This window comes from Variovorax sp. ZS18.2.2, assembly GCF_024701975.1.
In the GTDB taxonomy this organism is placed as follows: Bacteria; Pseudomonadota; Gammaproteobacteria; order Burkholderiales; family Burkholderiaceae_C; genus Variovorax.
On sequence record NZ_JANLNM010000009.1, the window covers coordinates 55,232 to 111,359 of the forward strand.

The following is a 56,128-nucleotide window of genomic DNA, read 5'->3' on the forward strand; positions in this document are numbered from 1 at the left end:
CGCGCGAAGGCGGGTCGGTGGCGGCGCGCGCGGCGAGTGCGAGCAAGCCAGCCTGCAACGGCGTCGCGGCCTTCGCGTGCACCGGCCCGGAACCCGTGGCCACGAAGCGCGGTGGCGCGCTCTCCCACAACAGGCCCGCGACATCTTCGAGCGTGGCGTGTCCGGCCAGCTCGCAGGCGTCTTGCCCGCGATACCAGAGCCGCCCTTCGGCCACCGTCGATACCGCAGAGGGAAGCACCGGCTCGCCCCACTGGATGGCCTCGCTCGCTACCGTCTCGCTGCTGCGCCGCCCGCGCGTGCGGGCCGCGACGCGCTGCACGTCGTCGCGGTGGTAGAGGCTGCGGCGCGGGTCCGTCGCATCGGGCTTGGCGCGGATGCGGCCGCGGCTCACGCTCGCGTAGAGCGTCTGCGGGCGCACCTGCATCAGTTCGAGCGCTTCGGCGGCGGGGAGCCAGAGGGGAGCCTTGGTCATGTTGATGGAATGGATCAAGATTGACGTCAATATTAGCCTCGCCAGAATCAACGTCATCGTGAAAAACCAGGAGTACGAAGCGATGAACGACGATGACGGCCTTGAAGGTGTGGTGGCCGCGCACACGGTGCTGTCCGAGGTGGACGGCGCGGCCGGCCGGCTGGTGATCCGCGGCCATCAGCTCGACGAGATTGCGCAGCGCTGGCGCTATGAAGACGTGGTGGCGCTGCTGTTCCAGGGCTTCTTCGACACCGTGCCCAATGCAGCGGCCCTGCGCAGCGCGCTCGGCCGCGCACGCCGCGAGGCCTTCGAGCGCCTGCAGCCCAACGACGACGCAATGCTGCGCAAGATGCCGCCCATCGAAGCGGTGCGCGCGCTGCTCGCGCGGCTGCCCGATGGCGATGACCTCGCTACGGCGCTGCGGCTGATCGCTGCCCCCGCTGTCTACACGGCGGCTGTAATGCGCTGGCGCCTCGGCGTGCAGGCCCTCGCGCCCGACGAGTCGCTGCCCTATGCCGCCGACATGCTGCGCATGCTGCACGGCCGCACGCCCACGGCCGCGCAGGCCGCCGCGCTCGACACCTACCTCGTCACCGTGTGCGACCACGGCCTCAACGCCTCGACCTTTGCGGCGCGCGTGGTCGCTTCCACGGGTGCGGGTCTGGCATCGGCCGTGCTCGCGGGCATCAGCGCACTCAAGGGCCCGCTGCACGGCGGCGCGCCCGGCCCGGTGCTCGACGCGCTTGATGCCATCGGCACTGCTGCGAATGCGCGCCACTGGCTCGAAGGCGCGGTGGCCAGCGGCCAGCGCCTGATGGGCTTTGGCCATCGCATCTACCGCGTGCGCGATCCGCGCGCCGATGCGCTCAAGGGTGCGCTGCGCCGGTTGAGCGTGGAGGGCAGCGTCAACGCCGCGCGCTTCGAACTGGCCGAGGCCGCGGAGCAGGCCGCGCTCGCGATCCTGCGCGAGAAGAAGCCCGACCGCGCGCTGGAAACCAACGTCGAGTTCTACACCGCGCTGCTGCTCGAAGCGCTGGGCTTCGGTCGCGAGAGCTTCACCTGCGTGTTCGCGGCCGGCCGCGTGAGCGGATGGGTGGCGCATGCGCGCGAGCAGGTGAAGAAGGGGCGACTCATTCGTCCGCAGTCGGTGTACGTGGGCCCCGCGCCCGAGGAGGCCGAAGCCGCGCTCGCGCACTGAGACGGAAGGCGCGCGCCGTCATCCAGTACCCTCGCCTTCTACGCATGCCGGCCGCGGCGTGCATGACGCAAGGCGAAAGTACTCCTATGACAGCGAACCTTTCTGACGAAGCGCGTGCATTGCGCCTGCCCCGCGACTTCGCGCTCATCGCGGCGGGCCTGGACCTGGCCATGTTCGTGATCGGCACGGCCGTGATGCTGATGCCAGGGACGGAGCATTCCGAGCAGTTGCGCAGCGCCTTCGCGCGGCCGGACGTCTGGATCATGACGCTGGCCGGCCTCGCGGCGCCCTTGACGATGGCTGCCGTGCTGGCATGGAGCCATGGACGCAACGCGCTCGAAAGACGGGGCGTGGCCAACGTGGCGCTGGCGCAGGGTGCGCGGCTGCGCTTCGGCATCGTGTGCGCGCTCGTGGTGGTCTTGAACTACTACGTGCTGGGCCAGTTGTTCCCCCGGTTCAGGTTTCTCTTCGGCAGCCCTGGCTGGCTCGAGTTCTCGCCTTTCCTTGCGATCGGCCTGGCCCTGCTGGTCCAGTGGATCGGCCGGCTGGTCGTGCTCGTGCTGGGCCTGTGGCTCGCGGCGCGCATCGCGTTGGGCCGCGGCCACGTCGCGACGGTGGGTGCGCAAGGCGATGCGGCGGTCGAGGTCGCAGGCGCCGCGCCCCGCCGAGCCGGCGTGACGGTGTTCGCCGCGGTGTTCGCGTCGCTCCATCTCTGGAGCGGCCTCCTCATCACGAACTCGGTGGCGCCTTCGAACGACGGCGTCCCGAAGCTGCTGCTCACCCTGGTGCTGCCGTGGTTGGTGGCCTTTGCGATCGCGTTCTGGGGCGCCTGGCTCGGCACGCGGCCCGGCTTGCCGCTCGCGCGGCCTTTCAGGGCCGTGACCGCCTCGGTCTCGACCTTTGTCCTGGTGCAGGTGAGCAGCTTTGTCATCGCCGCGGTAGGGACGTTCGTCGCGACGAGCAATTCCATGGGCAGGTTGCACGGCCTCGGGAGCCTCGTTGCCTTCGTGGCAGTGGTGCTGGTCTACATCGTGCTGGTGGTGGTGATCGGGGCTGTCGTCATGCGCCGGTTCTATCGTCGTGACCTGTAGCCCTGCGCCTCCTCGATCACCTGGCCGTCGTTCGGCAGCACAGCAAAAGAAATTCCATGGCCGCACCGTCTTCTTCACACGAGCGCGCACAGCGCCTGCCCCGAGACTTCGCCTGGCTCACCGTGCTCATCCACGCAGCCCTGTTCGTTTCGAGCACGCTGGTGCAATTGGTACCGATGTTGATCGCCAGCGAAACGGTGCGCAGCCTCTACGCGAGGCCGGGCATGTGGATCCCGATGCTCTCTCACGCCGCGATGGCCTGGCTGCTGGCCGCCGCCCTGGCCTGGAGCCACGCGCGCAACGCGCTCGAGGAGCGGGGCGCCGGCAGCCTGGCGCGCATTCTCAATCCGGGCAGCCGCTTCGCGCTGGCGTACCTGGTGGTGCAGGTCGTGAACATCTTTGCGTTGAGCCCGTTGCTCTACCGGCTGCAGCAACTGCTCTTCATGCCGGGCGGTTCGCTGCAGGAGCCTTCCGACATCCACGCCATGCGCTCGTGGACCGTGCTGATCTGGCCGACCATCCAGCTGGCCGTCCTGGTGCTGGGCGTGTGGTGCGCCGCCTGGTTCGCCCTGCGAAAGGGGGGCCGTGTCGTGCCAGCGATGGCGCCGCCCGACGCTGCCGCGAACGACGCCGAGATCGCAATCACGACATCGCCGCGCCGCGCGGTGGCGCTGCTGGTCGCCGCCGTGTTCGCATCGCTGCAGACATGGAGCGTCGTGATCGCGAGCCAGTGGACCGATGCGGTGCGGCTGATGAACGACACGGCGCTCGTGCTGGGCTGGGTCGTGTTGCCACCCGTGGCCTTTGCATTGGCGTTCTTCGGCGGATGGTTGGGGTGGGGGCCGGTCTCTCGCGGGCCCGCCCTTTCCGCGCCGTGGCGGCGTCTGTCTCGGCCTTCGTGCAGTTGCAGGTGATCTGCATCCTCGCCGGACTCGCATGGCTGGTGCTGGCGATCCGGTTCCCGTCCGTCCTGGGCGACGTCGCCGGCCTGATCGCCTTCGTCGCCGTGTTCGCGCTGCTCTACATGGCGCTGGCGGTGCTGCTGGTGCGCGCTGCCCTGCGCCGCAAGTACCGCCGCTACTTGTAGCTGCGCGCGTCCTCGATCACCTTGCCATCATTCGGCAGCGTCCCCGGCACCACCAGCTCGATGGTGCCGCGCAGCTTGGTCACTTCGCGCACCGCATCGGCAATGCGCGCATCGAGCCCGGCCGGCGTGCCGGTGCATTCGAGCCTGAAGGTCATCTGGTCGTCGCCCATCTCGCCCGACACCACCAGGCGCGCGCGCACGATCTCGGGAAAGCGCCGCGCGATCTCCGCCACCTGCGACGGATGCACGAACATGCCGCGCACCTTGGTGGTCTGGTCGGCGCGGCCGAGCCAGCCCTTGATGCGTTTGTTGGTGCGGCCGGTGGGGCAGGTGCCCGCGAGCACGGCTGAGAGGTCGCCGGTGCCGAAGCGCACCAGCGGGTAGTCGGGGTTGAAGCTGGTGACGACGATCTCGCCCACTTCGCCATCGGGCACCGGGTCGCCGGTGCCGGGTCGCACGATCTCGACCAGCACGCCCTCGTCGATGACGAGGCCTTCGCGGGCGCTGGTCTCGTACGCGATGAGGCCGAGGTCGGCGGTGGCATAGCACTGCGTGCCCTTCACGCCGTGCGCGGCGATCCAGTCGTGCAGGCTCGGCGGAAAGGCTTCGCCGGAGACGAGGGCCTTGGTGAGCGAGGGCAGCTTCTGCCCCTTTTCTTCGGCCTTCTCCAGCAGGATCTTCAAAAAGCTCGGCGTGCCCGCATAGCCCTCGGGCTTGAGGTCGACGATGGCTTCGAGCTGCTGCTCGGTTTGCCCGGTGCCGCCCGCGAACACGGTGCAGCCCATGGCGCGCGCGCCGCTCTCCATGATGGAGCCGGCGGGGGTCATGTGGTAGCTGAAGCTGTTGTGGATCAGCTCGCCGCTGCGAAAGCCCGCCGCATGCAATGCCCGTGCGGTGCGCCAGTAGTCGCGCGCTTCGCCTTCGGGTTCGTAGATGGTGCCGGGGCTCGCGAACATGCGCGGCATGCGCGCACCGCGCACGATCGATGCGAAGCCGCCGAAGGGGTCGTCGGCGCGGCGTTGCTTCTGCAGGTCGAGCAATTCCGATTTGCGCGTGACCGGTAGTCTGGCGAGCGCGTCTCGCGTCGTGACGTCCGCGGGCTTCACGCCGTCGAGGATCTTCTTGAACGCCGACGTGGCTGTCTGTGCCTGCGCGATCTGCTTCGGCAATGCGGCGAGCAGGTCGCGCTCGCGTTCGGCGGGGTCACGGATTTCGAGCTTGTCGTAGTGGTCGGTCATGTCCGTACCCTTCATCTTTCAGTTCGGTTCTTCCGCCAGGCGGATGTCGGGTTCGTGGGGGCGCATCGACCCGTCAAGCCAGCCACCTCTTGCGCCGCTTGTAGCTCTTCACATCACGGAAGCTCTTGCGATCAGCACCGCCGACGCCAAGGTAGAACTCCTTCACGTCCTCGTTCTCGCGCAGGCTCTTCGCCTCACCGTCCATCACGATCCGGCCGTTCTCCAGGATGTAGCCGTAGTCGGCGTAGCGCAGCGCCATGTTGGTGTTCTGCTCGGCCAGCAGGAAGGTCACGTGTTCCTTGGTGTTGAGGTCTTTCACGATCTCGAACACCTCCTCGACGATCTGCGGCGCGAGGCCCATCGAGGGTTCGTCCAGCAGCACCATCGTCGGGTTGGCCATCAGCGCGCGGCCGATGGCGCACATCTGCTGTTCGCCCCCCGAGGTGTAGGCCGCCTGCGAGGTGCGCCGTGTCTTCAGGCGCGGGAAATACGCATACACCTTCTCCAGCGTCTGCTGCACCGCGGCCTTGCCGTCGGTGCGCGTGTAGGCGCCGGTCATCAGGTTCTCTTCGATCGTGAGGTGGGCGAAGCAGTGGCGGCCTTCCATCACCTGGATGAGGCCGCGCTTGACCAGCTCGGCCGGCGACAGCGCCTCGATGCGGTCGCCGCGCAACTCGATCGTGCCCTTGGTCACCGCGCCGCGCTCGCCCGCAAGCAGGTTGCTCACCGCGCGCAGCGTGGTCGTCTTGCCCGCGCCGTTGCCGCCGAGCAGCGCCACGATGCCGCCTTCGGGCACGGTGAGCGACACGCCCTTGAGCACGAGGATCACGTGGTTGTAGATAACCTCGATGCCGTTGACGTTGAGAAGGATGTTGGGTTCGCTCATGGTGTGGTCCGAAGCATTCGCAAGGACAGCAGTGCTGCCGTCCTTGCGAATGGCGGCTCTTGCGAGCCGCCACGGCACATTCAGCGCATCAAGACTGGCAATCCGCCGCTTCGCGGCGCGTCAGCTTCTTCTCGCCGGCGTACTTGTCGGCGGCGGCCTTCACCATCGGCTTGATGATCTGTTCGTCGGCCTCGTACCACTCGGACATGCCACCCCACTTGGCGCCGTCCCAGGTGTGCACGCGCGCCCAGGTCGAGCCCATGTGGTCCTGGCACGAAGTGCTCACCGGACGCATCACGCCCGAGAAGCCGAGCGCGTCGAGCTTCTTCTGGTCGAGCGCGAGGTTCTCCATGCCCCAGCGCACCTGCTCGCCGGTCATGACCTTGCCCTTGCCGAAGCGTTCCTGCGCGCGCTTGACGGCCTCGATGGTCAGCATCTGGATGATCACGCCGCGCGTGTAGAGCACCGAGCCCACTTCTTCCTTCGGACCCGTGCCCTGACCCTTGTCGTGCACTTGCTTGAGGATGTCCTGGATCACCTTGGGCTGCGTGCCCGAGGTGTTGAGCGCGAGCGCGTTGTAGCCCTTGGCGTTGGCGCCCACGTCCTTCACGTCGGGTTCGGCGCCGGCCCACCACACGCCGTACATCTTCTCGCGCGGGTAGCCCGTGGCCACGGCCTCCTTGAGCGCGGTGGAGTTCATCACGCCCCAGCCCCACAGCAGCACGAAGTCGGGGCGCGACTGGCGCACCTGCAGCCAGGCCGATTTCTGTTCCACGCCGGGCGCGGTCACGGGGATCAGCGAGAGCTCGAAGCCGTTCTGCTTGGCGCGCTCCTGCAAGAGCGGAATCGGCTCCTTGCCGAACGGCGAGTCGTGGTACACGAGGGCGATCTTCTTGCCCTTGAGCTTGTCCATGCCGCCTTCTTTTTTGCCGATGTGCTGGATCAGGATGTCGGCCGCGGTCCAGTAGCTGCCCATCAGCGGGAAGTTCCACTTGAACACGCCGCCGTCCTGCGAAGCCGAGAGGCCGTAGCCCAGCGTGATCAGCGGGATCTTGTCGGTGGGCACCTTGTCGGTCAGCGCGAAGGTGATGCCCGTGGCTTGCGGATCGAACAGCGCCACGCCCGGACGGCCCTTCAGGCGCTCGTAGCATTCCACGCCCTTGTCGGTGGCGTAGCCGGTCTCGCACTCTTCGTAGGTGATCTTCACGCCGTTGATGCCGCCGGTGGCATTGACGTACTTGATGTAGTCCTGCTTGCCGTTGGCCCAGGGCGTGCCGTTGGGCGCGTAGGGGCCGGTGCGGTACACCAGCAGCGGGAAGAACTGCTCCTTGGCCTGTGCCTGCGCGAGCGATGGCGCGAGCAGGGCGCCGAGGGTGCTGGCCACCAGGGCGGCGGTCAGAGCGAGCGATTTCAGTTTCATGCCTGTCTCCTTTTGTGGGCACCTCGGTGCCGGGTTTTTGCGAACGAACGAACGGGAACTTTGGTAATGCGTTGTCAGTGCGGGAAGGGCCAGAGCCGCAGCTTTTCCTTGGCCGTGGACCACAGCCGCGCGAGGCCGTGCGGCTCGACGATCAGGAAGAACACGATCAGCGCGCCGAAGATCATGGTCTCCAGGTGCGAGGCCAGCGCGGTCGAAATCGAGAAGCCCAGCCACGCGGGCAACTGGTTCAGGAAGAGCGGCAGCAGCACGATGAAGGCGGCGCCGAAGAAGCTGCCCATGATCGAGCCGAGCCCGCCGATGATCACCATGAAAAGCAGCTGGAACGAGCGGTCGATGCTGAACGCCGCCGGCTCCCACGCACCCAGGTGGATGAAGCCCCACAGCCCGCCCGCCACGCCGACGATGAAGCTGCTCACCGCAAAGGCCGTGAGCTTGGCGTACACCGGGCGGATGCCGATCACCGCGGCGGCCACGTCCATGTCGCGCATCGCCATCCACTCGCGGCCGATGGCGCTGCGCACCAGGTTCTTGGCGAGCAGCGCGAACACCACCACGAAGAGGAGGCAGAACAAATACTTCTGCACCGGCGACTCGATCGGCACGCCGAACACATTGAGGCCCGCCACGCTCACCGAACCCGACGACGAGTTGTTGGTGAACCACTGGATGCGCAGGAACGCCCAGTCGGTGAAGAACTGCGCGGCCAGCGTGGCGACCGCCAGGTACAGGCCCTTGATGCGCAGGCTCGGAATGCCGAAGAGCACGCCGATCACCGTCGCGCAGAGGCCGCCCAGCAGCAGTGAGGCGATGAGTGGCATGCCGTCGATGCGCACCTGGAAGTTGTAGGCCGCGTATGCGCCCACCGCCATGAAGGCACCGGTGCCCAGCGAGATCTGGCCGCAGTAGCCGACCAGGATGTTGAGGCCGAGCGCTGCGAGCGACAGGATCAAAAAGGGCGTGAGGATGGCGCGCATCCAGTAGTCGGACACGCCCAGCGGCACCACGATGAAAGCCACGAGCAGCAGCACCAGCATCGCGATGCGGTCCTGCGCGATCGGGAGGATCTGTTGGTCGGCCCTGTAGCTCGACTTGAACTGGCCGTTTTCTCTATAGAACATGGCTCAGACCCGATCAATGATTTTTTCGCCGAACAAGCCCTGGGGCCGAACCAGCAGGAAGACGAGCGCCAACACGTAGGCAAACCAGATCTCGATACCGCCACCGAGCATGGGGCCGAGATAGATTTCAGACAGCTTCTCGCCCACGCCGATCAGCAGGCCGCCGATGATCGCGCCCGGGATCGAGGTGAGTCCGCCGAGGATCACCACCGGCAGAGCCTTCAGCGCCACCAGCGAGAGCGAGAACTGCACGCCCAGCTTCGAGCCCCAGATGATCCCGGCCACCAGCGCCGAGAAGCCGGCCACCGACCACACGATCACCCAGATGCGCTTGAGCGGAATGCCGATGGACTGCGCGGCCTGGTGGTCGTCGGCCACCGCGCGCAGCGCGCGGCCGGTCGCGGTCTTCTGGAAGAAGATGGCCAGCACCACCACGAGGGCGGCCGACACCGCCGCGGCGACCAGGTCTTCCTGGCTCAGCAGCAGGCCGCCGGGGAAGGTGCCTTCGAGCACCATCAGCGGTTCCTTGGGCATGCCCACGTCGATCTTGTAGATGTCGTTGCCGAAGATCGTCTGGCCCACGCCGTCCAGGAAGTAGGCGATGCCCAGCGTGGCCATCAGGAGCGTGATGCCTTCCTGGTTCACCAGCTTGCTGAGCGCGAGCCGTTCGATGAGCCAAGCCACCACGACCATCACCGCCATCGCGGCGATGAAGGCCAGGATGTTCGCGAGGATGAGGCTCTGGAAGCCGAACCACAGCGGAAACCACTCGGAGAACCGTGCCATCGCCAGCGCCGCGAACAGCACCATCGCACCCTGCGCGAAGTTGAAGACGCCCGAGGCCTTGTAGATCAGCACGAAGCCGATGGCGATCAGCGAATAGAGCATGCCGACCATGAGGCCGCCGAAGAGGGTTTCAAGAAAAAAGCCCATGGTCAGTTTCTTTGTCTTTCTCCCTCCCCTTCCGGGGGAGGGTTGGGGTGGGGGCACGCGGCGCTCGATGAGGCGCGGCTCTGTAGCGAGGGCCGTCGTGCCCCCATCCCAGCCTTCCCCCGGGAGGGGAAGGAGCAATGCATCAGGATCAGGTTTGGCATGGCGTCAGTGCTCCACACCCAGATAAGCCCGAATCACGTCTTCGTTGTTCCGCACTTCGTCCGGCGTGCCGTCGCCGATCTTCTTGCCGTAGTCCAGCACCACCACGCGGTCGGAGATGTCCATCACCACGCCCATGTCGTGCTCGATGAGCACGATGGTCGCGCCGAACTCGTCGTTCACGTCGAGGATGAAGCGGCTCATGTCCTGCTTCTCTTCGACGTTCATGCCGGCCATCGGCTCGTCGAGCAGAAGCACCTGCGGCTCCATCGCGAGCGCGCGGCCGAGGTCGACGCGCTTTTGCAGGCCGTAGGGCAGGCGGCCCACGGGTGTCTTGCGGTGCGCCTGGATCTCCAGGAAATCGATGATGTGCTCGACGAACTCGCGGTGCCGCAACTCTTCGCGCTCGGCCGGGCCCCAGCGGAAAGCCTGTGCGAGCAGGCCGCTTTTCATCTTGAGGTTGCGCCCCGTCATGATGTTGTCGAGCACGCTCATGCCCTTGAAGAGCGCCAGATTCTGGAAGGTGCGCGCCACGCCCATCTCGGCCACCTGGCGCGAGTTCATGTGCTTGAAGGTCTGGCCGCGGAAGGTGATGGAACCCTGCTGCGGCCAGTACACGCCGTTGATGCAGTTGAGCATCGAGCTCTTGCCCGCGCCGTTCGGGCCGATGATGGCGCGCACTTCGTGCTCGCGCACGTTGAAGCTGATGTCCGTCAGCGCCTTCACGCCGCCGAAGCTCAAGCTGATGTTCTGCACGTCGAGGATGACCTCGCCTGTTTTACGGGAGCTCATGCCGCTGCCTTCACGATGGGGAAGGTCTTGGCTTCGACGATCTTCAGCGTGGCATTCACCACGCCCGTGCGTCCGTCCTCGAACTTGACCTGGGTCTCGATGTACTGCTCGGTCTTGCCGCCGTAGAGCGCCTCGACCAGCACCGCGTATTTCTCCGCGATGAAGCCGCGCCGCACCTTGCGCGTGCGGGTCAGCTCATCGTCGTCGGGGTCCAGCTCCTTGTGCAGCACGAGGAAGCGCGCGATCTGCGTCTCGCCCATGCCGTCTTCGCTCGCGAGGTCGGCGTTGACCTTGCCGATGCATTCGGCAATCAGCGTCAGCACCTCGGGCTTGCCGGCCAGGTCGACGTAGCCGCCATAGGCCAGGCCCCGGCGCTCAGCCCAGTTGCCCACGGCTTCGAAGTCGATGTTGATGGCGGCGCAGACTTCGTCGCGGCCGTTGCCGAAGCACACGGCTTCCTTGATCTGCGGGAAGAACTTGAGCTTGTTCTCGATGTAGTTGGGCGCGAAGATCGCACCGCTCACGAGCCGGCCCACGTCCTTCGCGCGGTCGATGATGCGCAGGTGCCCTTCGCTGTCGAGCACGCCCGCATCGCCGGTGTGGAAGTAGCCGTTGGCATCGAGCACCTCGGCGGTGGCGTCGGGGCGCTTGTAGTACTCCTTGAGCACCGACACGCCGCGCACCAGCACTTCGCCGTCTTCGGCGATCTTCAGTTCGATGCCCGGCGCGGCGGTGCCCACGGTCTGCAGCTTGACCTTGCCGTCCTGCTGCAGGCAGACGTACGCGCAGGTCTCGGTCTGGCCGTAGAACTGCTTGAGGTTCACGCCGATGGAGCGGTAGAAGCGGAACAGGTCGGGGCCGATGGCCGCCCCGGCCGTGTAGGCCACGCGGATGCGGCTCATGCCCAGCACGTTGCGCAGCGGTCCGTAGATCAACAGGTTGCCGAGGCCATACATCAGCCGGTCGCCCGTGCTCACCGGCGCGCCGTTGAGGATGTCGGCGCCCACGCGCTGCGCGAGCGCCATGAACTTCGCATAGAGCCAGCGCTTCGGAGCCGCCGCGTCTTCCATGCGGATCGACACCGCAGTGAGCAGCCCTTCGAAGGTGCGCGGCGGGCCGAAGTAGTAGCTCGGGCCGATCTCGCGCATGTCGTTCATCACCGTCTCGGCCGACTCGGGGCAGTTGAGCGTGAAGCCGCCCACCAGCCATTGCGCCACCGAGAACAGGTGGTCGCCCACCCACGCCATCGGCAGGTAGCTCATGATGTTGTCGCCGGGGCCGAGCCGGTCGGTCTGCACGCCGCCGCGGCCCGCCGCGATGAAGCTCGCATGCGTCTGGCACACGCCCTTGGGGCGGCCGGTGGTGCCCGAGGTGTAGAGGATCACGCCGACGTCGGTGGCCTCGCCGCTCGCCACGGCGCGGTCGTAGTAGCCGACGTTGGCCTTGTCGAACTCGCGGCCCAGCGCGCGCAGCTGCTCGTAGCTCATGAGCCCGGGCTGGTCGTAGTGGCGCAGGCCCTTGGGGTCGTCGTAGATGATGTGGCAGATGCCATGCGCCTGGTCTTTTTGCAGCTCGCGGCACTCGAGCAGCTTGTCGACCTGCTCCTGGTCTTCGACGATCACGAAGTCGATGGCCGCGTCCTGCAGCATGAAGACCATCTCGCTGGCCACCGCGTCCTGGTAGAGCGGCACCGGCACGCCGCGCAGGCTCTGCGCCGCGACCACCGCCATGTACAGGTGCGGCCGGTTGGCGCCCACGATGGCGAGGTTGTCGAATGGCTTGAAGCCGAGGCTCGCGAGGCCGCAAGCCATCTCGCGCACCTCCTCGGCCACGGCGTTCCAGTTCCAGGTTTGCCAGATGCCGAGGTCTTTCTCGCGCACCGCGGGCGACTCGGGCTGGGCCTGGGCGTGCGCGAGCAGCAGACGGGGGAAGGTGGGGGCGGTTGTTTGCACAGTGGGCGGATCGTAGGTCCCACTTTGACGCCCGGTTGTCGTTCCAACGACAATCCTAGGGACACTACTCCCCGGAGTTTCCCGATGCCTCATGGCAACCTCAACCAGAGTCCTCTCGGCACGCTTGGCAATTCGATCAAGGACCGCGTGCGTCCCGCCAATGCCGCGGAGCTCGGCGGCATTCCCTGGCTGCCCACGCTCACGCCCGCCGAGCGCCGACGCGCCGAGGCCGCGCTGGTGGTGGGCGAGGCCGAGCCCGGCGACCTTGTTTGCCGCGTCGGCCGCTCGCCTACTTATTGGTTCGGCGTGGTCGAGGGGCTCCTCAAGATGAGCAACGACAACGCCGATGGCGGCTCCGTCACCTACACCGGCGTGCCGCCCGGCGGCTGGTTCGGCGAAGGCACGGTGATGAAGCGCGAGCCCTACCGCTACAACATCCAGGCGCTGCGCCGCAGCGTGGTGGCGGGGCTGCCGATCGAGAGCTTTCATTGGCTGCTCGATCACTCCATCGGCTTCAACCGCTTCGTGATGAACCAGCTCAACGAACGGCTCGGCCAGTTCATCGCGGCGCTGGAGATCGACCGGCTCAACAACCCCGACGCGCGCGTGGCGCGCAACCTGGTGTCGCTGTTCAACCCGGTGTTGTACCCCGGTGTGGGTGAGGTGTTGCGCATCACGCAGCAGGAGCTGGCGTATCTCGTGGGCCTGTCTCGCCAGCGGGTGAACGAGGCGCTCAACGGGCTCTCGGCGCAGGGGCTGATTCGCGTGGAGTACGGCGGGCTGCGCGTGCTCGACCTGCCGGGCCTGCGCGTAAGCGCGATGTCGAACAAGAAGAACGCCTCGGCGGAAACGGAAACCTCATGACCCTCAAAGACCAGCTCCAGGTCGTGCCCGCGAATGCGGAAGCGGCTTTCATTCCACCGGCCGATGTGCCGAAGGCGAAGGCCGACGACACCGGGCCGACGCTGCAGGAGGCCATCGAATGCAACGAGGCGCTGACCGAGAAGATCGATGCGCTCGACGCGATCCTTGCCAAGCCGCTCAACGAGATCCTCGCGGACCGCGAGAAGGCCGAAGAAGCCGCACTCGCGTGGGACCGCTTCGGCGCGATGTGGATGCTCTCGCAGCGCGCCATGCGGCGCGTGGCGCTCGACCTCGCGGCGCAGCTCGGCGTGAGCGAAGAAGAAGTCGTCGCACGTGCGATGACGAACGCCAATGCGGTGCTCAACGGCGCGGACGAAGTCGACCTCGGCGGCACCATCGCGCCCGCGCAGCTGCAGCACATCGCGCGGCACCGCGCGTTCCTGCGCAAGCAATTCCGTACCGGTTGAGCCCCAAGGCTTTTCGATACCCCTTAACCTCCCCGCCTTCGTTCAAGAAAGACTTTCCCGATGACCGCTGCCGCTTCCCACCTCACCCTGATCACCGGTGCCTCGCGCGGCCTGGGCCGTGCCATGGCCGAACAGTTGCTGCAAGCAGGCCACGTGGTGCTCGGCATTTCGCGCAAGCAAGATGCGCAACTGATCGAGGTCGCCAAGGCGGCCGACGCCGAACTCACGCAGTGGGAGCAGGACCTGTCCGACCCCGTTGCCGCATCGGCCCGCGTGTCGGCCTGGCTCAAGACCCTCGATGCGCAACGCTTCGACAGCGTGACCCTCATCAACAACGCCGGCACCGTCGGCAACCCCGCGCCGCTCGCGAGCGCTGTGCCGGCCGAGCTGGCACAGGCGCTGCGCATCGGCCTCGAAGCGCCGATGCTGCTGACCGCCGCCTTCCTCGGTGCCACGCGCGAATGGCGCGGCGCGCGCAAGGTGCTGAACATCTCGTCGGGCCTGGGCCGCAACGCGATGGGCAGCCAGGCGCCTTATTGCGCGGCCAAGGCCGGCATGGACCGTTTCTCGCAGGCCGTGGCGCTCGAGGAAGCGGCCGCACCGAACGGCGCGCGCATCGTCTCGCTCGCGCCCGGCATCATCGATACCGACATGCAGGTGCAACTGCGCGGCGCATCGGCCGAGAACTTTCCGGACCGCACGCGCTTCGTGAGCATGAAGGAAGACGGTCGCCTCGACAGCCCCGCGACCGCTGCTGCCAAGGTGCTCAAGTACCTGGCACGCGAAGACTTCGGCACGAACCCCGTGGCCGACGTGCGCGACCCGGCCTGAACGCCCTCAACACCGAAAGCGCGCACGACCATGGCCACCGCAAAGTCGATCGACACCAACGACTACAAGCTCTTTCCGTCGCCGAGGAACGTGCATCGCGTCATCTTCGAACACCAGGTCTTCGTGCCGTACCCGTACGCACTGATCGTGATGGACGAGTTCTACTTCAAGGGGCGTTTCAGCCTGTTCTCGGCGTGCAGGATGAGCGACGGGAAGATGGGGCAGGTGGCGACGTTCGAGGATGCCTCGGACGTGGATATCTTCAACGCCAAGTTCGTGCCTGACTGAGTCCCAGGTATTTCTCCCTCCCCCGCTTGGGGGAGGGTAGGAGTGGGGGCAAGCGGCGTATCAAGCATCGGCGGCGTATCAAACGCCGTCTGCCCCCATCCCAACCTTCCCCCAGAGGGGGAAGGAGCAAGACAGCATCACTGCAAGACGAACCTGTCCCGCTGCGCCTGCGCGCATTCACCCATCACATTCAACGCACGCGACACCGCGGGCGTGCCGATCACGAACGGATTGGCCGCGCCCGCGGGCTGCTGCTGCCGCAGTGTCGCCAGCCGCGCCTGCGAGCTGTCGATGGCCGAATGGTTCGACAGCAGCACGTCAATTTTCTGCGCCTGCACCACCGTGCCCATGCGTCGCGTCGCATCGATGTAGCTCCCCAGCCGCGGCACGTTCTTGCCGAAGTTGAAGGCGGTGCCGCCCCAGAGCATGGCGCGGTGCTTCTGGCCATTCGAGGTCACGTCGAACACCGGCGAGATCGTGCCCATGGTGTGGCCCGGCGTGATGTACAGCGTGACGGTGGTGTCGCCCAGCGTGAGGCGATCGCCGTCCTTCGCCGACACATCGCCCGCGCCGCGCTTGGGCGGTGCGCCCCAGACGGGCGTCGCGAATTCGAGCTTCGTCTCGGTCATCGTCCAGTCGGCTTCGCTCATCACCACGCGGGCGCGGTATTTCTGCGCGAGGTAGGGCGCACCGCCGTAGTGATCGCCGTGGCCGTGCGTGACGACCACGTACTTGATCTGCGCGGGGTCGAGGCCGAGCCCGCGCATGCCGCCCTCGATGAGCGCGGCCGCCTCCATCTGGTTGTTGAGTGCATCGATGAGGATGATGCCGTCCGAGGTCTTGATGGCCCAGGCGCTCACCCAGTCGGCGCCCACGAAGTAGAGGTTGTCGAAGGCCTGGCCCGGCGGCGGCGCGGGCTTGTCGATGAGCGCCTTGAGGCCCTTGTCCAGCTCGGCCTGTGGCGGCTGCGCGGCGGGCGCGGGCTTGCAGAGGTCCAGGAGCGGTACGAGGTCGGTGCCCGCATCGCGCGTGGCCGCCGCAACGTGCGCGGCGATGGTGGCTTCGGAAGGAGGCTGCTGGGCCGGTGTCTGCGCGCAGCCCTGAATGAAAGCGGCAACCGCTGCCAGGGCGGTTGTCTTCAGCAGCAGGGTGCGTGAGTTCTCGCGAAGAAATGCCATCGGTGTCTCCATGCCGTCGTCGCGGCCCGTTGTGGAGACACCATTCTGCGACTGCGAGGCTTATTCGATGGTCGCGCCCGAGGCTTGCACGATGCCCTTCCACTTCTCGTAGTCGGTCTTCAGCAGCGCGCCGAACTGGTCGGGCGTCATGCTCTCGGGTTCCGCACCCTGGCCGATGATGGCGGCCTTCATTTTGGGCGTGGCCAGCAGCTTGTTGACCTCGGTGTTCAGCGTGGCAACGATGTCCTTGGGCGTGCCGGCCGGCACGAAGATGCCGTACCAGGTGCTCACGTCGAAGCCCTTGTAGCCGAGCTCGGCGACGGTGGGCGTCTCGGGCAGCGAGGTGCTGCGCTTGGCGGAGGTGACGGCCAGCGGGCGCAGCTTGCCGGCCTTGATCTGCGCCATGGCCGAGGGCACCGACGACACCATCAGGTCGACGTTGCCCGCGAGCACGTCCATCATGGCCGCGTTGGAACCCTTGTAGGGCACGTGGCGCATCTTGATCTTGGCGGCGCTGTTGAAGATCTCGCCGGCCAGGTGGATGGTGGTGCCGTTGCCGGGCGAGCCGTAGGTGATGGTGTCGGGCGCGGCGCGCGCGGCCTTCACCACGTCGTCGAGCGTCTTGAACTTCGAGTTGGCCTGGGTGACGATCACCACCGGCGTGTAGGCCACATGAGCCACGGCCGTGAGGTCCTTCACCGGGTTGTAGCTCAGGTTCTTGTAGAGCCAGGGCGCGACGACCATGTTGTCCTTCTGGCCCATCACGATGTCGTAGCCCGTGGGCGCGGCGCGCGCGGCTTCGGCGATGCCGATGGTGCCGCCGGCACCGCCGCGGTTGTCGGGCACCACGGTCCAGTGGTTAGCCTCGGTGAGCTTCTGCGCGACCAGGCGCGCCAGGATGTCGGTGCCGCCGCCGGGCGGGAAGGGCACGATCATGCGGATGGGCTTGGTGGGGTAGCTCTGCGCGTGCACGGCAACGGCGGCAAAAGCCAGGGGGAGCGCCAGCGCAAGGGCCAGCGTGCGGGTGAGTTTGCGGATCATGGGTTTGTCTCTTGGTCTGAACGAATCGGGGTTGCAGCAGAGGCGATGGAGGCCTTTTGGCCTCACTGCACCGAGGGTGCAGTGTGCCGGAAGTGGCGCGGCGCTGTTTTCGTGGTTCGCGATGGGTCCCGTATCAGACGGCGGCGACTTGACAGGGCGGTTTCGGCGCCGAACATGAAATATCGATCCACACAAAGGAGACACCATGCTCGGAAACATCGATGCGGTGGCCAACCTCGCGGTGAAAGACCTCGCGGTGGCCCGCCGTTTCTACGAAGACACGCTGGGCCTCGCGCAGGTCGATTCGGAGGGCGACGAAGTCGTTGTCTACGGCAGCGGCAAAACGCGCATTAACGTGTACCGCTCGGCGTTCGCCGGCACGAACCAGGCGACGGCCGTGACCTGGCAGGTCGGTGCCGACATCGAGCGCCTCGCCGCGGCGCTCAAGGCCAAGGGCGTGCGCTTCGAGCACTACGACATGCCCGATACGAAGCTCGAAGGCGACCTCCATGTCATGGGCGACATGAAGGTCGCGTGGTTCAAGGACCCCGATGGGAACATCCTGAACCTGATCAACGGCTGATCGATCAGCCGAAGTTCTTGGCGACGAAGTCCCAGTTCACCAGCTTGGCCAGGAAGGTCTCGACGAACTTCGGGCGCAGGTTGCGGTAGTCGATGTAGTAGGCGTGTTCCCAGACGTCGACGGTCAACAGTGCGGTGTCCGCGGTCGTCAGCGGCGTGCCGGCGGCGCCGGTGTTCACGATGTCCACCGAACCGTCGGCCTTCTTCACGAGCCAGGTCCAGCCCGAACCGAAGTTGCCGACAGCCGACTTCACGAAGGCTTCCTTGAAGGCGTCGTAGCTGCCCCACTTGGCGTCGATGGCCTTGGCCAGCGCGCCGGTCGGTGCACTGCCGCCTTGGGGCTTCATGCAGTTCCAGAAGAAGGTGTGGTTCCAGATCTGGGCCGCGTTGTTGTAGATGCCGCCGCTGGCCTTCTTGATGATTTCTTCCAGCGTGAGGGCTTCGAATTCGGTGCCCTTCTGCAGGTTGTTGAGGTTCACCACGTAGGCGTTGTGATGCTTGCCGTAGTGGTACTCGAGGGTCTCCTGCGAGTAGTCGGGTGCCAGTGCATCGAGGGCGTAGGGCAGGGGTGGGAGCTTGTGTTCCATCGTGGTTCCTTTTCGGTCGGTTGTGGGTAAATCGTTGTTCGGTGTTGAGTCAGTCGCGGGGCTTCGGGCTGACCTGGTAGGCGCAGCGCCGCGCACCCGCGAGCACATGCTCGACGCGGCTGACGGTCACTTCGGGCCCCAGCACTTCGTCGAAGAGTTGCAGTTCGCTGCGGCAAAAGCCCGTGCAGGCTTGTGCCGCGGTGCAGATGGGGCAGTGGTTCTCGATGAAGAGAAAGCCGTCGCCCTCGGGCCGGAATTCGGCCATGTAGCCTTCGCGGCTGCGAATTTCGGCGAGCCGCTCCAGCCGCGTCTTGAGGCTGCGCGCGCCGCGCATCGCCTCGGTGTAGGTGGTGCGCATGGTGTTCTCGCGCGCATCGATCAGCTGGTCCATGCCCTTCTGGCCGAACACGCTGATCACGGCGCTGATCATCTGCACCGTCATCTCGGCGTGCGTGTCCGGAAAGCGCTTGTGGCCTTCGCCGGTGAGCCGCCAGATCTGCGTCGGCCGGCCGCGGCCGCTCGGGCGGCTTTCCGCATCGACCAGGCCTTCGGTCTCCAGCTTGGCCATCTGCTGGCGCACCGCTTCCACCGTGACGCCCAGCACCTTGGCGATGTCGGGAATGCCGAGCGCGCCACGGGTCTTGAGCGTGGAGAGGATGCGGTCTGCCGGCTGGTGAGGCATCCAGGCGGGCTTGGCGTCGATGGGGGCGGACATGGACGTTTCGTGGGTCTTTGTTGGTGCGATTGTCAGGCGGCCGGCCCTCCCCTCGCATCGGAGGGTGCTTGCCACCCGCCGCCGAGCGCCTTGTAGAGCGCGACGAGGCTGGTGTACGAGGCGGTTTCGGCCTCGGCCACCGCGTCTTGCGCACGCAGCAATGTACGTTGCGCATCGAGCACGCTCAGGTAGGGCGCGGCGCCCTCGCGGTAGCGGACTTCGGCCAGTTCGGCCGCACGCCCGCTGCGGGCCGCGGCCTGCACCAGCGATTGCAGGCGTTGCTGGTTCTGGCCGTAGCCGGTGAGGGCGCTCTCCACATCCTCGATGGCGCGCAGCACGGTCTGCTCGTAGAGCGCCCGGTCGCCCTCGGCGCGCGCTTCGGCGCCGCGCACGCGGGCCTTGACCGAGCCCAGCCGGAGGGCAGGCCAGCTCACGCCCGGCGTCACGCTGAAGGCACGGCTGGGCGAACTGCCGAGGTCCGAGCCGCGCAGCGCGATGAAGCCCAGGAAGCCGCCGATGTCGAAGCGCGGATACAGCTCGGCCGTCGTCGCGCCCACGTCGGCCGTGCTGGCCGCGAGGCCGCGCTCGGCGCGCAGCACGTCGGGACGGCGCCGCAGCAGATCGCCGACATCGCCGATGGGCAGGCGCTTGTCGAGCACGCGCAGTTGCCGCGGCTGCAGCATCGGCTCCAACTCGGCGGGGCGCAGGCCCGCCAGCACCGCCACGCGGTACGCGGCCTGCCGGCGCGTGGTCTCGAACGCGGGCAACTGGCTCTCGGTGGTCGCGAGGTTGGCCTGTGCGCTCGCGAGATCGCCTTCGAGCCCGCGGCCGGTCTGCACCTGCGCCTCGGTCACGCGCAGGCTGCTGCGCAGGCTCTCGAGCGTGCGGCGCGTTACCGCCAGACGCTGCTCGGCGCCGCGCATCTCGTAGTAGTTGCGCGCCAGTTCGGCCACGGCCACGATGCGCACCTGCTCGAGATCGGCCGCGCTGGCTTCTGTGCGCGCGGTGGCGGCTTCGTCGAGCCGCTTGAGGCGGCCGAACAGGTCGATTTCCCACGAGGCATCGAAGCCCGCGCGGCTGCTCTGGGCGAGCGTGCGCGCATCGGCCGGCGTGCCGTTGCCCTGCGCGATGCTGCGCGTCTTGCTCGCGCCCGCCGTCACGACGGGCAGGCGATCCAGTTCGGCCTCGGTCTGCGAGGCGCGGGCTTCCAGCAGCCGCGCCTCGGCGATACGGATGTCGTGGTTGCCGGCGAGCGCGCGTTCGATCAGCGCATCGAGCTGCGGGTCGTCGAGCTGGCGCCACCAGTCGCGCTGTACCGCGTCGTTGGCGAACAGCGAGCGCTCGGGCGCCGAGATGGCGATGGCCGCATCCGAAGGCGCGGTGTAGGTCGGCCCGACCGCGCAACCCGCCAGCACCAGCGCGCTGAGCAAGAAGGGTGCGGTGTTGAAAAGTCTGTTCATGGTCATGCTCCTTCGACCAGCGCGTCGAGTTCGGCGGTGCGCTGCGAGCGGCCCACCGTGCGGTGGTCGCGCGCCAGCAGCGTGTACATCGTGGGCAGCACGAACAGCGTGAAGAGCGTGCCCACCAGCATGCCCACCACGATCACCAGGCCGATGCTGAACCGGCTGTTGGCCCCCGCGCCGCTCGCGAACAAGAGCGGCACCAGGCCCACCACCATCGCGGCGGTCGTCATCAAAATCGGGCGCAGCCGGATGCGCGCGGCCTGCTCGATGGCGGGGCGGCGCTCCAGGTTGTCGCGCGCCTGGATCTCGTTGGCGAACTCCACCATCAGAATGCCGTGCTTGCTGATGAGCCCGATGAGCGTCACCAGCCCGATCTGCGTGTAGATGTTGATGGTCGCGAAGCCCAGCGCCAGCGGCACCAGCGCACCGCAGATCGACATCGGCACGCTGATCAGGATGATGAGCGGGTCGCGCAGGCTCTCGTACTGCGCGGCCAGCACCAGGTAGATCACGATGATCGCGAACACGAAGGCCACCACCAGTGCCGAACCCTCCTGCGTGAACTGGCGCGCGTCCGATTGCCAGTCGTAGCTGAAGCCTGCGGGAAGCTTCTTCGCCTCTTCGCTCAGGAACGCCACCGCATCGCCCATGGTCACGCCCGGCATCGGAATGGCCTGGAAGGTCGCGGCATTGAGCTGGTTGAACTGCGTGAGCTTGTTGGGCCCGACGCTGGTCGAGAGCGTCACCAGGTTCGCGAGCGGCACGGGCTGGCCGCTCGCACTCTTCACGAAGTAGCGTGACAGGGCCTCGGCCGACAGCCGCTGGTCGCGCGGCGACTGCGGGATCACGTCGTACGAGCGGCCGTCCATGCCGAAACGGTTGACGTAGTTCTCGCCCACCAGCACCGCGAGCGTGTCGCCGATGGCCTTCATCGTCACGCCCATGCTGTTGGCCTTGGCGCGGTCCACGCGCACCTCGGTCACCGGGTTGTTGAACTCCAGGTCGCTGTCGACCACGGCGAACTTGCCGCTTTCGCGTGCCGCGGTCTTGAGCGTTTCCATCGCCTCGAACACCGCGCGATGGTCGCCCGCGCTGCGGATCACCATCTGCACCGGCAGCCCGCCGGTGGAGCCCGGCAGCGAGGGCAGCTGGAACGCGAAGATGTTGCTGCCCTCCACGTCGCCCATGCTCGCCTGCACCTCGCCCTGGATCTGGTCGGCGTTGCGCTTGCGGTCCTTCCAGTCGGACAGCTGCACGCCGCCGATGCTGTTCGATACGCCGTCGGAGCCGTTGATGAGCCAGCGGCCGGTGTTCTCGGGCAGCGCCGCGAACACGTCGTCCCACTTCTGGCCGAACTTCTCGACGTAGTCGATGTTGGCGTGCTGCGGCGACTTGATGACGGTGAGCACCATCGCCTGGTCTTCGCCCGGCGCGAGCTCGCGCTGCGAGGCGTTGTAGAGGAAAGGCAGGCTCACCAGAACCCCGGCCGCGAAGAGTCCGGTGACCCAGCGGTGGTGCAGCGACACGTCGAGCAGCCGGCCGTAGGCGGTGGCGAGCTTGTGGAAGAACGACTCCGCATAGCGCGCCATGCGGCTGCTGGTGGCGTTCTGCGGCAAGAGGAACGAGCTCATCACCGGCGACAGCGTGAGCGCGATCACGCCCGACACCACCACCGCGCCCGCGAGCGTGAAGGCGAACTCCTTGAAGAGCGAGCCGGTGAGTCCGCCCATGAGGCCGATGGGCGCATACACCGCGGCCAGCGTGAGCGTCATCGCGATCACCGGGCCGGCCACTTCGCGCGCGCCGATCAATGCGGCCTGCACGCGCGACTTGCCTTCCTCGATGTGGCGGTGCACGTTCTCCACCACCACGATCGCGTCGTCCACCACCAGGCCGATGGCCAGCACCATCGCCAGCAGCGTGAGCAGGTTGATGCTGAAGCCGAACAGCAGCATCAGCGCCGCCGCACCCAGCATCGACAGCGGAATCGTCACCACCGGAATCAGCACCGCGCGCAGCGACCCGAGGCACAGGAAGATCACCAGCACCACGATCGCGATGGCTTCGAGCAGCGTCTTCTGCACCTCGTCGATCGAGGCCTCGATGAAGCGCGCGAGCTCGAAGGGCAGTTGCACCTCCACGCCCGGCGGCATGTTCTGCTTGATGCCGGGCAGGAGGTCGCGAATGCGCTTCACGATCACCAGCGGGTTGCCGTTGGGTGCCGCCTGCAGGCCGAGGTAGATGGCCTTGTCGCCGTCCATCGTCGCGCTGCTGTCGGCGCTGGCCGCACCGAGTTCCACGGTGGCCACGTCGCCCAGCCGCACGAGGGCGTCGCCTTCGCGCTTGATGACCATGTCGCGGAACTCGGCCACGTTCACCAGGTCGGTGTTCACGCGGATGTTCGAGACGACGAAGAGGCCCTTCACCTGCCCGGGCGCGGCCTGCACGTTGTTCTGCCGCAAGGCATCGGCCAGCTCGCCGGCCGAGATGCCGCGCGCGGCCATGCGGTTGGCGTCCAGCCACACGCGCATCGCGAGCGTCTGCCCGCCCGACACCTCGACGCCCGAGACGCCGGGGATCGATGCGAACTGCGGCTGCACCACGCGCGAGAGGTAGTCGGTGAGCGCGGGCACCGGCATCGTCTTGCTCGAGAAGCCGACATACGCCACCGCGGTGGCCTCGCCCGACGACTTGAGGATGACCGGGTCGAAGGCCTCGGCCGGCAGCCGGTACTTGACCTGGCTCACCTGCGCCATCGCCTGCGTGAGCGCCTGGTTGGCATCGGCGTTGAGCTTCATGCGCACGCTGATCACGCTGCGTCCGAGCGTGGAAGACGAGGAGAGGTAGTCCACGTTCTCGATGGTCGCCACCGCCTGCGCAATCGGTTGCGTGACGAAGCCCTGCATCAGCTCCGGCGAGGCGCCGGGGTACTGCGTGGTGATGGTGAGCGTGGTGCTCTCGGTGAGCGGGTACTGGCGCACCGGCAGGTCGCCGAGCGCGCGGGCGCCCAGCAGCAGGATCAGCGTGCTCACCACCAGCGCCAGCACGGGGCGGCGCACGAAGAGGTCGGTGAACTTCATGACTTGCTTTCCGTGAGAGCGAGCGTGTCCTTCCCGGCCGGTGCGACGGCGGCGCCGGTGTACAGGCGCAACTGGCCCGAGGTGACGACCTTCTCGCCGGCCTTCAAACCTTGCTCGATGACGACGAGGCCGTCCTGCCGGTCGCCCGCTTTCACGAACACCTGGTGGGCCGTGAAGCCGTCGCCCTTTTCGGCGGGACGCACGACGAAGACCGAGTCGCCGTGCGTGCTGTAGGTGATGGCGGTTTCGGGCACGGTGATCGCGTCGGTGCGCGAAGGCAGCGCGACCTTGCCGTTGACGTACATGCCCGGCGTGAGCGCGCCGTCGGCGTTGTCCACTGTGGCCTGCAGCCGCACGGTGCGGGTGTCGCTGCCGATCTGCGGCTCGATGGCGCTCAGCTTGCCCTGGAAGACACGGCCCGGGTACGCATCGACCGCGAGCGACACCGCCTGGTTGCGCTTGAGCGCTGGCAGCGCCGTCTCGGGCAGCGTGAGGTTCGCGAACAGCGTGCGGCCGTCGGTGAGCGACACCAGCGTGTCGCCGGCCCGCACGAACTGGCCGAGGTTGACCTTGCGGATGCCGAGCACGCCATCGAACGGTGCCTTGATGCGCTTCTGCTCGACCAGTGCCTGCATGCGCCGCAGCTCGCCGTTGGCCTGGTCGAAGCCGGCTTGGGCCTGCTCCAGTTGCTCCTGCGTGGCGGCCTGCTGTGGCAGCAGGCGGCGTGTGCGATCGAGCAAAGCCTTGGCGTTGGCGCGCTGGGCGGTCAGGCGCTCCAGGTCGCCTTGCTCGGGTGCGTCGTTGAGTTGAACGAGCAGCTGGCCGGCGCGCACTTCGGCGCCCGGCGTGAAGAGGATCTTTGCGACGCGCCCTTCGACCTCGGCCGGCACCTCGACCTGCCGGTTGGCCTCCAGCGTGCCGATGCCGCTGAGGAAGCGCGCCATCTCCGTCGGCCGCGCAGCCGCTACCGCCACCTTGGCCGGCGGCATGCCCCCGCCCTCCGCATGCGCCGGCCTCAGCCTGACGAGCCCGTAGCCGGCCGCTCCCACCACCAGTACCGCGAGGCCGGCGACCAGCCAGGCCCTTGATCGTGTGTTCATGATCTCGATCCGTTATTTATCAAAGTAAGTGCTTTGATTATTGAATGCCGTCGAAGGCGCTGTCGAGCAAGACGGCGCAATGACCCCGATAGGGCCGGGCTATCCGCGGGTTCCGCGGGCCGGCGCCTGCCCTGAAGACGTGCGGGCATGCGGCTTTGTGACAGCCGGGGCTTGGAAAAAGCGGCGCGTTTTTACGCTTTCTTTATGCGGCCCCACCGACTCTGTTCCCCGTTTTTACGGACGTCTGCCGAGACTGAAGGCCTTGTGTTTCGCTCCAGGAGCAATTGAATGGACATCGTCTGGATGGGCGCCTTGCTGGCGCTATGGGTCGTGGTAGCGGCCATGGTTGTAGGGCTGAACAAGCTCGAGGGACCGAACCCGCCGAAAAGCGGCAACGGAGAAGCATCGTGATCAGCCTCGAAGTCCTCTACGGATTCGGCGCGCTCATCGCCGTGATCCTGTTTGCCTATCTCGTCTTCGCGCTGATCTGCGCCGAGGAATTCTGAAATGACCGCGTCCGCCTGGGGCCTCCTGGCCTTTTTCCTCGCCGCACTCGCCGTGCTGGCCTGGCCCGTCGGCAAATTCCTCGCCGCGCTCTGCAACGAGCGCGTGCCGCGCTGGATGCAGCGCGTCGAGGCGCCGCTCTACAAGCTCGCGGGCACTGCCCCCGAGCGCTCGATGAACTGGCGCACCTACGCGCTGGCGCTCCTGGCCTTCAACCTCGTGGGCGCCATCGTCGTCTACGCGCTGCAGCGCCTGCAGGGCGTGCTGCCGCTGAACCCGGCCGGCATGGGTGCGGTGTCGACCGACTCGGCCTTCAACACCGCCGTGAGCTTCGTCTCCAACACCAACTGGCAGGGCTATGCCGGTGAATCGACCATGAGCTATCTCACGCAGATGCTCGGTCTCACGGTGCAGAACTTCTTCTCCGCCGCCACCGGCATCGCGGTGGCCTTCGCACTGGTGCGCGGCTTTGCGCGTCGGGGCGATGGTGCGGGAAGCAAGGGCATGCTCGGCAACTTCTGGGCCGACATCACCCGCATCACGCTGTGGGTGCTGGTGCCGCTGTCGTTCGTGCTCGCGGTCTTCTTCGTGGGCCAGGGCGTGATCCAGAACTTCGATGCCTACAAGGCCGTCGACACCGTCGAGACCACCGCCTTCCAGCAACCGAAGAACGGCGCCGACGGCCAGCCGCTCAAGGACGAGAAGGGCGCTCCGGTGATGGAAGACACCACCACCAAGACGCAGACCCTTGCCATGGGCCCGGTCGCCTCGCAGGAAGCGATCAAGATGCTCGGCACCAACGGTGGCGGCTTCTTCAACGCCAACTCGGCGCACCCGTACGAGAACCCGACGGCGCTCGCCAACCTGCTGCAGATGATCGCGATCTTCCTGATCCCGGCGGCACTGTGCTTCACCTTCGGCCATGTCGTCGGCGACATGCGCCAGGGCTGGGCCGTGCTTGCGGCGATGACGATCATGTTCGTCGTCGCGGTGATGGTGATCACGCCTGCCGAGCAAGGCGGCAACCCGTTGTTCGGCCCGCTCGGCGTCGACCAGGTCTCGAGCGCGTTGCAGGCCGGCGGCAACATGGAAGGCAAGGAAGTGCGCTTCGGCATCGACGCCTCGGCCCTCTTCGCCGCCATCACCACGGCCGCCTCGTGCGGCGCGGTGAACGTCATGCACGACTCGCTCACCCCGCTCGGCGGCATGGTGCCCATGGTGCTCATGCAACTCGGTGAAGTGGTGTTCGGCGGCGTCGGCAGCGGCCTCTACGGCATGCTGATCTTCGCGATGCTCGCCGTGTTCATCGCGGGCCTCATGATCGGCCGCACGCCCGAGTACCTGGGCAAGAAGATCGAAGTGCGCGAGATGAAGCTCATCTCCATCGCCATCCTGGTCACGCCGATCCTGGTGCTGGCCGGCACCGCGGTGGCGGTGATCGCGGGCGCCGGCAAGGCCGGCATCGCGAACCCCGGCGCGCATGGCTTCTCGGAAATCCTCTACGCGTTGACCTCGGCTGCCAACAACAACGGCAGCGCCTTCGCCGGCCTCTCGGCCAACACGCCCTTCTACAACAGCCTGCTCGGGCTGGCCATGTGGCTCGGCCGCTTCGCGATGATCGTGCCGGTGCTGGCCATTGCCGGCTCGCTGGCCGCCAAGAAGCGCCTGCCCGTCACCAGCGGCACGCTGCCCACGCACGGCCCGCTGTTCGTCTCTTTGCTGATCGGCACCGTGCTGCTGGTCGGCTTGCTCAACTACGTGCCGGCGCTCGCCCTCGGGCCGATCGTCGAACACCTGGTGCTCTGGAAATAAGGAGCCCACCATGACTGCCAACACCAAAACCTCTCTCTCGCTGTTCGATGCAGCGCTGGTCAAGCCCGCCCTCTGGGGCGCCTTCGCCAAGCTGAACCCGCGCACCCAGTGGCGCAACCCTGTGATGTTCATCGTCTACATCGGGAGCATCCTCACCAGCATGCTCTGGGTGCACGCGCTGAGCTTCCCGGGCGACACCGGCATGAAGCCCGCCTTCGTGCTCGCCGTGACCATCTGGCTGTGGTTCACCGTGCTGTTCGCGAACTTCGCGGAAGCCCTGGCCGAAGGCCGCAGCAAGGCGCAAGCCGCTTCGCTGCGCGGCCTGCGCAAGGACACCTGGGCCAAGAAGCTCAGCGAGCCGCACCACGGCGCGCAGTGGCTGCCCGAACAGGCGCCCAACCTGCGCAAGGGCGACGTCGTGCTGGTCGAGACCGGCGACGTGATTCCGCTCGACGGCGAAGTGATCGAAGGCGTGGCCTCGGTCGACGAAAGCGCCATCACCGGCGAATCGGCACCCGTGGTGCGCGAATCGGGCGGCGACTTCTCGGCCGTGACCGGCGGCACCCGCGTGCTGTCCGACTGGCTGGTGGTGCGCATCTCGGTGAACCCGGGCGAGTCGTTCCTGGACCGCATGATCGGCATGGTCGAAGCGGCCAAGCGCCAGAAGACGCCCAACGAGATCGCGCTCACCATCCTGCTGGTCGCGCTCACCATCGTGTTCCTGATGGTCACCGTCACGCTGCTGCCGTTCTCGGTGTTCAGCGTGGAGGCCGCGGGCGCAGGCACCGTGGTGTCGCTCACCGCACTGGTCGCGCTCCTGGTGTGCCTGATCCCGACCACCATCGGCGGCCTGCTCTCGGCCGTCGGCGTGGCCGGCATGAGCCGCATGATGCAGGCCAACGTGATCGCCACCTCGGGCCGCGCGGTGGAAGCCGCCGGCGACGTCGACGTGTTGCTGCTCGACAAGACCGGCACCATCACGCACGGCAACCGCCAGGCCAGCGCCTTCCTGCCCGCCCCCGGCGTGCCGAAGGGCCGGCTCGCGCGCGCCGCGATGCTCGCCTCGATGGCCGATGAAACGCCGGAAGGCCGCAGCATCGTCGAGCTCGCACGCCGCGACGGCCTGGAAGCCTCCGCCGTCGAGGTCCTGCGCTACGTGCCCTTCACTGCGCAGACCCGCATGAGCGGCGTCGACCTGCCGGCCGCGCCCAACAGCCTCGACACCGACGCCATGCTGCTGCGCAAGGGCGCGGTCGATGCGATCCGCCGGCATGTCGAATCGATGGGCGGCAGCGTGCCGGCCGAGATGCTGCGCGCCGCCGAGGAAACCGCGCGCCGCGGCAGCACGCCGCTGGCCGTGTCCGAAGGCAACCGCGTGCTCGGCGTGGTCGAGCTCAAGGACATCGTCAAGACCGGCATCAAGGAGCGCTTCGCCGAACTGCGCCGCATGGGCATCAAGACGGTGATGATCACCGGCGACAACAAGCTCACTGCCGCGGCCATCGCCGCCGAGGCCGGCGTGGACGACTTCCTGGCCGAAGCCACGCCCGAGGACAAGCTCGCGCTGATCCGCAAGTACCAGGCCCAAGGCCGGCTGGTCGCGATGACCGGCGACGGCACCAACGACGCGCCCGCGCTCGCGCAGGCCGACGTGGCCGTGGCCATGGGCAGCGGCACGCAGGCCGCGAAGGAGGCCGGCAACATGGTCGACCTCGACTCCAACCCGACCAAGCTGCTCGAAGTGGTGGAGACCGGCAAGGCGCTGCTCATGACGCGCGGCTCGCTCACCACCTTCTCGATCGCGAACGACGTGGCGAAGTACTTCGCGATCATTCCGGCGATCTTCGTCTCGACGTATCCGCAGCTGGGCGCGCTCAACGTGATGCGCCTGGCGAGCCCGTCGTCGGCCATTCTTTCGGCAGTGATCTTCAACGCGCTCGTCATCGTGTTCCTGATCCCGCTCGCGCTCAAGGGCGTGCGCTACCGGCCGGTGGGCGCTGCCGCGCTGCTGCGCCGCAACCTGGCCATCTACGGCCTGGGCGGCCTGCTCGTCCCCTTCATCGGCATCAAGTTGATCGACTGGCTGCTGGTTGCAGTCCACCTGGTCTGAGGAGCATTTCTCATGAACAACAATGGCAACATCATCCGTCCCGCGATCGTGCTCTTCGCACTGCTGAGCGCGCTCACCGGGCTCATCTATCCGATGGCCGTCACCGGCGCCGCGAAAGCGGTGTTTCCGAAGGAAGCGGCGGGCAGCCTGATCGTGCTCGACGGCACGACGGTCGGCTCGAAACTCATCGGGCAGAACTTCAGCGACCCGAAGCACTTCTGGGGCCGTCCGTCGGCCACCGCGCCGCAGCCCTACAACGCGAGCGCTTCGGGCGGCGCGAACCAGGGCCCGCTCAACCCGGCGTTGACCGATGCGATCAAGGCGCGTGTCGAAGCCTTGCGCGCCGCGGACCCGGGCAACACCGCGCCGGTGCCGGTCGACCTCGTCACGGCTTCGGGCAGCGGGCTCGATCCGGACATCAGCCCGGCCGCCGCGCGCTACCAGGCGGCCCGCGTCGCGCGCGTGCGCGGGGTGCCGGTCGAACAGATCAACGCGCTGATCGAGAAGAACACCCAGGGCGCGCTCTGGGGCCTGCTCGGTGAATCGCGCGTCAACGTTCTCGCACTGAATCTCGCGCTCGATGCACCAACTTCTTCGGCTTCTTCGACTGCGCGTTGAGGAGAAAACCATGGCATATGCCGCTTATCGTGAACACCCCGGCGTGCTGCGAACGCACGCGCCCATGACCGCCACGAGTCCGTTCTACGTGCTGGACGTCACCGTCTGCTGCGCCGACGCGCTGCGCGTGCGCCGCAGCATCGCGGGCTGTCCCGATGCGGGCGTGGTGCGCTGCGAGCCGCTGCTGCACGCCCTCTGTTCGCAGGAAAGCGATGCACCCTGCGTGCGGCTGATGATCCGCCTGCCCATCGCCAGCTATGCCGAGGTGCTGCACCGCCTGATCGAGTGCGTGCCCTCCGGCGAGATCGGCCGGCTCGTGAGCTGGCGTGAGCACCTGTCGCGCTGCGGGCTGCGCGATGGTCACTGACCTCTTTCACGCGCTGCTGGCGCTCGCGGCGCTGTTCGTGCCGCTGGGCTTTGCCTGGTGGGTGCTCTCGCGCACCGCGCGGCGGCACGAGGCCAAGCGTCGCAAGGGCGGCCCGATGCGATAACCTGCGCTGCCATCCGACGCCATCCATGCCCGATACCCGCCCCGATCCCGATGCCCTGATTGCGCAGCTGCGCAACGACGAGGCACGTGCACTTCGCGGCAAGCTGCGCATCTATTTCGGCGCCAGCGCCGGCGTCGGCAAGACCTGGGCGATGCTGAGCGCCGCCCAGCGCGAGCGGACGGCGGGCCGCGATGTGCTCATCGGCGTGGTCGAAACCCATGGCCGCAGCGAAACCGCCGCGCTGCTCGCCGGGCTGGACACGCTGCCGCTGCGCGAGCTGGACTACCGCGGCCGCACGCTCGCCGAGTTCGACCTCGACGCTGCCCTCGCACGCAAGCCCGCCGTGCTGCTGGTCGACGAACTGGCCCACACCAACGCCCCTGGCTCCCGCCACGCCAAGCGCTGGCAGGACGTGCAGGAGCTGCTGGCCGCGGGCATCGAGGTCTGGTCGGCCCTCAACGTGCAGCACCTCGAGAGCCTGAACGGCACGGTCGGCGCGATCACCGGCGTGCGCGTGCACGAGACGGTGCCCGACACCGTGCTCGACGAGGCCGACGAGGTGGTGCTGGTCGACGTCACGCCCGATGAACTCACCGCGCGGCTCGCAGCCGGCAAGGTGTACCTGCCGCAGCAGGCCGAGCGCGCGGCGCAGAATTTCTTCCGCAAGGGCAACCTGATCGCACTGCGCGAGATTGCGCTGCGCCGCACTGCCGAGCATGTGGAAGACGATGTGCGCGGCTGGCGGGTCGAGCAGTCGGGCGCGGCTGGCCGCAATGGCAAAGATGGAAATGGCGGCGCGCTGCAGGCCTGGAACACCTCGGGTGCGATCCTCGCGTGCGTCGGCCCGCACGAAGGCGCGGCGCAGACGGTGCGCACCGCGGCGCGGCTTGCGGGCCAGCTGAATGTGCGCTGGCACGCGGCGTACGTCGAGACGCCGCGGCTGCAGCGCCTGGCGGCCGAGGAGCGCGACCGCATCCTCGCGGTGCTCAAGCTGGCCGAGGAGCTGGGCGCCGCCACCGCGGTGCTCACGGGTTCCGACGTGGCCGAGCAACTGTCCGAGCAGGCCCGCCGACTCAACTGCGCGACGCTGGTGCTGGGGCGCTCCGAGCCGGTCGGCGGATGGCGCCGGTGGTGGCCCGCCACGCCGGTCCCGCTGCCACGCGCGCTGGCAGAGCGTGCGCCCGCACTCGACATCCTGGAGGTCGGCCGTGCCGACAGTGCGCGTCGGTTGTCGCGCACGACGCTCAACACCCCGCGCGCCGACGACGACGATCACGAGAAGGCGCCGATCCACTGGCCCGGCTACGCCTGGGCGACGGCTACGAGCGTGGCGCTCACGCTGGTCTGCACGCCGCTGGCCAGTGTGCTCGAGCTCTCGAACATCGTGATGCTGTTCCTGCTCGGCGTGGTCGGCGTGGCAATGCGCTTCGGGCGCGGGCCTTCGGCGCTGGCTGCCTTGCTGAACGTTGCCGCGTTCGACTATTTCTTCGTGCCGCCGCGCCTGTCGTTCGCGGTGAGCGATGTGCAGTACGTGCTGACCTTCGCGATCATGCTGGGCGTCGGCCTGCTGGTGGGGCAGCTCACTGCGGGGCTGCGTTTTGCGGCCGGCGTATCGACCAGCCGCGAGCGGCGTGCGCGCTCGCTGTTCGAACTCACGCGCGAACTCTCCGCCGCTTTGGAAAGCACGCAGGTCGTCACACTCGGCGCTGCCGCGGTGCAGGGCCACTTCGGCGGCCATGCGCTGGTGCTGGTGACCGACGCGGCCGACCAGCTCGTGCTGCCGAAGGAGCCACCGGAGGGCTTCGATGCGCAGGTTGCCGATTGGGCTTTTCGCCACGGGCAACCTGCAGGCCTCGCGACCGCCACGCTGGCGGCGCAGCCGTGGCACTACGTGCCGCTGCAGGCGCCGATGCGCGTGCGCGGCGTGCTGGCGCTGTCGCCCTCGCAGCCGCGCTGGCTGCTGATTCCCGAACAGGCGCAGCAACTCGACACGCTGGCGCGGCAGATCGCGATCGCGCTGGAGCGCGTGCACTACGTCGAGGTGGCGCAGCAAGCCGTGGTCGAGATGGAATCGGAGCGCCTGCGCAATGCGTTGCTCGGTGCGATCTCGCACGACGTGCGCACACCGCTCACCGCGCTGATCGCGTTGGCCGAGTCGCTGCAGACCCTGCCGCCCGAAGAACACGGCAACGCGGCGCGCGCCATCGTCGCGCAGGCGCACGAGCTGCATGCGCTGGTCAACAACCTGCTCGACATGGCGCGGCTCGAAAGCGGCATCGCCGGCGGTGCGGTGAATCTGCGGCGCGACTGGCAGTCGGTCGAGGAAGTGGTGGGATCGTCGATCCGCGCGGCGCGCACGTCGCTGGGCGATGCCGTCGTGCAGACCACCCTCGATGCGGACCTTCCGCTGGTCGAATTCGATGCGGTGCTGATCGAGCGCGTGCTCGTCAACCTGCTGGAGAACGCCACCAAGTACGGGGCGCCGCCCATCGTGGTGGGCGCACGCGCAGAACCTGGCACGCTGGTGCTCACGGTGAGCGACCATGGTCCCGGCCTGCCCGCAGCATTGCTGGGCCGTGAACAGAAGCTGTTCGACAAGTTCACCCGCGGCGAGGCCGAGTCGGCCACGCCGGGCGTTGGGCTGGGCCTGGCGATCTGCCGCGCGGTGGTGAGTGCGCACGGCGGAGAAATCACGGCTGCCAATGCGCGCGACGGCGGTGCAGAATTCACCGTTACCCTGCCACGCCGCGAGCCGCCCGAACCGGCCGAAGCCCAACTCTGAAGCCATGCCATCCCCCACCGCCATCGTGATCGAGGACGAGCCGCAGATCCGCCGCTTCGTGCGCGGCGCGCTCGAGGCCGAAGGCTGGCTGGTGCACGAAGCCGGCACGCTGCGCGACGGCCTTGCCGCGGCCGGCACGCGGCAACCCGACCTGCTGGTGCTCGACCTGGGGCTGCCCGACGGCGATGGCGTCTCGTTGATCCGCGATGTGCGCGGTTGGTCTGCGGTGCCGATCATCGTGCTGTCCGCCCGCACCGACGAGGCCGACAAGATCGCCGCGCTTGACGCTGGCGCGGACGATTACCTCACCAAGCCCTTCGGTACCGGCGAGCTGCTGGCGCGCGTGCGCGCCAACCTGCGCCGCCCACGCGCAGCCGGCGGCGGCAATGACGAACCGGCCGAAGCCGTCTTCCGCTTCGGCGAGATCGAACTGGACCGCGGCGCACGCATCGTGCGCCGCGCCGGCGCCGAGGTACACCTGACGCCGACCGAGTACCGGCTGCTCTCCGTGCTGGTCGCGAATGCAGGCCGCGTGCTCACGCAGCGCCAGTTGCTGCGCGAGGTGTGGGGGCCGTCGCACACGGACCAGAGCCACTACCTGCGCATCTACATGGGGCATCTGCGGCAGAAGCTGGAGACCGATCCGGCGCAGCCCAAGCATCTGCTGACTGAAACGGCGGTGGGGTATCGGTTGGTGGTCTAGGTGCGACCGCCATCTTGCTCGACTGATCCATTGCCGTGGAAGCGGATATCGATCCGTCTGCTGGATGTCGCGAGGCGTACCCCGTCATCTGCCTGAGTTGTTCCTGTCGTTCCGCAATCGCCAGTTCTCTCGCCCTCGGTCCATATCGGCCTACCGAAAAGGCCTTGCTGACGGACTTGTCCGGATTAACTCTGGTCATCGCAATCCACATCTGGTTTTTCCCGCCAGGCTCTTCGCGGAAATACACCCCCGCCACGCCGCTCTTGTTGTCGCGCCGCACACGCTGGGCGATCTCTCGCTTCAAAACCGGCAAGTGGTCACGCACGAACTGATCCCGATGGGCTTGGGCATGCTTCAACGCGCGCTCTCGGCCGCCGTGAGTGTTGAAGTAGAAAGCCTTGACCATGCGCACCTTGTCACGGCGAATGTCGACACTCCAGTAGTCGTCATAGCCGTAGATTCCGTACATGGGATTGGGGTTGGGGATGCCTCTTGGCATGAACGCTCCGAAAGACGGTTTCTGCTACGGCCTCGCACTACATCGCCATGTTGATTCGTGCATTGCGCAGGCGCATGGACTGGAAGTGGCTCCCCTCCCACTTGACCTGCTCGCCTTGCAGGTTGTCACCCGTCACTTCGCTGCCAGTGCAGTTGAGCAGTTTCACGTCGCTCCACTCGCTGCGATCAAGGAGCACTTCATTCCACTGGCAGGACTCGAAAGTGCAGCCGGTGAGCGTATTGCGCGTGAGCTGGACTCGATTGAAGCTGCAATTGATGAACGTGCATCCAGTCATGGCGATGCCCTCGAAGTCGCATTCGTTGAAGGCCACGCCAGTGAACTGGCAAGCGCTCCACTGCGCTTGATGAAATGTGGTAGCGGTGAAACTGCTGCCGTTGAATGTGCATGCGCTGAACTGCGCGAGGTTCAGATCGAGTCCGACGTATGCAAAGCTGTCGGCTTGACCCGTGAGTCCAGCCGGTGCGCCGCCCGTGCCCTTGCGCCAACGGTCGTGATCCAGAATGATGTTCTGCGAACTCATGCTGGCGAGGCAGGAGGAAGCGAGGTGTCGTAGCCCACCAGCTTCCAGACCGTGGCGCTGCGATGGGTCGGCGTCTCGCCCTTGATCTGCTGCCACATGCTCGGCGTTCCTATTTGAACAATGCTGGGCATCGTCTCGCCGACACGAATCGTTCGCCGGCGGCCGTCCTGGATGTTGCCTTCGTCCACGCACTCCCACACCCCGGTTTGCGGACAGGAACGGCCAGTGGCGGCGAGTTCGCCCAACGGCAGCAAAGGACCCGCGTCACTGGTCTTCTTGACGGTGGGACCGCTTGTTGGGCGCACGCGGATAGTGCTGGTGATCTTGTCCCAGATTGCCAAGGCTTCTTCGTCGGTGATGCTGGGTTTGGCAGATCCGGCGCCATCCCGACCAAGGCCCGAGCCGCTTACACCTGAAGAGAGCTGAATGTCCGCATAGGGCTTCAGCGCATCCCCTGCAACCCCTTGAAAATCCATGATGAAGGCATGGTGCGACTTGGAAGACGCCTCGTCTGGCGTGCGCGTCAGCGCCTCGTAGCCATCGCTCCACTCATGGATTCTCCTGCCGCTTCCCTCGCGCAAATACTTCTGCTTGAAGTAGGACGTTGGGTCCTGCTTTTTCGCCTTCTCCATTTGGTATTTGAAAGTGTTGCTTTCACCAAATGCAGGAGTTGGCGGGGATAACTGAATGGAAAGATGCACATCCGGAAACTCCTTGAGCCGGAAGCCGATCTGAATTAGGTCTTGCTTGGACGGGCCGTCCGTCGGGCTATCGGACAGGAATGCATGCTCAATGCACATGCCGGGCTCGGCGGGGACTTCATCCTCATTGCGAGGACGTAACCGACTAGCCATGTCATTCAAGGTGCCGATCGCCCTAGCCTTATTTTTTTCCATGGGTAACGCGTCCAGCTGAACCAAGTCTGGCCCCATCGCCAGGTAGGAATAGATACGCAGACCTGAGCCATCGAATCCCTCATATCCGACAACTGTTTTTTGGTCCTTCATAGGGCCACCAATCGTTTCTATGTACTGGTTCACTCCCTTGGTTCGAGGGAAACGAACAGCGGCTTTGAGTTCGGTCTCGTAACGGATCACCATTTGATCCAATTTGCTCGCATCGCCCTTGGCAATCACTACCCCCAATGGGACAGAAACACTGCCCCAAACAATCTCCGTCGCGGCCGGCACATCGATCAAAAATCGACCGAAGCACACGGTCTTGGTCTTCTCAAAAAGAGGCTGAATACGAGGACTGAGAGTGGTCATGTTCGGGGTCTTCCATGGCTTGGAGGGCTGCTGCTGTGCGCAAGCGGTCAGGGCCAGCAGCGTGCTCAGCAACAGCGCGCGGCGGAGGTGGTGAATCGCGGGATGAGGGTGCATGTTTAACCTTCCTTCGGGTCGTCTTTCCACTTGGCCTTCTGGGCAATTCGCAAGATGCTGTAAAGCGTCGAGGCAATGGCATTCTGGTTCTGATAACTGCCTTGGTGGTCGTAGCCGGCCTGCTCGAATACGCCGCTGAACTTGCCGCTTTGTAGCTGGTGGCGAGCTGAACGCTGCGGCACCGTGCCATCGCCCGGCTCGGTGCCAGCAGCCATGTGAGCTCGTACTTTGGGCGGGTGTGGTGCTCCAGGGGCATAGCACTCCGGCGGCGTCAAGCCCAGCTCGCCTTGTTTCGAATCGGTCTCGATAACCCAACTGTCCCAGTTGTCCAGATCGGCACCCTTGGCTGCATCGACTTCCCACACCACATCGCCCCAACAACGATGCGCGACATCGGTGCCGTAGTGCGCGTAGCTGGTGTCGTGATAGGTGTTCGCGATCAAGTCATGAAATGTTCTTGCTTGATCAATGTAGTCAATCGTCTGGTCAAACGATCCACCGCCTCTGTCTTCTGGAAGGCCAGACGGATTGATCCACTCCTCCCGTATCAGCGAGTACCACTTGCCCTTGACCTTGTAGATTTCCTCATAGGGGTCGCCCTTTTTGGGCCATGCGTCCTTCTGCTTCGCGTTGATACTCACCTGAAGCCAGCCATTGCCGTAGGTCTTGTTTGGCAGCAATTCCAGGCCGCCTGGTGCATTGGCCAGCACGGCCGTGACCTCGTCGCCCATGTTGCCCGTCACCTTGGCGGCAACGCTTTCCTTGAATGAAGTCCACATACCCGGGTCTTCGAAACCCGCTCGCATGCGTTTGTAAGCCGCAGCCGCGCCGATGGCCGGCTGTACCCCGTGCACAACACCCAGCACCTTGTCTTGCAGACCGCCAATGTCCGGGTGAACGATGCCACGCGCCACAAAGCCTCCCATGCTGTGGGTGACGATGATCACCTTTTCGCATTCATAGCCGCCCTTCTTGAAGCTGTCGATTACAGCTGTGATGCGATCAGCGGTAGCGGTGGCACTTCGTCGATTGGACTGCAGCCAGTTGTAGCCGAAGGCATAGACCGGAAACCAGCACTTGCCCACGGCCTTCCTGAATTCGTCCTCGGTGATCGCCCGCTGAGGCTTCGAGCGCTCGGGAGACCAAGCGGCAGGGTCCGCATTCACGATGTCTCCCCATTCGGCCTGCACCTTGCCATCGGTAAAAGTATTGTTGAGCCGGCGCTCCAGATGCTGCAATACCTGCCCATAACTGGTGAACATCACTTCGCCCCATCCGCGCTGGCGGGCTTTCTGCGTGGCGCTGCGGCCATCCTTTTTGGTTGGCGGGTCACTTGCCAGGAGCGGTGAATTGAAATTCTTCTCAAGCGTCACATTGCTGTGGCGGCCATCGCCCGATACATCAGAGGGACCATTCGGGTCGTAGATGTCCACGGCGGTGGTCTTGGGATCGATACGCAGCTGCCGATTTCGCGGGGTCGCGGTGGAGTTTTCGTGTGCATTGCCTGCACCAATATCGTCCGGCCGCCAAGCCTTGTTGTTGTCCTGTCCGATCAGGCGTTGGCGCTCGGCGCTTGTAATCCTGAGATTCGAGCCCATGATCCCCGGCAGAAAGATGATGGGCAGCACCCGCTTGGGTGCAAAAAAACACATCTGCGGGGTCGTGTCTTGCGTGGGTGTCGCGTAGCCCTCGGCCTTCTGTCCCGATTGCAACGTGGTGTCGGTAGCGATTTGCTGGACTGGAAAATTATTTGCGGCCATGTCTTCGTTCTTCTTCAATCATCCAGCGGTTCAATGGTGTAGCGGCCGTAGGCAACGCTGCTGTCGAAGCGCTCGGTCTTGCCCTGTGCATCGGTGCGTCCTTCGACCACCTTGCCGTCCTCGGCAGTGATGCGGTACTTTTGGTTCTTCATGGGCTCTTCAGAGCCATGCCATCGCATCACAACTTGTTGATTGAAGCTGGCTTTGCTGCTCGGCACATTGACGCTCGGACTGCCGCCACCTGCGCCCCCAATGCTGAAGTCCGGCGACATGATGTGGTGCAGTGTCTGGCTCTGCTCCACGATGCGTCCGCCGCCGTGATCCACCTGTGTGCCCTGAGCCACGAAGCGAATCTTTGGTGCCTGCAGCACGATCTCTTCCCCGGCCGAGATCACGATCTGCCTGGGTCCCGTGACTTCGATGTTGTCCTTGTGCGCCTCGATCTGCAGCTTGCCCTCGGCCGTGATGAGCTTCATGCCCTTGCCTGCGAAGGCACTGAAGATGTCGGCCGTGCGCATCAGCAGCCTGCGCCCGGCGCTGACCTGCGTGTTGCCCGCGCTCACCATGTCGATGTGGTTCTGTGCGCCGAGCACCAGACTGTCCTGACTGGTGACCGCGATCCCCGCTGGCGCGTCGATGGCGACCATCGGCGCACCGCCGTTGGCCGCGCTCTCGTTGACGTTACTGCCGCCATCCCAGTCCTTCAACTGGGCAACGATCTTCTCGATGCGCGCGGAGTCGGTGTCTTCGGCCTTGTGCGTGCTGGAGGTCTCGCCCAGATTCTTGACAATGCCCTGCAACTGGTCGGCCAACCCGAGCAGTGCCTGGCGCTCCAGCATGTTGCCGCCTGCCCTCCCTTGAGGCTGCGACGTGATGTACACCCCCTTGCCTCCACGCACAGCCACCTGTGCATCGCTGCGCGCTTCCAGTCCTTCCCCGCGCGGCGCTCCCTGCCCGTCAGTGCGCGGCTGCGTCAGCCACCCCCCATTGAGCTGCGTTGCTGCGTACGAACTGCCCCACTGGATGCTGATTTGACCGGGCGTGTCGTCGTAGCGAAGCTGGTTGAAACCGCTGCCGCGAATCTCCTTGGTCTTGATGCCCGAGACATACCGATTGCCCGGTAGCGCCCCGGTGTCGCTCCATGCTGCCGGCGTGTTGTGGCCGTTGTGAATCACGCCGACGATGATCGGCCGGTCGGGATCTCCTCCCAGGAAGTCAAGGTAGACCTCCATGCCGACACGGGGAATGAAGTCCGCGCCGAAGCGATTGCCCGCCAATGCCGTGACGTATCGCACCCAGGCGCTATCGCGTTCGGAACCGCTGACGCCCGCGCCCTGGGCATGTTGATGGTCTTCGCTTTTGTAGCCTTGGAGCCGAACCTTCACGCGGCCCAACTCGTCCGTATGGACTTCCTCATCCTGAGGTCCGACCACGATGGCGGTGACCGGATGCACCTTCGGAAGGTCGTGCAGCGGTTCCCAGGTCGGCACAATCGACGTATCCCGTCGCACGGCCTTGAAATGGTTGCGATAGCGCTTGTCTTCTTCGAGCGTATGGGTATCGCTGCCTGTCAGCAGATGCGTCTTGACGTTGAGTTCCTTGGGCAAATTGTTCTCGGCCCAATGGTGGACATCGAGAACAACAAATTCCTGCTCGCTCGCTGGAGCGGCATCGATTTTCGGGTGGCCGGTGATGCGGATGTACTCGCCCACCGACAGGTCGCGCACGCCGCTCTCGCCATGCAGATACTTGGCCGTCATCTCATGGCGATCCATGCGCAAACCCGTGCGGCGCTCGTGATCCGCCCAACTGTCGCCTGCATGCGGCATCTCGATCTGCGAGTCGGCCAGGAATGTCGCCAGCGAGCCACCGATTTCGCCCTGATCCAGACCGCCTTCGTTGACCGCCTGGTCGATGCGATTGGCCTTGTAGTCCCAGGTCTTGCGCTCCACGGTGCCAGATACAAGGTCTCTTGCATGGACGATGCGCGTGATGGCGTCTCGCTGTTCGGTGGCGTCATCCCTGTGAAAGCGTACCGCACCGCCCGCATAAGCCTCGAGATTCATGGCCTCGTCGAAGAGCACCATCTCGTGCACCGGTGTGTCGCCTGTGTCTCCGCCTGGACGGAAGAACCAAGAGATGCCGGAGCGCTTGAGCAAACGCCGCACAAAGGCGGCGTCCGATTCGTTGAATTGATGGATGAACTCGCGCTCGGGGTATTTGTCGTTGCCCGCTACCCGAAAAGTGAAATCGAAGGCTGCCGCCAAGGCTGGACTGCGTTGGCGCCATTCGGAAAGGATGATCTCGACGATGGCCACGTCGCTCCTGTGCATGAACACACGGCTGTTGATGCGGCGCTCCAAGATGGAAAGGGCGTCGTGCGCTTCCAGTTCGTAGACCGTCAGGCTGCCATCGGACTGCCCGACCTTGCTACCGGTCACGATGGCGCAGATGCGCCGGAGAGCGCCGCGATCGGTCACAACTTGGACTTCGATGGGCTGCCCGATGAAGGACTTCAAAGGAAGATCGGCTCGCGGGCTCAGGCAGGTCAGGCGAGCGGCAATACCGTCGTTGAGCGCTTCATGGATATCGATGCGCTGAAGCAGCAAATCGGCGCCAGCAGCATTGGCGCGACCAAGGCGCATACGCAGCGCGCGCCGGGCCTGCGACAGGCCCTCCACGGCGAGCATCTGCCGCAACTGGGCTGAAACAGCCAGATTCATGGGACTCCCCTGCATTCTTGTATGTGCTTGCTATCGCCAGTCCTCGAAGCTGAGTACTGAACTTCGATACAGCCTATGTCGAAACGTATCGAGCGCTGGCGCTTATGTGAAGGTGACATTGCCGCATGAGCGGCATTTCTTCACGTGCGGCGATGAAGTTTTGGTGCAGCACCAAGCGACGTAGGCCATTGGTTTTCCGATCAAGAAGCTGCCTGCTGGATGCCCTCTTCGCAGAAAACGAGAAGCAGACCGGTGGTCCCGGTCGGTTCGCGGAGTTGAAGCTGCCTTGCACCCTGGGTGCGGGGTGAAGGTATCGCGTTCGAGAGGTGGGTGGTAGTCCGTGCAGATCTACAACCAGGAAAGACCGCATCAATCCCTAAAACTGAAAACGCCCGATGAGGTTCATCGGGCGTCTATTACCGGCTGGATCAAGCCGGATTTGTGTTCTTCATAGGTGTCAACCTATGGCAGGACGGGTCACATCAGCCCGCCATGCCCTTGTTCGGATTGAGCAAGAACTTCTCCCCCGTCGCCTGCTTCCCATACACCCCGATCGCATCGAGCTGCAGCGCCTCAATCAGCGAAATCTCCCGCGTGTAGTGGCTCGCAAACGTCGTCTTCAATTCGGCGACCACGCGCGCCTTCAGCCGCTGCGTGCCTTCGGCCCCCAGCTTCTGCAGGAACGGAAACAGCAGCCACCCGCCCATGCCCCACGTCATGCTGAAGTTGCGCACGAATTCCGTTGGGCCGCGGTCCAGGCCGCCGTAGATGTAGACCTGCTTGTGCGTGGTCGAGCCATAGCGGCTGTATTCCTTGGCGGTGCGGTTCAGCGCCGCTTCCATGCAGCCGAGGATCTGCCCCGCGAGCTTGCCGCCGCCGGTGGCGTCGAAGGCGAGCGTGGCGCCGGTGTCGACCAGCGCCTGCGTCAGGTCTTCGAGAAAGGTCGGCGAAGTCGCGTTGCACACGTACTTCGCGCCGAGGCCGCGCAGCAGCGCCTCCTGCTCGGGCTTGCGCACGATGTTGACGAGGTCGATGCCGTCCTTCTGGCAGATCTTGTTGAGCATCTGCCCCAGGTTCGAGGCCGCGGCCGTGTGCACCAGCGCCTTGTGGCCTTCGCGCCGCATCGTCTCGACCATGCCCAGCGAGGTGAGCGGGTTGACGAAGCATGAAGCGCCCTCGGCCGGTGTCGTGCCCGCGGGCAGTTCGAGGCACTGCGCGGCGGGGAAGGCGCGGTACTGCGAGTACATCGCGCCGCCGATGGCCGCCACGGTCTTGCCGAGCAGCGCCTGCGCGGCTGGCGACGATCCGGCCTTGACCACCACGCCGGCGCCTTCGTTGCCCACTGGCATCGACTGGTCCAGGCGCCCCGCCATCGAAGGCCGGGCACGCTCGGGAACGATGGCGGTGATGACCGGGCGGTCTGCGGTGCCCGATGCTTTCGCCGTGGTCATGTCGGCGGCGCCAAACAAAAGGCCCAGGTCCGACGGGTTCATCGGCGACGCCTCGACGCGCACGATCACTTCATCGGCCTTGGGTTCGGGGATCGGTTCGTCGTGCAGCGAGAGTTCGAGTTCGCCGTTCGAGCGGACGAGGGAGCGCAGTTGGAGTGCCATGGAAGAAGCCTCTGTGAAAGGTCGTTCGGAGATGGCCATCGGCCACGGGGCGGCCAGTATAGGAGCGGGGTGCGAAAGCTGCAGGCGCCTTCAGGACACCACCGGAATCACCGGGGCATGGGCCAATGCATGGCGCATCTTGAGCGGGTCGAGCCGCTCGATGTAGCGCGGGATGTTGCGCCACAGCGTGTGGTAGCCGTAGCCGCCGCGCAGCATCTCGTGGCGTGCGCTGTCCTTGTCCCAGTCCTGCACGGCCATGCGGTAGACGGCAGCCACCACGCCCGTGCGGTCGGCACCGTGCATGCAATGGATGAGCACCGGCCCCTGCTTCTCGGCCTCGCGAATGGCGACCAGTGCACGCAGCACCTTGGCATCGTCGATGGACCAGGTGTTGATCGGCACGCGCACCAGCCGGATGCCGCTGCCCGCGAACACCTTCTTGTCGTCGTTGAACGACCGCAGGCTCACGATGGTGCGGATGCCCAGCGACTGCAGCGCCGCCACGTTGGCGCGCCGCGGCTGTGCGCTGCGGTACAGCGTGGGCGTGATGCGGTGCAGGTTCTCGACCTGCAGTTCGTCCAGCGGATCGGCCCAGTGGCCGGGGCGCAGGTCGTCGACCTTTGTTGCCGTCATCGCGCGCGACGACGCCAATGGCGCACCGTGAGGATCAGCGCCGCCACCGCGAGACCGCCCCAGTAGTCGACCGGCGCGCCCCACAGCCAGTGCTTGTGCCAGAACGCGTCGACCGGGTTGAAGCGCGCCCAGCCGAAGGCCGGGTTGATCATGAACCACATGAAGTCTTCGCTGACCCAGAACACGATCAGCCCCGCGACGGCGAACCCCACGTTGCGCCACGTCCACCGGCCGTTGAACGCCAGCGGCGAGAAGAACACCAGCGCCATGAAGGTGAACACCCAGGCGTGGTAGCCGGTCATCGCGCGGCCGCCCCAGAAGATGTCGAGCCAGATGCTGTTCTCGATGCGCCAGGTGGGCAGCGACGTGGCCCAGCCCGCGCCGCCTTCGATCTGGATCTCGGCGTTGGCGAAGAAGAAGGCCATCACGACCACCCACAAGAGGTAGCCCAGCGTGCGGCCCACGCCGGTTTTTTCGACCTCGCCGCTCACGCTACGGCACCCAGCACGTGCTGCAGCACGGCCCGTGCGGCCTGCGGCTTGCCGAGTGCGCGGCTGCGCGCAGCCATGTTCGCGAGCTTGGCGGGGTCGGCCATCAGGCGCGCGACCTTGTAGTCGAGGCCGATGGCGTCGTAGGCGAGCCACGCGGCGCCTTCTTCCATCAGGAAGCCGGCGTTGTGTTCTTCCTGTCCGGGAATCGGCGAGATCAGCAGCATCGGCTTGCCGAGCGCCAGGCACTCGGACACGGTGAGGCCACCGGGCTTGGTGACGACGAGGTCGGCCGCGGCCATCAGCTTGTGCATCTCGTTGGTGAAGCCCACGGCCACCACGCGGCCCGGATGGCGCGCCGCCAGCGCCTGCAGCTTGCCGTGCGCTTCCACGTTGCGGCCTGCGACCGCGATGACCTGGAAGTTGCCCTCACCACCGAGGCCGAGCACGCGTTCGACCATGCTCGGCAGGTCGCCCACCCCGGCACCGCCCGAGGCCATCAGCAGCACAGGCCGCGACGGATCGAGACCGAGTTCGGCGGCGCAGGTGTTGCGCGCGAGCGCAGGTGCATCGGGTTCGGAAAACGCCGGCATCACCGGAATGCCCGTCACGTGGATGCGGTCCGCGGGAATGCCGCGTGCGCGCAGGCGGAAGGCCACTTCTTCCGTGGCCGCGAGATAGCCCGCCATGCCGGGAATCAGCCACATGTTGTGCAGGTCGTAGTCGGTGATCTGCAGCCACACCGGGTAGTCGATGCGCCCACGGTTGCGCTCGCGCATCAAGAGCTCGGCCGGCAGGAAGTGCGTGCAGATCACGGCATCGGGCTTCTCGCGCCGGATCTCGCGAACCAGCGCGCCGGTGCTCAGCCGCTCGATGCCGCGGCGCAGGCGTTGCGAGGGCGCGTGGTGCGGCGTGGTGTCGGTGCGCTGGTGCAGGTACGACCACAGCTCGGGCGCGCGGTTCACGAGCTGGATGTACCAGTCGGTGTAGACCTTGCGAAAGCCCCCGGCCACATGGGCCATGGCGTCGGTGTGGACCGCCGTGCAGGGCGGGGCGAGGGACTGAGCGGTGGCGGCAAGCGCCTGTGCTGCACGCACGTGGCCGTTGCCGGCGCTCACGCTGAGGATCAGGAGTTTGGTCATGGATTCGGCTGTCTGGGCGGATTATGGACATGCCGTGTGGCACCGCCCTGGGGCCTGCTGTTCGGGGCGGCGCTCACGCCGACGGTGGCCTGTGCACGCGCCCCGAAGGATCACCGCGTCAAAGCGGCGCCCGCGAGGTGACGAACTGGTTCACCCCGATGGCGGCCCGCTCACGGATCGCATCGAACGTGGTGTTCGTGACGATGCGCCCGTTGTCGAACACCGTTTGCAGCAGATCGACCTGGCCATCCGCAAGCGCCTCTTCGCGCAACGTCTGCACCTCGCCGCGCGCGTTCCGCACCAGGGCAAGCCGCCCCTTCTTCGACGCCTTGCTCACATCACCCACCGGCGACTTGTAGACATCGCGCCACTCGCCGTTCACCTGCATCGCCGAGCACTTCATCGCCCATTGCATGGTGTCGCGGTTGACCTGCTGCAACAGCCCGCCGCCCATGCCGAAGGAGATGTTCTCCGTCGAGAAACCGTTGTGGAAGAAGTTCGACAGGCACAGCCGCAGCGAATCGAGGTTCACGCCATCGCCCTGGATGATCCGCACGTTGTTCAGCACGCGGAAGCCCTTGGCATTGGTCGTAGTGCCGAAGCGATCGGCCAGGATCTGCGCCACCTTGAGCGTGGTTTCGGCCGGCTCGCCCGAGTCGGGCCGCACCACCAGCGTTGCGCCCGAGGCCACCACCTTGGCCTTGAGCTCGTCGCCCCAGATGCGGGCGCAGGCATTGAAGATGTCGTAGCTGTCGCTCACCACCGCGAAGGTCGCGCCGGGCTTGCCGAACTGGTCGACCATGTTGCTGTAGGCGTCGGCTTCATGGTCGCGGCCCCAGCCCGTGATGGTGCTGTGCTCGGCCGCGGGAATCGAGAAGCCCGCCACGTCGCAGTCGTAGTAGTGACGAGCCGCCACCAAAGCAGCCAGCGTGTCGGTGCCCATGAAATTGACCAGGTGGGCCATGCCGCCGAGCGCCGCCGATTCGAGGCTCGACACACCACGCGCGCCGAAGTCGTGCAGCCTGAAGGCGATCTGGCCCTGCGGGTCGTCGCAGGTCGCTTCGAGGTACCGCAGCAGCGTCGTGCGCGCAGCGGCCGAGAGCGTCGCGACCGTGGTCGGATACCAGATCGCGCGCAGCAATTCGGTTTCGAGAAAACTCGTGACCCAGAAGAATTCGGGGTCGGTGTTCTCGATGGTCGCGAGTACGTTGTGCACCGGCAGCACGCTGCCTTCTGGCACGGCGCGGATGCGCACCGGCATCAGCCCGCCGTGCTTCTCGATCAGTCGGAGCCACCCTTCGCGGTTGAAGGGCTCGCCGTGCACGGCCATCAGCGCCGCGGCTTCGTCGACATCGGCGAGCGTCACCGGCGTCTGCAGATATTCGCGCAGGTACGCCTGCAGGCCGAAGAAGAGCGAATGGCTGAAGAGCCCACCGCGCGATTCGATGTAGCTGTGCACGGTCTGCGTGCCGGGCGGATATTGCATCCAGTGCGACACCTTGTAGGAGTCGGTGCGCAGCAGGAGGTTATTGCCCAAACGTGTGGAAATAGGCGAGGAGGTGAGGTTGCGGTTCATGTGAAAGCTCCTTTCACGTGGGCCCCGTCAACCGGAGCCCGTTCTTGCTGACAAAGCCTGGTCGTTCAGTTCTTGCCCAGGCCACCCAAAAAATGATTCGCGATGAAGTAATGGTCTTCGTAGATGCGGTCCTGCATGCCGAGGAACTCGGCGATCGGCACCCAGCGCACCTCGGCCGCATCGTCGTCGGCGCGCACGTCTGAAAGGCCCGCCCACTGGTTGTGCGCCAGCTCGAAGAAGAAGCCGTGCGTGATCGTGCGGCCGCGCTGCGAGCGGTCGGGCGCATCGAACACATGGCTCGCCTTCATGCTGCCGTTGAGCACGGGCACGGGCACCTTGAGCCGGGTCTCTTCCTTCAGCTCGCGGATGGCCGCTTCCTGCAATCGTTCGTGCTGGCCGACAAAGCCGCCCGGCAGTGCCCATGTGCCCTTGCCGGGATGGAACTTGCGCTGCACCAGCAGGATGTGGCCGGCCTCGACCACGATGGCATCGACCGTGGTGTAGATCGGCGGAAAGTCGCTGCCCGCATAGCGGTACTTGTCTCGGTAGTCGATGAGGAAGGCGCGCTCTTCGCAAAGCTCGGCGTAGTCAGCAGTGGTGGTGAACTTGTCGAGAAAGACCGCGGTGCCGTCGGGCAGGTCGGCCGGTGCGAGCTGGCCGCGGTTCTCGGGGTCGAAATAGAGGCTGCGCACATCGGTGGCGTTCAGGCTCTCCACGCTGTGCTGCCCGACGAATTCCCAGTGCGGGAAGAGCTTGAGGTAGTAGCTCGAGGCGTCCTTCAGGTGCCCGACCAGCGCGACCTTGGCCTCGCCGGGCGCGTGGCCGTCCTGCTGGATCAACCGGTCGACGGCCGACTGGATCGACGCGATCCAGAGCTGGTCGTTGTAGGGCGAGTCGCCCACGCCGACGACGCTCACGCGCATCTGCTCGGTGCCGCGCAAACAGGCGCGCACCATGCGTTCGCGTTCGTCGAAGGTGAAGGGGTTCTTGACGCTGCGGGGCTTGCGGTCGGAGCCGACAACCACGATGACCCGGTCGGCGGCGCGAAGGCCTTCTTCGATGAGTCGTTGGTGACCGAAATGGACGGGCTGGAAACGCCCGATGACGATGGCGTACTGAAACTTGCGTGTGCTCACTTGGGAATCCCCCAAAATTGGCGCAATCAACTTGCGCTTGGGTTCAGGATAGCATCGGTGCCGCACATTGATCAACCCCTGATGACCGAGCCCTCCACTTCCCCCAACGCTCCCGTGCGCCTCAACAAGCGCATGGCCGAACTCAAGATGTGCTCGCGCCGCGAGGCCGACGAGTGGATCGCCAACGGCTGGGTGAAGGTGAACGGCAAGCCGGCCGAGATGGGCGTGAAGGTCACGCCGTCGGACCGCATCGAGATCGACAAGGCGGCCAAGGGCCAGCAGGCGAACCAGGTCACCATCCTCATCAACAAGCCCATCGGCTATGTGAGCGGGCAGGCCGAAGACGGCCACGAACCGGCGGTCACGCTGTTCACACCGCAGAACCGCTGGGTCGATGACAACGCGCGCTTCTTCTTCAGCCCGCAGCAGTTGCGCGGCCTCGCGCCCTGCGGGCGTCTGGACATCGATTCCATCGGCCTCCTGGTGATGACGCAGGACGGCCGCGTCGCGCGGCAGTTGATCGGGGAAGACTCGGTGATGGAGAAGGAGTACCTGGTGCGCGTGGCCTACCACGGCCTGGGCCAGCCCGCGCCCACCGGGCAGCTCATCCGCATGGACGACGACGATCCCGTCACGCAGAACGTGCAGGCGGTCTTTCCGCCGGCGATGCTCGCGAAGCTGCGGCATGGCCTGAGCCTCGATGGCCAGCAGCTCAAGCCCGCGCGGGTCGAATGGCAGAACCCCGAGCAGCTGCGCTTCGTGCTCACCGAGGGCAAGAAGCGCCAGATCCGCCGCATGTGTGAGCTGGTCGGCCTGAAGGTGGTGGGCTTGAAGCGCGTGCGCATCGGCAAGGTGATGCTCGGCAACCTGCCCGTGGGGCAGTGGCGCTACCTCGGGCCGCACGAGAAGTTCTGAGCCCTTGCTGATGGCCGCCCTGCTGAGCCAGCGCGCGCTGAACCGGGCCACGCTGGCGCGGCAGATGCTGCTGGAGCGGCGCAAGGCGACGGTCGTCCAGGCCATCGAAAAACTGGGCGGCCTTCAGGCGCAGGCGCCGAACCCGCCGTACATCGGCCTGTGGAGCCGGCTCGAAGGCTTCCGCCGCGAACAACTGACCGATGCACTGAAGAAGCGCCGCATCGTGCGCATGTCGACGCTGCGCGCGACCCTGCACCTGATGGCCGCATCGGACGCGCTGGCATGGCGCCCGTTGCTCGAGGCCGTGCATCAGCGGGGCCTGTCGGGCGAGCATTCGCGGGCCCTTGAAGGCATCGACCGTGCCGCCGTGGTGAAGGTCGGATGGGCGCTGCTGGAAGAAGGCCCGCTCACCAATACCGAACTCGGGCAAGGGCTCGCGGCGCACTGGAAAGACCGGGTGCCCGCCTCGCTCGCCGCACTCATCCGCAACAATGTGCCGCTGGTGCACCTGCCGCCCGCGGGCAGCTGGAACTCGCACCAGAATGCACGGCTGCAGCCCATCGGGCAGTGGCTCGGCGAATCTGCCGCCGATGTCGCTTCCGCCACGCAGGACGACCTGCTGCTGCGCTACCTGGCCGCCTTCGGCCCCGCCACGCTCGCCGATGCCGGCGCGTGGTCGGGCCTCACCGGCTGGAAGGCGGTGGCGGAGCGCCTGCGCCCGCAGTTGCGCGTGTTCATCGGCGAGCAGGGCCAGGAACTGTTCGACCTGCCACGCGCGCCGCGTCCCGACCCCGATTCGCCCGCACCGCCACGCCTGGTTGCCGAATGGGACAACCTGCTGCTCTCCCACGTCGACCGAAGCCGCGTGATGAGCGAGGCGTATCGCGCCCGCGTGTTCACCGTCAACGGCATCGTGCGCGGCACGGTGCTGCTCGACGGCTTCGTCGCGGGCACCTGGAAGATCGAGCGGGCGAAGAACACGGCCACGGTGGTGCTGGAGCCCTTCTCGCGTTGGTCCAGGGCCGACCGGCTCGGCGTGCAGGAAGAGGCGATGCGCCTGCTGGCCTTTGCCGCGGACGGTGACGGCGAAGGCGAGCGGCACGACGTCCGCGTGCTGTGACCCTTTCGCCCGCACGGCGCCTAAGCCCGGCCTAAGACTCCGCCCCTACGCTGCGCCGCGGCGCAGGGCACTACCGATCATCCCGATCACGTGCTACCTTGCGGCCCAAGGAGTCGCTGCAATGCGCGTGCTTTTGGTGGAAGACGACGAAATGATTGGGCGCAGCCTGAAACAGGCGCTCGAGGGCGCGGGCTGGTCCGCCGACTGGGTGCGCGACGGCGAACTCGCGCAGAGTGCATTGGGTGACGGCGGCTACACCTGCGTGCTGCTCGACCTGGGCCTGCCCAAGCAGGACGGCACCGACGTGCTGCGGCGCGCACGCGAACGCGGCGATGCGACACCGGTGCTGGTGCTTACCGCGCGCGACGGGCTGGACGACCGCATCAACAGCCTGGACCTGGGTGCCGACGACTACCTGCTCAAGCCCTTCGAGTTCCGCGAGCTGCTCGCGCGCATGCGGGCCATCGTGCGCCGGCGTGACGGTGCGGCGCATTCACTGGTCGGTAGCGGCGTTCTGCAACTGGACCTGACGACGCGCGAGGTGCTGGTGAACGGCGCGCGCGAGGCGCTTACCGCGCGCGAGTTCGCGTTGTTGCATGCGCTGCTGGAGCGGCCGGGCGCGATCCTTTCTCGCGAGCAGCTGGAAAACCGCATCTACGGCTGGGGCGAGGAAGTGACGAGCAACGCGATCGACGTGCTGATCCACGGCATGCGCCGCAAGCTCGGTGCCGAGTCCATCCGCAATGTGCGTGGACTCGGCTGGCGCGTGGCTGCATGAGCCACTGGGCCGCCCCAAGGCGAATAGCGCAGCCGAAGGCGGAGGTGGCCCAATGAACACGGCGCCGGCCCCGCCCGCCGAACCGATCGCGCGCAAGGCATCGCGTCGCCCGAGGTCTGTGCGCACGCAATTGCTGCTCTGGCTCATCACGCTGCATCTCGCGGCGGCGGTGCTCACGGGCTGGTTCACCTTCATCGCCTACGGCCACCTGGTCCACAACGCGCTGGACGACCAGATGCGGCTGGTGGCCGAATCCTATGGGGGCGGCGATCCGCAGAAGACGCCGCAGCCGCTCAATACCGACGAGATCTTCGAGCACGGTGCCATCGTCGTGCAGATCTGGAACACCGACGGCACGTTGCGCGCCACGTCGTGGCCTTTGCTGCCGGTGGTGCTGCAGCCCCAGCCCGGTTTCAGCGATGTGGATGTCGGCACGCGATTGCGCGCGAACTGGCGCGCCTACACCGTCGAGCCCGGCACCCGCGCCGACCAGCCGCGCGTGCAGGTGCTGCAGAACGAGGACTATCGGCAGCGCCGCGTGCTGAAGCGCGCGCTGCTGGAAGGCCTGCCGATCGCGGTGCTCCTGCCGCTGACGCTGCTGATCCTCTGGCTCATCGTGTCAGCGGCTTCGCGCTCGCTGCGCGCGGTGGCGCGTGACGTGGCTTCGCAGGACGAGCGCAGCCCCACCGAGCTCTCGCTCGCGCGCGTGCCGGACGAGATCGCGCCACTGGTGACCGCCTTCAACAACCTGTTGTCGCGCGTGCGCAGTGCCTTCGCCACGCAGCGGCGCTTCGTGCAGGACGCGGCGCACGAACTGCGCACGCCGATGGCCGCGATCGGCCTGCAGATCGAGAACCTGCGCGCGCATGTGCCGGCCGGCGAAGCCACCGACCGCTTCAACCAGCTCGAAGCCGGGGTCACGCGTGCGCAGCACCTCATCGAGCAGTTGCTGAGCCTCTCGCGGCAGGACGCGCCGCAGCGCGCCATGGCACGCGAGTCCATCGATATCGAGGTGCTGCTGCGCGAAAGCGTGAGCCAGCTGATGGTGCTGGCCGATGCACGGCGCGTGGACGTGGGCTTCGAAGGCAGCATCACGCCGGTGGTGTCCGCGCCCGCGGCCGAGTTGCGCAGCGTGTTCGACAACCTGATCGACAACGCGCTGCGCTATGCGCCCGAAGGCGGCGTGGTCGATGTGCGGTTGCACGAGGTCGAAGGCCATGCGGTGGTCGACGTGCTCGACAACGGGCCGGGCATTCCACCGTCCGCCATGGGCCGTGTGTTCGACCGGTTCTTTCGCGTGCCGGGCGCGGCGGCCGGCGGCAGCGGACTCGGGTTGGCGATTGCACGAACCGCCGCCGAGCGGAACGGAATGCGCATCGAGCTGCGCAACCGCGACGATGGCCAAGGGCTCATGGCGCGCGTGCATCTGCCGTCATCGCCCCGCTAAGTCGCAGCTAACTCTTCGCTCACTCTCATCTCAGTCGGGGTGCCTAGAGTGCGTTCAGGTCCTGCCACGCGCAGTTCGCGCGATGGCACGAGACCGGAGACAACCTGCCTTCAGGAGAACACACCATGCGCACTTCCTTCAAGCTTCTCGCCATCGGTTCCTTCGCTGCGCTCGCAACGCTGGGCACCGTGAACGCATCGGCCGAAACGACCGATGGCTCCGACTTCCATCCGCTGCAGATGAACTCGGCCGAAAAGCCCGAGGTTCAGGCCGGTGCGATGGCTGCAGCGCGTCCGAGCGGCACCGAGTCCGTCGGCCAGTCGACCAGCGCGCCCGCGATGTTGTCGAAGGTCTCGGACACCGAAGTGCAGGCCGGCGCCTATGCCGCCTCGCACCCCGCCGGCACCGAGTCGATCGGCCAGTCGACTGCGCTGCCGCTGGTGAAGTCGGCCAACGGCAGCTGATTGCGATCGTCGACGGGGACGGCGACGATCAGTCGTCGTTGCCGTTGCTGAGCAAGGCGCGGTAGATCACCGCGCCGATGATCGCGCCCACGATGGGTGCGACCCAGAAGAGCCACAGTTCCGACACCGCATAGGACGGCCCGAACAAGGCCGGGCCCGTGCTGCGCGCCGGATTCACCGACGTGTTGGTCACCGGGATCGAGATCAGGTGGATCAGCGTGAGGCACAGGCCAATGGACAGGCCCGCGAAGCCGCCGGCTGCGCGCTTGGCCGTCGAGCCCAGGATCACGATCAGGAACACGGCCGTCATCACCACTTCGCACAGCGCGGCGGCGTACAGGCCGTACTTGCCGGGCGAGTGTTCGCCATAGCCGTTGGTGGCGAAGCCGCCGATGTCGGCGCCCGGCTTGCCCGTGGCGATCAGGTAGAGAATGCCGGCCGCCGCAATGGCGCCGAGCACCTGCGACACGATATAGCCCGCGAGCTGCGAGGCCTTGAAGCGACCCGCGGCTGCGAGGCCGATCGATACCGCCGGATTGAAGTGGCCACCGGAGATCGGCCCCAGCGCATAGGCCCCTGTCACCACCGTGAGACCGAAGGCCAGCGAGACCCCGAGCAGGCCGATGCCGACACCCGGAAAGGCCGCGGCCAGAACTGCGCTTCCGCAGCCTCCGAGCGTGAGCCAGAAAGTACCAATGAACTCGGCCGACCACTTTTTGTAGGTACTGTGTTCCATAACGCTCCATCCTGAAGTTGAGAAAGCGCGCCTGGCCCAGGACCAGGCGCGGGCGCATTCTGAAACGAGAAATGGAGAGCGTCGAGCACTGCGTTGCGATGAACGGAATCTCTTCACGGATCGCGTAATTTTTGTGCGATGCCGCAACTGCGTTGCATGTGAACGGAAGGACTCAATACCTCAGAGCGTGATGACGATCTTTCCGAATGCGCCGCGTTCCAGGTGATCGAGCGCGGCAGGCAGCGCATCGAAACCATACTGCGCCGCGATCACCGGCTTGAGCGTGTTGATGTCGATGGCGCGCACCAGGTCTTCGAGTGCGCGCCGGTGGCCGACGCCGATGCCCTGCATCGTCACGCGGCCGAGCACCATCGCGTAGAACGATGCGCTCAAGGTCTCGCCGCCGAGCATGCCGATGATCGACACGCGCCCGCCCTGCTTGGCGGCCTGCAGCGAGCGATCGAGGTGGGGGCCGCTCGACAGTTCGAGCACGTGGTTCGCGCCGCGTCCGTTCGTGAGCCTGCGCACTTCCGCAGGCCAGTCATCGCCCCGCAGCAGCACATGCGAAGCGCCGAGCGCGAGCGTCTGTTCGCGCTTGTCTTCGCTGCCCGTCACCACGATGGCCTGCGCGCCGTGCAGTCGCGCCAGTTGCAGGCCGAACAGTGCGACGCCGCCGGTGCCGTGGATCAGCACGGTCTCGCCCGCGCGCAACCCGCCGGTCTCGGCGAGTGCGAACCATGCGGTGAGGCCCGCGCACGGCAGCGTGCTTGCTTCGGCCAGGCTCAGCGTGGCGGGCGCCGCGACGGCCCAGGCTGCGTCGATCAGCACATGCGATGTGAGCATGCCCGGCCCCGGGCCGCCGGCGAGCACGGCCTCGCTGTGCCAGTGGCTGTCGATCCATCCGCCCCAGAAGGTGTTGACGACGCGGTCGCCCGCGGCAAAGCGCTTCACTCCGAGGCCCGTGGCGATCACCGTGCCCGCCATGTCGGAGCCGGGCGTGAAGGGCATCTCGAGCTTCATGCCCATGCCGTCGCGAATCATCAGCAGATCGCGGTAGTTGAGCGATACCGCGCCGACGCGCACGAGGATCTGGCCCGCGCCCGGCACGGGCAGCGGCGCTTCGGCCTGCTCGAGATGGGCGCGGCCGAATTGGGGAAGCTGCCAGCGGCGCAGCGTCTGGGGTTCTTGCATCGAAAAGGCTCCACGGGAAACAGCAAAGCCTGGATGCTATTGACGATGAAAACTATCCGGTGGTGGATAATTTTCATCTTGATGGCGCTTGAAAGTATCCAATGAGCCAACGCCTGCAGGGCATCGAGGAATTCGTCGCGGCGGCGGAAGCGGGCAGCTTCGCGCTCGCGGCGCAGCGGCTGCATGTCACCCGTTCGGCGGTTGCCAAGAGCATCGCGCGGCTCGAGGCGCGGCTGGACACGCGGCTGTTCCTGCGCACCACGCGCAGCCAGAGCCTCACCGCTGAAGGCCACGGCTACTACGAGCGCTGCCGCCGCGCGCTGGCCGAACTCGACGCGGCCGAGGCCGTTGCCGACGTGGCGCGCAGCAGCGCAACAGGCCTCGTGCGCCTGAGCATGCCGGCGATGCTCGGCCGGCTCAAGGTCGGACCGCTGTTGCTGGCGCTGGCGCGCCGGCATCCGGGGCTTTCGCTCGAACTCGGGTTCAGCGACCGGCGCGTGGACCTGGTCGAAGAAGGGCTCGATCTCGCGATCCGCAGCGGCGAGCTCGCCGACACGTCGGAGCTGATCGCGCGGCCGGTCGGCGTGCAGTGGATGGCGCTGTGCGCCGCGCCTGCGTACCTTGCCGAGCGCGGGCATCCGCGCGGCATCGATGCGCTCCAGGCGCCGCAGACGCCGCACGAGGCCGTGCTCTATGCGCGCGACGGGCAGGTCTCGACGTGGCGCTTTCACGGTGCCGACGGCCGGCTCATCGACGTGACGCTGCCTTCGCGTCTGCGCTGCGACAGCGCCGAGGTGCTGCTCGAAGCGGCCATCGGCGGCATGGGCCTGGCGCGCCTGCCCGCCTGGCTCGCGGCCGATGCGCTGGCCGCCGGCACGCTGGTGCGCGTGTTCGAGGAGCCCAAGCCCTTCGGCTTCGAGCTGAACGTGATCCGCTCGCGCAGCCGCTACCTGCCGCTCAAGACGCGCGTGGTGATCGACTGGCTGGCCGAGCACCTGCCGCCGCTGCTGGTCGTGCCGTGATCGCGGTGATTCGCAGCGTGGGCTCTATCCTGCGGATTCAAACAACACACAGTCCCGAGGAGAGGAGCTGCTCTTTGCACGAAGCCCCGGGGTGAACTATGAACACGCCTTGTTGTGCGAGGCGTGCATGCCTTTGGCCTTGGCGTCGGCCTCGCTCAGGTATTCGCCCTTTTTCGTCTTGCCGTAGTAGCGGTCGCCCATGCAGTGGTAGACCTTGGACTCGTCGTTCGCCCACACCTTGCCGGCACCGCCACCGGGTGCCGCGGCCATCTTGGTGAGGTCGGGTGCGCCGGGCGTGCGGGTCGCGGTGCCGGTGCTGGGCGCGACACCCGTCTTGCTGACGGCGGCCGACTGGGTTTCGACCGCGGGCGTCGCGGCAGCTGCGGGCGCGGTGGTGGCTGCAACTGCCGGTGCGGCCTTCGCGTCCGCCGTCTTGCCGAACCACGTCTTGATGCCCTTGTGGCCCCTGCAGGCGCCTGACCTGGCGTCGGGCGACGCATAGCTGTCGTCCTTGCACTGCACCGTGGTGCCGGCCGGCGCATCGGCGGGCACCTGGGCCTGGGCCGCGAAGGCGCTCATGCCGAGGCAGGCTGCGGCCAGCAGCATCGTGTGGCGGTTCATCGTCATTGGGGGCTCCCGGTTGGTGGAGCGCGCAGCTTCGGCGTCCGATCCCAGCGGAAGCTGACCAACCGCCTGCAGATCAGGGCGTGCTGGCCGTGAACGTGACCTGGCCGGTGTAGGTGCCGGCAGTGCGGCTGGCCGAGTTCAGGTACGAGAAGGTCCAGTTCGCGTTGCGCAGCGTCACCAGGTTGTTGAAGCTGGTGCCGATCACGGTCACGCCGGTGCCCGTGCCGGTATTGGGGATCGCCGGCGCAGGCAGGTTGGCGTCGCTGGAAAGGATGGTGATTTCCGACAGGGGAATGGTGTTCGCACCATTGGCGAGCGGCGCCGTCGCGGTGGCGCGCAGGATGACCTGCCCGGCATTGCTGCGCACCTCCACGGGCAGCACGTTGCCGTTGGGCGTGACCGTGAAGCCCGGCGCCGCGCCGCTCCAGTTCACCGCCGTGTTGTTGCCGGCGGCCGGCGTGGTGGGAACGCCCGGAATCGAGGGTGTGAGCGTGAAGCCCACGGTGCTGGTCGTGCCGCCGGGCGTGGGGAAGTTGCCGTCGCCGATGCGAAAGAAGATGAACTTCTGGATGGCGATGGTGAAGTCCAGGTTGGCCGAAGTGCTGCGCGGAACATTGGTGCTGGTGGCCGACGTGCTGGAGTCGGCCTCTGCGGCGGGCATCGTCGCGGCGATGCCCGCCGCGCAGGCGAGCGCCGCCACGCCGCGAACGGCAGCGCGGGTGGGGCGGGTGCGTCGTATGTCCGCGCGCAGC

The 56,128-nt window shown here is 66.5% G+C and carries 53 protein-coding genes (2 of these 53 cut by a window edge); 24 read left to right on the top strand and 29 right to left on the bottom strand.

Translation table 11 applies throughout. The features are described 5' to 3' along the window. Nucleotides 1-472, bottom strand: the 5' portion of a protein-coding gene (locus NU688_RS27600) for a citrate synthase (RefSeq protein WP_257864038.1). It extends 692 nt beyond the left edge of the window; 472 of the gene's 1,164 nt are visible here — the first part of the coding sequence; its start codon is at nt 470-472; the stop codon falls past the left edge of the window. An 82-nt stretch (nt 473-554) separates the two neighbouring features. Here NU688_RS27600 and NU688_RS27605 point away from each other — a divergent pair, with 82 nt between their 5' ends. The 4 genes from NU688_RS27605 (at nt 555) to NU688_RS27620 (ending at nt 3,848) form a co-directional block, all read left to right on the top strand. Further along, entirely contained in the window at nt 555-1,670 is a 1,116-nt protein-coding gene (locus tag NU688_RS27605) for a citrate synthase/methylcitrate synthase (RefSeq protein WP_257864039.1), read from the top strand. Nucleotides 1,671-1,756: 86 nt separating this feature from the next. Next, nucleotides 1,757-2,761, top strand: a complete 1,005-nt coding sequence (locus NU688_RS27610) for a hypothetical protein (RefSeq protein ID WP_257864040.1) — start codon at nt 1,757-1,759, stop codon at nt 2,759-2,761. Between the two features lie 56 nt (nt 2,762-2,817). Next, nucleotides 2,818-3,675, top strand: a complete 858-nt coding sequence (locus tag NU688_RS27615; RefSeq protein ID WP_257864041.1) for a hypothetical protein — start codon at nt 2,818-2,820, stop codon at nt 3,673-3,675. Beyond that, complete coding sequence (locus NU688_RS27620) at nt 3,636-3,848, top strand: hypothetical protein (RefSeq protein ID WP_257864042.1); 213 nt, start codon at nt 3,636-3,638, stop codon at nt 3,846-3,848. The genes NU688_RS27615 and NU688_RS27620 overlap by 40 nt, the downstream gene beginning before the upstream one ends. On the opposite strand, the gene NU688_RS27625 is transcribed toward NU688_RS27620, so the two are convergent. From NU688_RS27625 to NU688_RS27655, 7 genes are all read right to left on the bottom strand, one after another. Further along, on the bottom strand, nt 3,839-5,086 hold the full coding sequence (locus tag NU688_RS27625; RefSeq protein WP_257864262.1) for a phenylacetate--CoA ligase family protein: 1,248 nt from the start codon (nt 5,084-5,086) through the stop codon (nt 3,839-3,841). The genes NU688_RS27620 and NU688_RS27625 overlap by 10 nt on opposite strands. Nucleotides 5,087-5,159: 73 nt before the next feature. Continuing rightward, nucleotides 5,160-5,972 carry an ABC transporter ATP-binding protein gene (locus NU688_RS27630; protein WP_176661764.1) on the bottom strand — a complete coding sequence of 271 codons (813 nt, stop codon included), beginning with the start codon at nt 5,970-5,972 and terminating at the stop codon, nt 5,160-5,162. An 88-nt stretch (nt 5,973-6,060) separates the two neighbouring features. Then, on the bottom strand, nt 6,061-7,392 hold the full coding sequence (locus NU688_RS27635) for an ABC transporter substrate-binding protein (protein ID WP_257864043.1): 1,332 nt from the start codon (nt 7,390-7,392) through the stop codon (nt 6,061-6,063). A gap of 74 nt (nt 7,393-7,466) precedes the next feature. Then, nucleotides 7,467-8,531 (bottom strand): branched-chain amino acid ABC transporter permease, encoded by a 1,065-nt coding sequence (locus NU688_RS27640; RefSeq protein ID WP_257864044.1) that lies wholly within the window; start codon nt 8,529-8,531, stop codon nt 7,467-7,469. 3 nt (nt 8,532-8,534) lie between these two features. Further along, complete coding sequence (locus NU688_RS27645) at nt 8,535-9,464, bottom strand: branched-chain amino acid ABC transporter permease (protein ID WP_013544060.1); 930 nt, start codon at nt 9,462-9,464, stop codon at nt 8,535-8,537. A gap of 165 nt (nt 9,465-9,629) precedes the next feature. Continuing rightward, the gene (locus NU688_RS27650) at nt 9,630-10,415 is read right to left on the bottom strand and encodes an ABC transporter ATP-binding protein (RefSeq protein ID WP_257864045.1); all 786 of its coding nucleotides are present in this window, start codon (nt 10,413-10,415) and stop codon (nt 9,630-9,632) included. Continuing rightward, complete coding sequence (locus NU688_RS27655) at nt 10,412-12,367, bottom strand: AMP-binding protein (protein ID WP_257864046.1); 1,956 nt, start codon at nt 12,365-12,367, stop codon at nt 10,412-10,414. The genes NU688_RS27650 and NU688_RS27655 overlap by 4 nt, the downstream gene beginning before the upstream one ends. An 84-nt stretch (nt 12,368-12,451) precedes the next feature. Here NU688_RS27655 and NU688_RS27660 point away from each other — a divergent pair, with 84 nt between their 5' ends. From NU688_RS27660 to NU688_RS27675, 4 genes are read left to right on the top strand one after another with little or no spacing between them, the layout of a single operon-like run. Continuing rightward, nucleotides 12,452-13,231: a Crp/Fnr family transcriptional regulator gene (locus NU688_RS27660; protein WP_257864047.1), complete on the top strand. Its 780-nt coding sequence runs from the start codon at nt 12,452-12,454 to the stop codon at nt 13,229-13,231. Beyond that, a complete protein-coding gene (locus tag NU688_RS27665) occupies nt 13,228-13,698 on the top strand; it encodes a hypothetical protein (protein WP_257864048.1) in 471 nt (156 codons plus the stop codon). The genes NU688_RS27660 and NU688_RS27665 overlap by 4 nt, the downstream gene beginning before the upstream one ends. Before the next feature lie 60 nt (nt 13,699-13,758). Then, entirely contained in the window at nt 13,759-14,529 is a 771-nt protein-coding gene (locus tag NU688_RS27670; RefSeq protein ID WP_257864049.1) for an SDR family NAD(P)-dependent oxidoreductase, read from the top strand. A 30-nt stretch (nt 14,530-14,559) separates the two neighbouring features. After that, on the top strand, nt 14,560-14,817 hold the full coding sequence (locus NU688_RS27675; protein ID WP_257864050.1) for a hypothetical protein: 258 nt from the start codon (nt 14,560-14,562) through the stop codon (nt 14,815-14,817). A gap of 137 nt (nt 14,818-14,954) precedes the next feature. Here the strand turns inward: NU688_RS27675 and NU688_RS27680 are convergent, their stop codons facing one another. Both NU688_RS27680 and NU688_RS27685 read right to left on the bottom strand, forming a co-directional pair. Next, nucleotides 14,955-15,995, bottom strand: coding sequence for an MBL fold metallo-hydrolase (locus NU688_RS27680; protein ID WP_257864051.1), 1,041 nt, complete (start codon nt 15,993-15,995; stop codon nt 14,955-14,957). 60 nt (nt 15,996-16,055) lie between these two features. Further along, nucleotides 16,056-17,036, bottom strand: a complete 981-nt coding sequence (locus tag NU688_RS27685; protein WP_257864052.1) for a tripartite tricarboxylate transporter substrate binding protein — start codon at nt 17,034-17,036, stop codon at nt 16,056-16,058. 205 nt (nt 17,037-17,241) lie between these two features. On the opposite strand from NU688_RS27685, the gene NU688_RS27690 reads away from it, so the two are divergent. Next, entirely contained in the window at nt 17,242-17,619 is a 378-nt protein-coding gene (locus tag NU688_RS27690) for a VOC family protein (RefSeq protein WP_257864053.1), read from the top strand. A 4-nt stretch (nt 17,620-17,623) separates the two neighbouring features. Here the strand turns inward: NU688_RS27690 and NU688_RS27695 are convergent, their stop codons facing one another. From NU688_RS27695 to NU688_RS27715, 5 genes are read right to left on the bottom strand one after another with little or no spacing between them, the layout of a single operon-like run. Continuing rightward, a complete protein-coding gene (locus NU688_RS27695) occupies nt 17,624-18,205 on the bottom strand; it encodes a superoxide dismutase (RefSeq protein WP_257864054.1) in 582 nt (193 codons plus the stop codon). Between the two features lie 49 nt (nt 18,206-18,254). Continuing rightward, a complete protein-coding gene (locus tag NU688_RS27700; protein ID WP_257864055.1) occupies nt 18,255-18,920 on the bottom strand; it encodes a metalloregulator ArsR/SmtB family transcription factor in 666 nt (221 codons plus the stop codon). Nucleotides 18,921-18,952: 32 nt separating this feature from the next. Next, entirely contained in the window at nt 18,953-20,380 is a 1,428-nt protein-coding gene (locus NU688_RS27705) for an efflux transporter outer membrane subunit (protein WP_257864056.1), read from the bottom strand. Nucleotides 20,381-20,382: 2 nt separating this feature from the next. Continuing rightward, nucleotides 20,383-23,463 carry a MexW/MexI family multidrug efflux RND transporter permease subunit gene (locus NU688_RS27710; protein ID WP_257864057.1) on the bottom strand — a complete coding sequence of 1,027 codons (3,081 nt, stop codon included), beginning with the start codon at nt 23,461-23,463 and terminating at the stop codon, nt 20,383-20,385. Further along, nucleotides 23,460-24,563 carry an efflux RND transporter periplasmic adaptor subunit gene (locus NU688_RS27715; RefSeq protein ID WP_257864058.1) on the bottom strand — a complete coding sequence of 368 codons (1,104 nt, stop codon included), beginning with the start codon at nt 24,561-24,563 and terminating at the stop codon, nt 23,460-23,462. Before NU688_RS27715 ends, NU688_RS27710 begins: the two co-directional genes overlap by 4 nt. 288 nt (nt 24,564-24,851) lie before the next feature. On the opposite strand from NU688_RS27715, the gene NU688_RS27720 reads away from it, so the two are divergent. The 9 genes from NU688_RS27720 to kdpE are packed head-to-tail and all read left to right on the top strand — an operon-like array spanning nt 24,852 to nt 33,583. After that, nucleotides 24,852-24,974 (top strand): hypothetical protein, encoded by a 123-nt coding sequence (locus NU688_RS27720; RefSeq protein ID WP_257864059.1) that lies wholly within the window; start codon nt 24,852-24,854, stop codon nt 24,972-24,974. After that, complete coding sequence (kdpF, locus tag NU688_RS27725; RefSeq protein WP_093243136.1) at nt 24,971-25,069, top strand: K(+)-transporting ATPase subunit F; 99 nt, start codon at nt 24,971-24,973, stop codon at nt 25,067-25,069. Before NU688_RS27720 ends, kdpF begins: the two co-directional genes overlap by 4 nt. Nucleotide 25,070: 1 nt before the next feature. Further along, nucleotides 25,071-26,879, top strand: a complete 1,809-nt coding sequence (gene kdpA, locus NU688_RS27730) for a potassium-transporting ATPase subunit KdpA (protein ID WP_257864060.1) — start codon at nt 25,071-25,073, stop codon at nt 26,877-26,879. 10 nt (nt 26,880-26,889) lie between these two features. Beyond that, a complete protein-coding gene (gene kdpB, locus NU688_RS27735) occupies nt 26,890-28,989 on the top strand; it encodes a potassium-transporting ATPase subunit KdpB (RefSeq protein WP_257864061.1) in 2,100 nt (699 codons plus the stop codon). Between the two features lie 12 nt (nt 28,990-29,001). After that, nucleotides 29,002-29,607 carry a potassium-transporting ATPase subunit KdpC gene (gene kdpC / locus NU688_RS27740; protein ID WP_257864062.1) on the top strand — a complete coding sequence of 202 codons (606 nt, stop codon included), beginning with the start codon at nt 29,002-29,004 and terminating at the stop codon, nt 29,605-29,607. Nucleotides 29,608-29,617: 10 nt separating this feature from the next. Then, nucleotides 29,618-29,974: a hypothetical protein gene (locus NU688_RS27745; RefSeq protein ID WP_257864063.1), complete on the top strand. Its 357-nt coding sequence runs from the start codon at nt 29,618-29,620 to the stop codon at nt 29,972-29,974. Further along, a complete protein-coding gene (locus NU688_RS27750; RefSeq protein ID WP_257864064.1) occupies nt 29,964-30,098 on the top strand; it encodes a hypothetical protein in 135 nt (44 codons plus the stop codon). The genes NU688_RS27745 and NU688_RS27750 overlap by 11 nt, the downstream gene beginning before the upstream one ends. Before the next feature lie 25 nt (nt 30,099-30,123). Next, nucleotides 30,124-32,880: a DUF4118 domain-containing protein gene (locus tag NU688_RS27755; RefSeq protein WP_257864065.1), complete on the top strand. Its 2,757-nt coding sequence runs from the start codon at nt 30,124-30,126 to the stop codon at nt 32,878-32,880. A gap of 4 nt (nt 32,881-32,884) precedes the next feature. Further along, a complete protein-coding gene (gene kdpE, locus NU688_RS27760) occupies nt 32,885-33,583 on the top strand; it encodes a two-component system response regulator KdpE (RefSeq protein WP_257864066.1) in 699 nt (232 codons plus the stop codon). A 536-nt stretch (nt 33,584-34,119) separates the two neighbouring features. Here kdpE and NU688_RS27765 read toward each other — a convergent pair. From NU688_RS27765 to NU688_RS27810, 10 genes are all read right to left on the bottom strand, one after another. Next, nucleotides 34,120-34,623 (bottom strand): pentapeptide repeat-containing protein, encoded by a 504-nt coding sequence (locus NU688_RS27765; protein WP_257864067.1) that lies wholly within the window; start codon nt 34,621-34,623, stop codon nt 34,120-34,122. Continuing rightward, a complete protein-coding gene (locus NU688_RS27770) occupies nt 34,620-36,005 on the bottom strand; it encodes a T6SS immunity protein Tli4 family protein (protein WP_257864068.1) in 1,386 nt (461 codons plus the stop codon). Before NU688_RS27770 ends, NU688_RS27765 begins: the two co-directional genes overlap by 4 nt. Nucleotides 36,006-36,007: 2 nt before the next feature. Next, the gene (locus tag NU688_RS27775; protein WP_308340335.1) at nt 36,008-37,783 is read right to left on the bottom strand and encodes a hypothetical protein; all 1,776 of its coding nucleotides are present in this window, start codon (nt 37,781-37,783) and stop codon (nt 36,008-36,010) included. Next, nucleotides 37,780-40,488: a type VI secretion system Vgr family protein gene (locus tag NU688_RS27780; protein WP_257864069.1), complete on the bottom strand. Its 2,709-nt coding sequence runs from the start codon at nt 40,486-40,488 to the stop codon at nt 37,780-37,782. The genes NU688_RS27775 and NU688_RS27780 overlap by 4 nt, the downstream gene beginning before the upstream one ends. A 482-nt stretch (nt 40,489-40,970) precedes the next feature. After that, nucleotides 40,971-42,101 carry a zinc-binding dehydrogenase gene (locus NU688_RS27785; RefSeq protein WP_257864070.1) on the bottom strand — a complete coding sequence of 377 codons (1,131 nt, stop codon included), beginning with the start codon at nt 42,099-42,101 and terminating at the stop codon, nt 40,971-40,973. A 90-nt stretch (nt 42,102-42,191) separates the two neighbouring features. Then, nucleotides 42,192-42,734 (bottom strand): dual specificity protein phosphatase family protein, encoded by a 543-nt coding sequence (locus NU688_RS27790; RefSeq protein ID WP_257864071.1) that lies wholly within the window; start codon nt 42,732-42,734, stop codon nt 42,192-42,194. Beyond that, the gene (locus NU688_RS27795; RefSeq protein WP_257864072.1) at nt 42,731-43,225 is read right to left on the bottom strand and encodes a hypothetical protein; all 495 of its coding nucleotides are present in this window, start codon (nt 43,223-43,225) and stop codon (nt 42,731-42,733) included. Before NU688_RS27795 ends, NU688_RS27790 begins: the two co-directional genes overlap by 4 nt. After that, on the bottom strand, nt 43,222-44,364 hold the full coding sequence (locus NU688_RS27800; RefSeq protein ID WP_257864073.1) for a glycosyltransferase: 1,143 nt from the start codon (nt 44,362-44,364) through the stop codon (nt 43,222-43,224). Before NU688_RS27800 ends, NU688_RS27795 begins: the two co-directional genes overlap by 4 nt. Before the next feature lie 118 nt (nt 44,365-44,482). Then, a complete protein-coding gene (locus tag NU688_RS27805; protein ID WP_257864074.1) occupies nt 44,483-45,940 on the bottom strand; it encodes a nicotinate phosphoribosyltransferase in 1,458 nt (485 codons plus the stop codon). Between the two features lie 65 nt (nt 45,941-46,005). Then, complete coding sequence (locus tag NU688_RS27810; RefSeq protein ID WP_257864075.1) at nt 46,006-47,076, bottom strand: bifunctional nicotinamide-nucleotide adenylyltransferase/Nudix hydroxylase; 1,071 nt, start codon at nt 47,074-47,076, stop codon at nt 46,006-46,008. 81 nt (nt 47,077-47,157) lie between these two features. Between NU688_RS27810 and NU688_RS27815 the strand changes: the two genes are divergently transcribed. The 5 genes from NU688_RS27815 to NU688_RS27835 all read left to right on the top strand — a co-directional run bounded on the left by NU688_RS27815 (nt 47,158) and on the right by NU688_RS27835 (nt 51,800). Then, nucleotides 47,158-47,991, top strand: coding sequence for a pseudouridine synthase (locus NU688_RS27815; protein ID WP_257864076.1), 834 nt, complete (start codon nt 47,158-47,160; stop codon nt 47,989-47,991). 10 nt (nt 47,992-48,001) lie between these two features. After that, nucleotides 48,002-49,111 carry a winged helix DNA-binding domain-containing protein gene (locus tag NU688_RS27820; RefSeq protein WP_257864077.1) on the top strand — a complete coding sequence of 370 codons (1,110 nt, stop codon included), beginning with the start codon at nt 48,002-48,004 and terminating at the stop codon, nt 49,109-49,111. Between the two features lie 121 nt (nt 49,112-49,232). Further along, on the top strand, nt 49,233-49,889 hold the full coding sequence (locus NU688_RS27825; RefSeq protein WP_013544025.1) for a response regulator transcription factor: 657 nt from the start codon (nt 49,233-49,235) through the stop codon (nt 49,887-49,889). A gap of 52 nt (nt 49,890-49,941) precedes the next feature. Then, nucleotides 49,942-51,336: a HAMP domain-containing sensor histidine kinase gene (locus NU688_RS27830; RefSeq protein ID WP_257864078.1), complete on the top strand. Its 1,395-nt coding sequence runs from the start codon at nt 49,942-49,944 to the stop codon at nt 51,334-51,336. Nucleotides 51,337-51,461: 125 nt separating this feature from the next. Further along, nucleotides 51,462-51,800 (top strand): hypothetical protein, encoded by a 339-nt coding sequence (locus tag NU688_RS27835; protein WP_257864079.1) that lies wholly within the window; start codon nt 51,462-51,464, stop codon nt 51,798-51,800. 28 nt (nt 51,801-51,828) lie between these two features. Here the strand turns inward: NU688_RS27835 and aqpZ are convergent, their stop codons facing one another. Then, a complete protein-coding gene (gene aqpZ / locus NU688_RS27840) occupies nt 51,829-52,536 on the bottom strand; it encodes an aquaporin Z (RefSeq protein ID WP_257864080.1) in 708 nt (235 codons plus the stop codon). 180 nt (nt 52,537-52,716) lie between these two features. Then, the gene (locus NU688_RS27845) at nt 52,717-53,727 is read right to left on the bottom strand and encodes an NAD(P)-dependent alcohol dehydrogenase (protein ID WP_257864081.1); all 1,011 of its coding nucleotides are present in this window, start codon (nt 53,725-53,727) and stop codon (nt 52,717-52,719) included. Between the two features lie 101 nt (nt 53,728-53,828). Here NU688_RS27845 and NU688_RS27850 point away from each other — a divergent pair, with 101 nt between their 5' ends. Further along, the gene (locus NU688_RS27850) at nt 53,829-54,749 is read left to right on the top strand and encodes a LysR substrate-binding domain-containing protein (protein ID WP_257864082.1); all 921 of its coding nucleotides are present in this window, start codon (nt 53,829-53,831) and stop codon (nt 54,747-54,749) included. 96 nt (nt 54,750-54,845) lie between these two features. Here NU688_RS27850 and NU688_RS27855 read toward each other — a convergent pair whose 3' ends face one another. Beyond that, entirely contained in the window at nt 54,846-55,370 is a 525-nt protein-coding gene (locus NU688_RS27855) for a hypothetical protein (RefSeq protein ID WP_257864264.1), read from the bottom strand. Nucleotides 55,371-55,449: 79 nt separating this feature from the next. Beyond that, nucleotides 55,450-56,128, bottom strand: partial view of a hypothetical protein gene (locus tag NU688_RS27860; protein WP_257864083.1) — the 3' portion only. It continues 5 nt past the right edge of the window; the window shows 679 of its 684 coding nt (coding positions 6-684); its start codon lies off the right edge, out of view; it ends in the stop codon at nt 55,450-55,452.

Bases quoted from the DNA above. Each gene is read 5' to 3' on its own strand.
- NU688_RS27635 (WP_257864043.1), bottom strand. From the start codon at position 7,392: ATGAAACTGAAATCGCTCGCTCTGACCGCCGCCCTGGTGGCCAGCACC.
- NU688_RS27690 (WP_257864053.1), top strand. From the start codon at position 17,242: ATGCTCGGAAACATCGATGCGGTGGCCAACCTCGCGGTGAAAGACCTC.
- NU688_RS27615 (WP_257864041.1), top strand. From the start codon at position 2,818: ATGGCCGCACCGTCTTCTTCACACGAGCGCGCACAGCGCCTGCCCCGA.
- kdpA (WP_257864060.1), top strand. From the start codon at position 25,071: ATGACCGCGTCCGCCTGGGGCCTCCTGGCCTTTTTCCTCGCCGCACTC.
- NU688_RS27650 (WP_257864045.1), bottom strand. From the start codon at position 10,415: ATGAGCTCCCGTAAAACAGGCGAGGTCATCCTCGACGTGCAGAACATC.
- kdpC (WP_257864062.1), top strand. From the start codon at position 29,002: ATGAACAACAATGGCAACATCATCCGTCCCGCGATCGTGCTCTTCGCA.
- NU688_RS27685 (WP_257864052.1), bottom strand. From the start codon at position 17,036: ATGATCCGCAAACTCACCCGCACGCTGGCCCTTGCGCTGGCGCTCCCC.
- NU688_RS27715 (WP_257864058.1), bottom strand. From the start codon at position 24,563: ATGAACACACGATCAAGGGCCTGGCTGGTCGCCGGCCTCGCGGTACTG.
- NU688_RS27660 (WP_257864047.1), top strand. From the start codon at position 12,452: ATGCCTCATGGCAACCTCAACCAGAGTCCTCTCGGCACGCTTGGCAAT.
- NU688_RS27820 (WP_257864077.1), top strand. From the start codon at position 48,002: ATGGCCGCCCTGCTGAGCCAGCGCGCGCTGAACCGGGCCACGCTGGCG.
- NU688_RS27670 (WP_257864049.1), top strand. From the start codon at position 13,759: ATGACCGCTGCCGCTTCCCACCTCACCCTGATCACCGGTGCCTCGCGC.
- NU688_RS27605 (WP_257864039.1), top strand. From the start codon at position 555: ATGAACGACGATGACGGCCTTGAAGGTGTGGTGGCCGCGCACACGGTG.
- NU688_RS27745 (WP_257864063.1), top strand. From the start codon at position 29,618: ATGGCATATGCCGCTTATCGTGAACACCCCGGCGTGCTGCGAACGCAC.
- NU688_RS27695 (WP_257864054.1), bottom strand. From the start codon at position 18,205: ATGGAACACAAGCTCCCACCCCTGCCCTACGCCCTCGATGCACTGGCA.
- NU688_RS27665 (WP_257864048.1), top strand. From the start codon at position 13,228: ATGACCCTCAAAGACCAGCTCCAGGTCGTGCCCGCGAATGCGGAAGCG.
- NU688_RS27790 (WP_257864071.1), bottom strand. From the start codon at position 42,734: ATGACGGCAACAAAGGTCGACGACCTGCGCCCCGGCCACTGGGCCGAT.
- NU688_RS27830 (WP_257864078.1), top strand. From the start codon at position 49,942: ATGAACACGGCGCCGGCCCCGCCCGCCGAACCGATCGCGCGCAAGGCA.
- NU688_RS27640 (WP_257864044.1), bottom strand. From the start codon at position 8,531: ATGTTCTATAGAGAAAACGGCCAGTTCAAGTCGAGCTACAGGGCCGAC.
- NU688_RS27765 (WP_257864067.1), bottom strand. From the start codon at position 34,623: ATGAGTTCGCAGAACATCATTCTGGATCACGACCGTTGGCGCAAGGGC.
- NU688_RS27800 (WP_257864073.1), bottom strand. From the start codon at position 44,364: ATGACCAAACTCCTGATCCTCAGCGTGAGCGCCGGCAACGGCCACGTG.
- NU688_RS27700 (WP_257864055.1), bottom strand. From the start codon at position 18,920: ATGTCCGCCCCCATCGACGCCAAGCCCGCCTGGATGCCTCACCAGCCG.
- aqpZ (WP_257864080.1), bottom strand. From the start codon at position 52,536: ATGGAACACAGTACCTACAAAAAGTGGTCGGCCGAGTTCATTGGTACT.
- NU688_RS27705 (WP_257864056.1), bottom strand. From the start codon at position 20,380: ATGAACAGACTTTTCAACACCGCACCCTTCTTGCTCAGCGCGCTGGTG.
- NU688_RS27770 (WP_257864068.1), bottom strand. From the start codon at position 36,005: ATGCACCCTCATCCCGCGATTCACCACCTCCGCCGCGCGCTGTTGCTG.
- NU688_RS27845 (WP_257864081.1), bottom strand. From the start codon at position 53,727: ATGCAAGAACCCCAGACGCTGCGCCGCTGGCAGCTTCCCCAATTCGGC.
- NU688_RS27675 (WP_257864050.1), top strand. From the start codon at position 14,560: ATGGCCACCGCAAAGTCGATCGACACCAACGACTACAAGCTCTTTCCG.
- NU688_RS27625 (WP_257864262.1), bottom strand. From the start codon at position 5,086: ATGACCGACCACTACGACAAGCTCGAAATCCGTGACCCCGCCGAACGC.
- NU688_RS27785 (WP_257864070.1), bottom strand. From the start codon at position 42,101: ATGGCACTCCAACTGCGCTCCCTCGTCCGCTCGAACGGCGAACTCGAA.
- NU688_RS27805 (WP_257864074.1), bottom strand. From the start codon at position 45,940: ATGAACCGCAACCTCACCTCCTCGCCTATTTCCACACGTTTGGGCAAT.
- NU688_RS27780 (WP_257864069.1), bottom strand. From the start codon at position 40,488: ATGAATCTGGCTGTTTCAGCCCAGTTGCGGCAGATGCTCGCCGTGGAG.
- NU688_RS27710 (WP_257864057.1), bottom strand. From the start codon at position 23,463: ATGAAGTTCACCGACCTCTTCGTGCGCCGCCCCGTGCTGGCGCTGGTG.
- NU688_RS27680 (WP_257864051.1), bottom strand. From the start codon at position 15,995: ATGGCATTTCTTCGCGAGAACTCACGCACCCTGCTGCTGAAGACAACC.
- NU688_RS27755 (WP_257864065.1), top strand. From the start codon at position 30,124: ATGCCCGATACCCGCCCCGATCCCGATGCCCTGATTGCGCAGCTGCGC.
- NU688_RS27750 (WP_257864064.1), top strand. From the start codon at position 29,964: ATGGTCACTGACCTCTTTCACGCGCTGCTGGCGCTCGCGGCGCTGTTC.
- kdpE (WP_257864066.1), top strand. From the start codon at position 32,885: ATGCCATCCCCCACCGCCATCGTGATCGAGGACGAGCCGCAGATCCGC.
- NU688_RS27610 (WP_257864040.1), top strand. From the start codon at position 1,757: ATGACAGCGAACCTTTCTGACGAAGCGCGTGCATTGCGCCTGCCCCGC.
- NU688_RS27720 (WP_257864059.1), top strand. From the start codon at position 24,852: ATGGACATCGTCTGGATGGGCGCCTTGCTGGCGCTATGGGTCGTGGTA.
- NU688_RS27850 (WP_257864082.1), top strand. From the start codon at position 53,829: ATGAGCCAACGCCTGCAGGGCATCGAGGAATTCGTCGCGGCGGCGGAA.
- NU688_RS27815 (WP_257864076.1), top strand. From the start codon at position 47,158: ATGACCGAGCCCTCCACTTCCCCCAACGCTCCCGTGCGCCTCAACAAG.
- NU688_RS27630 (WP_176661764.1), bottom strand. From the start codon at position 5,972: ATGAGCGAACCCAACATCCTTCTCAACGTCAACGGCATCGAGGTTATC.
- kdpB (WP_257864061.1), top strand. From the start codon at position 26,890: ATGACTGCCAACACCAAAACCTCTCTCTCGCTGTTCGATGCAGCGCTG.
- NU688_RS27825 (WP_013544025.1), top strand. From the start codon at position 49,233: ATGCGCGTGCTTTTGGTGGAAGACGACGAAATGATTGGGCGCAGCCTG.
- NU688_RS27835 (WP_257864079.1), top strand. From the start codon at position 51,462: ATGCGCACTTCCTTCAAGCTTCTCGCCATCGGTTCCTTCGCTGCGCTC.
- NU688_RS27855 (WP_257864264.1), bottom strand. From the start codon at position 55,370: ATGAACCGCCACACGATGCTGCTGGCCGCAGCCTGCCTCGGCATGAGC.
- NU688_RS27645 (WP_013544060.1), bottom strand. From the start codon at position 9,464: ATGGGCTTTTTTCTTGAAACCCTCTTCGGCGGCCTCATGGTCGGCATG.